We start from the raw sequence: 57671 nt of genomic DNA on the forward strand, positions 1-57671 counted from the left end.
GCAACCGACGAGGGCCTGCCGGAAGCCAAGGGCCAGACCTACCGCCTGCCGGGCGGATCGTTCTTTGAGCTGAAGGACGGCAAGATTTCCCGCGTCACCACCTATTACAACCTGGCGGACTGGATCGCCCAGGTGTCTGCCGGATGACGATCCGGGTCGAAGCGATGACCGGTGCGGCGCTGGAGGCCGCGCTGGACGATGTGGCCCGCCTCCGGATCAAAGTGTTCCGCGCCTGGCCATATCTGTACGACGGTGACCTGGCCTATGAGCGCGAGTACCTGCAAAGCTACCGCGACAGTGAACACGCCGTGGTGGTCGGGGCCTTTGACGGCGAGACCCTGGTCGGTGCCTCGACCGGCGCGCCGCTGGCAGATCATGCAGATGATTTCGCGGCGGCCTTTGCGGGCACCGGCATTGATCTGAATGACGTCTTCTATTGCGCCGAATCGGTGCTGCTGCCGGAATACCGCGGCCATGGCGTTGGCCACGGGTTCTTTGACGCGCGCGAGGCGCACGCCCGCAAATACGGTTTCAGCAAATGCGCTTTTTGCGGCGTGCAGCGTCCGGCGGACCATCCGCTGCGGCCTGCGGATTACGCGCCGCTCGATCCGTTCTGGCGTAAGCGCGGCTACCAGCCGCTGGCGGGCGCCATCGCGCATTTCTCCTGGAAGGATGTGGATCAGGCGGAAGAAACCAAGAAGCCGCTGCAGTTCTGGATCCGGGATTTGTAGCCCTGCCGGAGCGGCTCGGCCAAAGAGCGTTTTGCCAGGCCGCCGCAGAAGGGGTGTACAGAGGGTGCACAGGGGGTGTACGGAAGTCACCCCCTCTTCCGGAGGCCGCCAAAAGATAACCGGAATACCTAGGGTCTGCATTTGCACAAGGGGAAGACAGGATGAAAATCGCCACTGCCGCTTATCCGCTCGACTGGCTCGATAGCTGGGCGCAGTACGAAGACAAGCTCGCTGCCTGGGTCGCGGAGGCTGCCGGCAACGGGGCAGAGCTGCTGGTGTTCCCGGAATACGGTGCGATGGAGCTGTCCACCCTGGACGGGGCGGCGGTGGCCGGCGATCTGGCGCAGTCGATTCACTCGGTTTCGGAAAAGATGGAGGATGCGGCGGCGCTGCACCTGAGGCTGGCCGCCGAACATGGCGTTCACATCCTCGGGGCCTCCGCCCCGGTGCACAGCGGGCTGGACCAGCCGGTGAACCGGGCAGAATTCTATACGCCCGGCGGCAGCCGCGATCATCAGGACAAGCAGATCATGACCCGGTTCGAGCGCGCGCCCTGGGGCATCGCCGGGGGCGGGCCGCTCAAGATTTTCGAGACCAGCTTAGGCAGAATCGGTGTGCTGATCTGCTATGACAGCGAATTCCCGCTGCTGGGCCGTGCCCTGGCGGAGGCGGATGTGATTCTCGTCCCCTCCTGCACCGAGGCGCTGGCCGGATACTGGCGGGTGCGCATTGGCGCCATGTCGCGGGCACTGGAGAACCAGTGCGTGACCGCCATGGCCTCGATCGTCGGCGCAAACGCATGGTCCGAAGCGGTGGACACGAACACCGGCATGGGCGGCATTTTCGGCCCGCCGGACAAGGGCTTCCCCGCAACCGGAGTGCTGGCTGAAGGGGTGCTGAACCAGCCGGGCTGGACCTATGCCGAAGCCGATCTGGAGGCCATCGCACATGTCCGGGCTGATGGCGGGGTGCTGAACCGGCTGCATTGGGAAGAGCAAACACCGCGGGTAAATTTGGTCACAAAGGCCGCACTTTGCTGATTGAGCCCTTGAAATATTGGGAAAATGACCCCATTTAAGCGCACGTCCCGCAGTTTGCGGGTTAACCCAATGATGGAGACAACATGGCCAAGGAAGATACGCTCGAATTTCCCGGTGTCGTGAAGGAACTCCTGCCTAATGCGACGTTTCGGGTCGAGCTGGAAAACGGCCATGAAATCATCGCACATACGGCAGGCAAGATGCGCAAGAACCGCATCCGTGTTCTGGCTGGCGACCGGGTCCAGGTGGAAATGACACCTTATGACCTGACGAAGGGCCGGATCAACTACCGCTTTAAGTAAGCCGTTGATCTGCCAAGACAAACAAAGCCCGGCACCGCGCCGGGCTTTTGTTTTTTGACGCGGTCTGAAGGCCGTTGCCTCCCTTCCCGGCGGCGAAGCTGATTGCCAGGCGGCGGGACGGGGGTATTTCCGGCAGGATGATAGGGCGGCCCGCTCTTTAACGCTGCCGGTATTCACCGTATGACAGGCGTAAACCGGTAAGAGGGGCCAGGCATGGCATTTATTCTGGGATCTGGCAGCCCGCGGCGGCTGCAGCTGCTGGCGCAGCTTGGGGTGCATCCGGATACGGTGCGCCCGCCGGAAATCGACGAAACGCCGTTCAAGGGCGAGCTGCCGCGGGCTTACTGCGCGCGGGTGACGCGGGAAAAAACGCAGGCTGTTCCCGCGGGGGCAGACGATATCGTTCTTTGCGCCGACACCACCGTCGCACTGGGCCGCCGGATCCTCGGCAAGCCGCGGGACGCAGGCGAGGCAGCAGAGTTCCTGCTGGCCCTGTCCGGGCGCCGCCACCGTGTGATTACCGCGGTTGCCGTGCGCCGCGGCGACCGCATCTGGGAAAAGGACGTGGTGAGCCAGGTGAAAATGAAAAACCTGTCGGACGAGGAGCTGAATGCCTACCTCGCCACAGGCGATTGGGAAGGCAAGGCCGGCGCCTATGCCATCCAAGGGCCCGCCGGGGCTTTCATTCCATGGATCAGCGGCTCCTTTACCGGCATTGTCGGGCTGCCGCTGTCCGAAACTGCCAATCTTCTGCGCGCCGCCGGGCTGCCGCTGTATCAGGAGGCCGCCGCATGAAGGGCCGTACGATTATTCTCGACCACATCCAGGACCGTGAAGCCGCTGCGCTGATGGTGGATGGCAAGCTGGAAGACTTCCTGATCGAAAGCGATGCGCCCGCGCCCGGCACGATCTACCGCGCCCGCGCCGACCGGCCGGTGAAAGGGCAGGGCGGCATGTTCCTGACCACGCCTGACGGACCGGCCTTCCTGCGCCAGGTCAAAGGATTGGCGCCGGGGCAAATGATCCTGGTGCAGGTCTCCGGCTATGCGGAACCGGGCAAGGCGATCCCGGTCACTCAGAAGCTGCTGTTCAAAAGCCGCTATGCGATTGTGACGCCGGAGGCGCCGGGGCTGAACATTTCCCGCAGCATCCGCGACGAGGACGAGCGGGACCGGCTGCTGGAAATTGCGCATGAGGAAATGGGTGAGACGGGATACGGGCTGATCCTGCGTTCCGCCTGCGCCGGAGCGGACCGCGAAGAGATCGCCGAGGATGTTGCTGCCATGGCGGCTTTGGCATCTCAGGTGATGCAGGATGAGGGGGCTGAGGCGGAGGTCCTGTCTGAAGGCGACGGCCCGCACCTGCTGGCCTGGCGGGACTGGGTGGATCCCGCGGATGTGGAGCGCGATCCGGGCGGATTTGAGCGCCTCGGCGTTCTGGATGCGCTGGACATTGCCCAGGGCATCCGCGAACCGCTGCCGGGCGGCGCTTTCCTGTTCATCGAACCGACCCGCGCCCTGGTCGCAGTGGATGTGAACACTGGCTCCGACACTTCGCTGGCCGCAGGTATCAAAGCCAATATGGCTGCGGCCAAAGCCTTGCCGCGGGCCCTGCGCGTCAGAGGCCTGGGCGGGCAGATCGTGCTGGATTTGGCGCCGATGCCAAAGAAGGACAGGCGGGGCTTCGAGAGCGCGCTGCGGGCCGCATTGCGGGCTGATCCCGAGGAAACGGTTCTGGTCGGCTGGACCAATCTTGGGCATTACGAATTGCAGCGCAAACGCGGCCGTCCCCTGCTGCAGGAGGTGCTGAAATGAGCTGTCCGGTCTGCGGCGGGGAATCGTTACGGGCTTACCGGCCCTTTTGCTCCAAGCGCTGTGCCGATATCGACCTTGGGAAATGGCTGAATGGCTCCTATTCGGTGCCCAGCCAAGCCCCGGAAGACATTGAAAACGCTTTGGAAGAAACGGAGCGCGCGCATTCGTCGGAAGAAAATAAGCCCAAGACCTGCCATTAGCGATTTTCTTTGAAAAATCCTCTGGACACCGCCGCGCCCAAAGCATAGAAGGCCCCCACCCAAGGCGAACAGCCTTCCCGTGCCCGGGTAGCTCAGGGGTAGAGCAGTGGATTGAAAATCCTCGTGTCGGTGGTTCGATTCCGCCCCCGGGCACCACTTCCCAAGCCTGAATAATTGTACTGCTGCAGTATGCACGGCGAGGCCTGGTGGCATTCGGAGCGCTTATCGCCCCGGGTTGTCTTTTTGGAATAGGGCCCCTTCAGCGCAGCAGCGAACGATTTGGGCGTGAAGAGCTCATGTCTGATTGCGCGCGCCAACGGCTTGCCACCGCTTCCTTTCCCCTGTACATGCCGCCTCTATCGTCTTCGGGCGAGATTCTCTCGTGGGAGATTGAGGGATCGCGATCCTGAAATCCGACCACGCAACTTGAATTGGATGGGACGCGTCCCGTCCTAGTTGAAAGGAAAACCAAATGGCTAAGAAGCTTGTTGGTTCGATGAAGCTGCAGGTTCCTGCAGGTCAGGCAAACCCGTCCCCGCCGGTCGGCCCGGCCCTGGGTCAGCGCGGCATCAACATCATGGAATTCTGCAAGGCGTTCAACGCCAAGACCGCAGACATGGAGCCCGGTGCGCCGTGCCCGACCGTGATCACCTACTACCAGGACAAGTCCTTCACCATGGACATCAAGACGCCGCCCGCGTCTTACTACCTGAAGAAGGCTGCCAAGATTAAGTCCGGCGCGACCAACCCGTCGCGCGAAACCGTCGGCACCGTGACCGCGGCTCAGGTGAAAGAGATCGCCGAAGCCAAGATGAAAGATCTGAACGCCAACGACGTCGAAGCGGCAATGCAGATCATCCTGGGCTCTGCCCGCTCCATGGGCATCGAGGTGAAGTAAGATGGCAAAGCTCGGAAAACGCACCCGCGCTGCGCGCGAAGCTTTCGCTGGCAAGGACAACCTGTCGGTGGAAGAGGCTGTTGCCCTGATCAAGGCCAACGCCAACGCTAAGTTCGACGAAACCGTCGAAATCGCCATGAACCTGGGCGTTGACACCCGTCACGCAGACCAGATGGTCCGCGGCGTGGTTGGCCTGCCGAACGGCACCGGCAAAGACATGCGCGTCGCTGTCTTCGCTCGCGGCCCCAAGGCGGACGAAGCCAAGGAAGCCGGCGCAGACATCGTTGGCGCCGAAGACCTGATGGAATCCATCCAGGCCGGCAACATCGACTTTGACCGCTGCATCGCGACCCCGGACATGATGCCCGTCGTCGGCCGCCTGGGTAAGATCCTCGGCCCGCGCAACCTGATGCCGAACCCGAAAGTCGGCACCGTGACCATGGACGTGAAAGCGGCCGTGGAAGCAGCCAAGGGCGGCGAAGTCCAGTTCAAAGCGGAAAAAGGCGGCGTTGTGCACGCCGGCGTCGGCAAAGCGTCCTTTGACGAAGCCAAGCTGGTCGAGAACGTTCGTGCCTTCGTGTCGGCTGTGGCCAAAGCCAAGCCGTCGGGCGCCAAAGGCGCCTACATGAAAAAGATCAACCTGTCCTCGACCATGGGTCCGGGCATCACGGTTGACGTGGACAACGCTGTCACCGAGTGATCGGGACGCACAGCTGATGTCAGAAGGGCGGCACCGCAAGGGCCGCCCTTTTTCTGTCCTGGCGGAATACCGCGAGCAGGCGCATTTTCCAATTTGCCCCTTGGAAATCCCCTCAAATGGGACTAATTACGGCTGCGAGGTAAAGCGTGCGATTCGTCGTGCGCTTTATTTCATTTCGTCCAAGATGGTGGGTGGTCTCCGATCTGACCTTAATTCCCCTCCTGAGACGGGTACAGACCAAGAAGATCGGGGGTTTTCAATCCCTCGGGCGGATTTGGCTCATCCCGTAAAACGGACCTGAACGCCGGTTCATTTGAGCCGGCAAATATGAGCCGGGGTGTGTAAGCATCCCTAACTTGGAGAGAACTGTGGATAGAGCCCAGAAAGAGAAAGTGGTCGAGGAACTCGGCCAGATCTTCGAAAGCTCTGGCGTCGTGGTGGTTGCTCACTACGCCGGTCTGACAGTTGCCGAGATGCAGGATCTGCGCGCACGTGCCCGTGACGCGAACAGCTCCGTGCGTGTTGCCAAGAACAGGCTCGCCAAAATCGCCCTCGAGGGTAAGCCGTGTGCAAGCATGGCCGGCCTGCTGACAGGGATGACCGTTCTGACCTATTCCGAAGACCCCGTGTCCGCCGCCAAGGTGGCCGAGGGTTTCGCCAAGGATAACAAAAAGTTTGAGATCCTTGGCGGCGCAATGGGTGAGAATGCTCTGGACCGTGCCGGTGTCGAAGCCGTGTCGAAAATGCCGTCCCGCGACGAGCTCATCGCTCAGATCGCAAGCTGCATTGGCGCACCTGCTTCCAACATCGCCGGCGCGATTGGCGCACCTGCAAGCAACATCGCAAGCATCCTTTCGACCATCGAAGAGAAGGCGGAAGCTGCGTAAGCGGTTGGCACTGAATGGCTGGCGTGGGGCACAAGCCCGCACGTTGGAACACACATACTGTAAACGGAAAGAGCTGATACAATGGCTGATCTGAAAGCACTCGCAGAAAGCATCGTGGGTCTGACCCTGCTGGAAGCACAAGAACTGAAAACTATCCTGAAAGACGAATACGGCATCGAGCCCGCAGCAGGCGGCGCAGTTGTCATGGCAGCTGGCGGCGACGCCGGCGGTGCAGCTGAAGAAGAAAAGACCGAATTCGACGTCGTTCTGAAGAACGCCGGCGCTTCCAAGATCAACGTGATCAAAGAAGTTCGCGGCATCACCGGCCTGGGCCTGAAAGAAGCCAAAGAGCTGGTCGAAGCAGGCGGCAAAATCAAAGAAGGCATCGACAAAGCCGAAGCAGAAGACATCAAAGCCAAGCTGGAAGCAGCTGGCGCCGAAGTCGAGCTGGCCTAAGTCCTGCCTCTGGTGCATTCCAGATGCATCGGAAATTTGGCTGGGTCCGGAGTTTTCCGGGCCCAGCCTAACCTGTCTTAAAAAGGGCCTTGGGTAAGGGGCGCTTTTTCAGGCGAGGTTCAAGGGATCGGGAGGCCGCCATTCGGGACGGTGGCCATGAATTGATCCGAACACGCTGTCTCGTATGGGCAAGGTGCCGGGGCCCGGCGGCATCCTTGACCGGTGAGAACTCGAAAGGTGACATCTGACATGGCTCAATCGTTCCTTGGCCAGAAACGTCTACGTAAATACTACGGCAAAATCCGCGAAGTGCTGGAAATGCCGAACCTCATTGAGGTGCAGAAATCCTCCTACGATCTGTTCCTGCGCTCCGGCGATGACGTCGAGCCGCTTGACGGCGAAGGCATCAAAGGTGTGTTCCAGTCGGTCTTCCCGATCAAGGACTTCAACGAAACCTCCGTTCTGGAATTCGTGAAGTACTCGTTTGAAAAGCCGAAATACGACGTCGAAGAGTGCATGCAGCGCGATATGACCTACAGCGCGCCGCTGAAGGTCACCCTGCGCCTGATCGTGTTTGATGTCGACGAGGACACCGGCGCCAAGTCGGTGAAGGACATCAAGGAGCAGGACGTCTTCATGGGCGACATGCCCCTGATGACCCCGAACGGCACCTTTATTGTGAACGGCACCGAGCGCGTGATCGTGTCCCAGATGCACCGCTCGCCGGGCGTGTTCTTCGACCACGACAAGGGCAAGACTCACTCCTCGGGCAAGCTGCTGTTTGCCTGCCGCATCATCCCGTACCGCGGCTCCTGGCTGGACTTCGAATTCGACGCCAAAGACATCGTCTTTGCCCGTATCGACCGTCGCCGCAAGCTGCCGGTGACCACCCTGCTGTACGCCCTGGGCCTGGACCAGGAAGGCATCATGGATGCCTACTACAACACCGTCAACTTCAAGCTTGAGAAGTCCCGCGGCTGGGTCACCCCCTTCTTCCCCGAGCGTGTGCGCGGCACCCGCCCGACCTATGACCTGGTGGACGCTGCCACTGGCGAGATCATCTGCGAAGCGGGCAAGAAAGTCACCCCGCGCGCGGTTAAGAAGATGATCGAGGAAGGCACCATCACCGAGCTGCTGGTGCCGTTTGAGCACATCGTCGGCAAGTTCGTCGCCAAGGACATCATCAACGAAGACAACGGCGCGATCTACGTCGAGGCCGGCGATGAACTGACCCTCGAATACGACAAAGACGGCGAACTGATCGGCGGCTCCCTGAAAGAGCTGCTGGATGCCGGCATCACCGACATCCCGGTGCTGGACATCGACAACGTCAACGTCGGCCCCTACATGCGCAACACTATGGCGCAGGACAAGAACCGGACCCGCGAAAGCGCGCTCATGGACATCTACCGTGTGATGCGCCCGGGCGAGCCGCCCACCGTCGAGGCCGCGTCGGCACTGTTCGACACCCTGTTCTTCGACTCCGAGCGTTATGACCTGTCCGCCGTTGGCCGCGTGAAGATGAACATGCGCCTGGCGCTCGACGCCGAGGACACCCAGCGCACCCTGCGCAAGGAAGACATCGTCGCCTGTGTCAAGGCGCTGGTTGACCTGCGCGACGGCCGCGGCGATATCGACGACATCGACCACCTCGGCAACCGCCGCGTGCGGTCCGTCGGCGAGCTGATGGAAAACCAGTACCGCGTCGGCCTTCTGCGCATGGAGCGGGCGATCAAGGAGCGGATGTCCTCCGTCGAGATCGACACCGTCATGCCGCAGGATCTGATCAACGCGAAACCGGCAGCCGCCGCGGTGCGTGAATTCTTCGGCTCCTCGCAGCTGTCGCAGTTCATGGACCAGACCAACCCGCTGTCGGAAGTCACCCACAAACGCCGCCTGTCGGCGCTTGGCCCGGGCGGCCTGACCCGCGAGCGTGCAGGCTTTGAGGTCCGCGACGTGCACCCGACCCACTATGGTCGGATGTGCCCGATTGAGACCCCGGAAGGCCCGAACATCGGTCTGATCAACTCGCTGGCGACCTTTGCGCGCGTCAACAAGTACGGCTTCATCGAAACGCCCTATCGCGTGGTGAAAGAAGGACAGGTGACCGACGAGGTCCACTACATGTCCGCCACCGAAGAAATGCGTCACACCGTGGCGCAGGCGAACGCGTCCCTGGACGAGAACGGCAAGTTCATCAACGACCTGGTGTCCACCCGTCAGTCGGGTGACTACACCCTGGCGCCGAACGAAAGCGTCGACCTGATCGACGTCAGCCCCAAGCAGCTGGTCTCGGTTGCGGCCTCGCTGATCCCGTTCCTGGAAAACGACGACGCCAACCGCGCTCTGATGGGCTCGAACATGCAGCGTCAGGCGGTTCCGCTGCTGCGCGCAGAGGCGCCGCTGGTCGGCACCGGCATCGAAGAGAAGGTTGCGATCGACTCCGGCGCGGCCATCCAGGCGAAACGCGCGGGCATCATCGACCAGGTCGATGCGCAGCGTATCGTGATCCGGGCCACCGAGGACCTGGAACTGGGCGACGCGGGCGTGGACATCTACCGCATGCGCAAGTTCCAGCGCTCGAACCAGAACACCTGCATCAACCAGCGTCCGCTGGTGAAGGTGGGCGACACCGTAACCAAGGGCGAAGTCATCGCCGACGGTCCGTCGACCGACATGGGCGAACTGGCTCTGGGCAAGAACGTGGTCGTCGCGTTTATGCCGTGGAACGGCTACAACTATGAAGACTCCATCCTGATCTCCGAGCGCATCGCGCGTGACGACGTCTTCACCTCGGTCCATATCGAGGAATTCGAAGTTGCCGCCCGTGACACCAAGCTGGGGCCGGAAGAAATCACCCGCGACATTCCCAACGTCGGCGAGGAAGCCCTGCGCAACCTCGACGAGGCGGGCATCGTCTACATCGGCGCCGATGTGGAGCCGGGCGACATTCTGGTCGGCAAGATCACCCCGAAGGGCGAAAGCCCGATGACCCCGGAAGAGAAGCTGCTGCGCGCCATCTTCGGCGAGAAGGCTTCGGACGTGCGCGACACCTCGCTGCGCGTGAAGCCGGGCGACTACGGCACCGTGGTCGAGGTGCGCGTCTTCAACCGCCACGGTGTGGAAAAAGATGAGCGTGCGCTGCAGATCGAGCGTGAGGAAGTCGAGCGTCTGGCCCGTGACCGGGACGACGAACTGGCGATCCTGGACCGCAACATCTATGCCCGCCTGCGCGGCATGCTGCTGGGCAAAGTGGCCGTCAAAGGCCCGAAAGGCGTGCGTGCCGGCACCGAAATCACCGAGGACCTGCTGGACTCCCTGTCCCGCGGCCAGTGGTGGATGCTGGCGCTGGAAGACGAGCAGGACGCTCAGGTGGTCGAGGCCCTGAACGAGCAGTACGAGGCGCAGAAGCGCGCCCTGGATGCCCGTTTCGAGGACAAGGTCGAGAAGGTCCGCCGCGGCGACGACCTGCCGCCGGGTGTGATGAAGATGGTCAAAGTCTTCATCGCCGTGAAGCGCAAGCTGCAGCCGGGCGACAAGATGGCCGGCCGTCACGGCAACAAAGGTGTGATCTCGAAAGTTGTGCCGATGGAGGACATGCCGTTCCTCGCCGACGGCACCCCGGTCGACTTCTGCCTCAACCCGCTGGGCGTGCCGTCGCGTATGAACGTCGGTCAGATCCTCGAAACCCACATGGGCTGGGCCGCGCGCGGCCTCGGCATCAAGGTGGACGAGGCGCTGCAGGAATACCGCCGTTCCGGCGACCTGACCCCGGTCCGTGAAGCGATGCACCACGCCTATGGCGACGATGTCTATGACGAGGGCATTGCCAACATGTCCGAAGCTGCTCTGGTTGAAGCCGCAGGCAACGTGTCCCGTGGTGTGCCGATTGCGACCCCGGTATTTGACGGCGCCAAGGAAGACGATGTGAACGACGCCCTGGTGCGTGCGGGCTTTGACCAGTCCGGCCAGTCGATCCTGTTCGACGGCCGCACCGGCGAGCAGTTCGCGCGTCCGGTCACCGTCGGCATCAAGTACCTGCTGAAGCTGCACCACCTGGTGGACGACAAGATCCACGCGCGTTCCACCGGCCCGTACTCGCTGGTTACCCAGCAGCCGCTGGGCGGTAAGGCGCAGTTCGGCGGTCAGCGCTTTGGTGAGATGGAAGTCTGGGCTCTGGAAGCCTATGGCGCCGCCTACACCCTGCAGGAGATGCTCACCGTGAAATCGGATGACGTTGCAGGCCGGACTAAGGTCTATGAATCGATCGTCAAGGGCGAGGACAACTTTGAAGCGGGCGTACCGGAATCGTTTAACGTTCTGGTGAAAGAAGTCCGCGGCCTCGGCCTGAATATGGAACTCCTGGATGCGGAGGTTGAGGAGTAAGGGCCCCGCGCCCTTCTCCCGTTCCCCCCTTCCGCAAGATTTGAGGTATCAAAATGAACCAGGAAATCACCAACAACCCGTTCAACCCGCTGACTCCGCCGAAGGTCTTTGATGAAATCAAAGTCTCGCTGGCCAGCCCGGAACGGATCCTGTCTTGGTCCTACGGCGAAATCAAAAAGCCTGAGACCATCAACTACCGGACCTTCAAGCCCGAGCGCGACGGCCTGTTCTGCGCCCGGATCTTTGGCCCGATCAAAGACTACGAATGCCTGTGCGGCAAATATAAGCGGATGAAATACCGCGGCGTCGTCTGCGAGAAATGCGGCGTCGAAGTCACTCTGCAGAAAGTGCGCCGCGAGCGCATGGGCCACATTGAGCTGGCCGCACCTGTCGCGCACATCTGGTTCCTGAAGTCGCTCCCGTCCCGCATCGGCCTGATGCTGGACATGACCCTGCGCGACCTGGAACGGGTTCTGTACTTTGAAAACTACGTCGTCATCGAGCCGGGCCTGACCGACCTGAGCTATGGTCAGATGATGACCGAAGAAGAGTTCATGGACGCTCAGGATGCCTATGGCATGGACGCCTTCACCGCCAACATCGGCGCTGAGGCAATCCGTGACATGCTGGCCCAGATCGACCTGGAATCGGAAGCCGAAACGCTGCGCGCAGAACTGGCCGAAGCGACCGGCGAACTGAAGCCCAAAAAGATCATCAAGCGTCTGAAAGTCGTGGAATCCTTCCTGGAATCGGGCAACCGTCCGGAATGGATGATCATGACCGTGATCCCGGTCATTCCGCCGGAACTGCGCCCGCTGGTTCCGCTGGACGGCGGCCGCTTTGCGACCTCCGACCTGAATGATCTGTACCGCCGCGTGATCAACCGGAACAACCGTCTGAAGCGGCTGATCGAACTGCGCGCGCCGGACATCATCGTCCGCAACGAAAAGCGGATGCTGCAGGAATCCGTGGATGCGCTGTTCGACAACGGCCGCCGTGGCCGCGTCATCACCGGTGCCAACAAGCGCCCGCTGAAATCGCTCTCTGACATGCTGAAAGGCAAGCAGGGCCGCTTCCGCCAGAACCTTCTGGGTAAGCGCGTCGACTTCTCCGGCCGTTCGGTGATTGTGACTGGCCCCGAGCTGAAGCTGCACCAGTGCGGCCTGCCCAAAAAGATGGCGCTGGAGCTGTTCAAGCCCTTCATCTACTCGCGTCTGGAGGCCAAGGGCCTCTCCAGCACCGTGAAGCAGGCGAAGAAGCTGGTCGAAAAAGAGCGTCCCGAAGTGTGGGATATCCTGGATGAGGTGATCCGCGAGCACCCGGTGATGCTGAACCGCGCACCGACGCTGCACCGTCTGGGTATCCAGGCGTTTGAACCCACGCTGATCGAAGGCAAGGCGATCCAGCTGCACCCGCTGGTCTGCTCGGCGTTCAACGCGGACTTCGACGGCGACCAGATGGCTGTGCACGTCCCGCTGAGCCTTGAGGCCCAGCTGGAAGCGCGCGTCCTGATGATGTCCACGAACAACGTTCTGTCGCCCGCCAACGGCGCTCCGATCATCGTTCCCTCGCAGGATATGATCCTGGGTCTTTACTACCTGACCCTGGAACGCGAAGGCATGCCGGGTGAAGGCAAGATCTTTGGCACCATCGACGAAGTTCAACACGCGCTGGACGCCGGCGAAGTGCATCTGCACACCAAGATCACCGCGCGGATCACCCAGATCGACGAGGAAGGCAACGAGGTTCTCAAGCGTTTTGAGACCACCCCGGGCCGTGTCCGCCTGGGCGCGCTGCTGCCGAAGAACGCCAAGGCGCCCTTCGAGCTGGTCAACCGCCTGCTGCGGAAGAAAGAAGTGCAGCAGGTCATCGACACCGTCTACCGCTACTGCGGCCAGAAGGAGTCGGTCATCTTCTGTGACCAGATCATGACCATGGGCTTCCGCGAAGCGTTCAAGGCCGGCATCTCCTTCGGCAAGGACGACATGGTGATCCCGGACACCAAATGGACCATCGTGGATGATACCCGCGATCAGGTGAAAGACTTTGAACAGCAGTACATGGACGGCCTGATTACACAGGGCGAAAAGTACAACAAGGTTGTCGACGCCTGGTCGAAGTGTAACGACAAGGTCACCGAAGCGATGATGGGCACCATCTCCGCTGACAAGCGCGATGAGAATGGCGCCGTGATGGAACCGAACTCGGTTTACATGATGGCCCACTCCGGTGCGCGTGGCTCGGTTACTCAGATGAAGCAGCTGGGCGGTATGCGCGGCCTGATGGCCAAGCCGAACGGCGACATCATCGAGACTCCGATCATCTCGAACTTTAAAGAAGGCCTGACCGTTCTCGAGTACTTCAACTCGACCCACGGTGCCCGTAAGGGTCTGTCGGATACCGCGCTGAAGACGGCGAACTCGGGTTACCTGACCCGCCGTCTGGTGGACGTGGCGCAGGACTGCATCGTGCGCGAGCATGACTGCGGCACCGAGCGTGCGATCACCGCGGAAGCGGCGATCAACGACGGCGAAGTGGTTGCCTCGCTGGCCGAACGCATCCTGGGCCGTGTGGCTGCGGATGACATCAAACGCCCCGGCACCGAGGAGATCGTGGTTGCCGCCGGTCAGCTGATCGACGAACGGATGGCAGACGCAGTGGAAGAGGCCGGCGTGCAGTCGACCCGCATCCGCTCGCCGCTGACCTGTGAAAGCGAAGAGGGCGTCTGCGCCATGTGCTACGGCCGTGACCTGGCCCGCGGCACTCAGGTGAACACCGGCGAGGCTGTCGGCATCATCGCGGCGCAGTCGATCGGCGAACCCGGCACCCAGCTGACCATGCGGACCTTCCACATCGGCGGCGTTGCTCAGGGCGGCCAGCAGTCGTTCCTGGAAGCGTCCCAGGAAGGCAAGATCGTCTTCGAGATGCCGCAGACCCTGGAGAACGCCAATGGCGAGACCCTGGTTGTCGGCCGCAACATGAAGCTGATCATCCAGGACGAGCACGGCGAAGAGCGCGCCAGCCACAAGCTGGGCTACGGCTCCAAGCTGTTCGTCAAGGAAGGCCAGAATGTGGCCCGCGGCGACAAACTGTTCGAATGGGACCCCTATACCCTGCCGATCATCGCCGAGAAGCCGGGTACCGCGAAATACGTGGACCTGGTCTCGGGCCTGGCCGTCCGTGACGAGACCGACGAAGCCACCGGCATGACCCAGAAGATCGTGATCGACTGGCGTGCGGCTCCGAAAGGCTCTGACCTGAAGCCGGAAATCATTCTGGTCGACGGCAACGGCGAACCGGTGCGCAGCGATGCGGGCAACCCGCTGACATACCCGATGTCCGTGGACGCCATTCTGTCGGTCGAAGACGGCCAGCAGATCATGGCAGGCGACGTTGTTGCGCGTATCCCGCGTGAAGGTGCCAAGACCAAGGACATTACCGGTGGTCTGCCGCGCGTTGCGGAACTGTTCGAAGCCCGCCGTCCGAAGGATCACGCGATCATCGCCGAAATCGATGGTTACGTGCGCTTCGGCCGCGACTACAAGAACAAGCGCCGCATCTCGATCGAGCCCTCGGACGAGTCGATGGAGCCCGTCGAATACATGGTGCCCAAGGGCAAGCACATTCCGGTTCAGGAAGGTGATTTTGTCCAGAAGGGCGACTACATCATGGACGGCAACCCGGCGCCGCATGACATCCTGTCCATCATGGGTGTCGAGGCTCTGGCGAACTACATGATCGACGAGGTCCAGGACGTCTACCGCCTGCAGGGTGTGAAGATCAACGACAAGCACATCGAGGTGATCGTCCGCCAGATGCTGCAGAAGTGGGAGATCTCGGACTCCGGCGAAACCACGCTGCTGAAAGGCGAGCATGTGGACAAGCAGGAGTTCGACGCCGCCAACGAAAAGGCGCTGGCCCGCGGCAAGCGTCCGGCTCAGGGCGAACCGATCCTGCTTGGCATCACCAAGGCGTCGCTGCAGACCCGCTCCTTCATCTCGGCGGCCTCCTTCCAAGAGACCACCCGCGTTCTCACCGAGGCTTCGGTGCAGGGCAAGAAGGACAAGCTGGTCGGCCTCAAGGAGAACGTCATCGTGGGCCGCCTGATCCCGGCCGGCACCGGCGGTGCCACACAGGCTGTGCGCTCGATTGCACAGGGCCGCGACAACGTGGTTCTGGAAGCCCGCCGCGAGGAAGCCGAAGCCGCTGCGGCCCTGGCCGCACCGGTGATGGACGAGGACGTGATGGGCGGCGACGAAGCGGATATCCTGGTCGAAACCCCGGAAAGCCGCGACTAAGCCAAGGCACATGAGATCAGGAAAAGCCCCCGCACCACCGGTGCGGGGGCTTTTTCATTTCCGCTGCCGGGGCTATCTGTTGCCGGGCAGGGAGGGCGCAGGAATGGACAGCAGGCTGCGGGCAACGGCAAAGGTGCGGCGATGACCGCAAATCAGACCGGGGCGCTGCTGATGGCGGCAGCGATGGCGGCCTATACCTTCAACGACGCGCTGATTAAGCTGACCGGCAGCGCGCTGCCGCTGCCGCAGATCCTGACCATCCGCGGCCTTGCCGCTAGTTTCCTGATCTATCTTCTGGCCCGCCGGCTGGGCGGTCTCCGCCTGCGGCTGCCGGGCCGGGCCTGGGGGATGATCGGTTTGCGCGGCGCCGCGGAGGTGGCGGCCACCTATCTGTTCCTGACCGCGCTGATGCTGATGCCGATTGCCAATGTCACGGCCTTGCTGCAGGTGCTGCCGCTGGCGGTGACCCTGAGCGCGGCGCTGTTCTTGCGTGAACCCGTGGGCTGGCGGCGGCTGGCGGCGATTGCCGCAGGCTTTACCGGGATGCTGCTGATCGTGCGCCCCGGGCCGGATGGTTTCACCGACGGCAGCCTTTATGCGCTGGCGGCGGTGGCTTGCATTACAGCCCGCGACCTGGTCACCCGGCGGATGCCGCCCGAGGTGCCGTCGATGACAGTGACCCTGGCCTCTTCGCTCTCGGTGCTTGTCTTTGGGCTTGCGTCCTCGGCGGCCGTGGAGTGGCAGCCGATGGGCAGCTTCGAGTGGCTGGCATTGATGGGAGCTGCCCTGTTCATCTTTGCCGGTTACCTGTGCTCGGTGATGACCATGCGGGTGGGCGAGATCGCCGCGATTGCGCCATTCCGCTACAGCGGACTGGTCTGGGCGCTGATCCTGGGCTGGCTGGTATTCGGCGAGTGGCCGGATCTGCTGACGATTGCCGGGGCCGCGATTGTCGCCGGGGCAGGGATGTTCACGCTCTACCGGGAACGCCGCCAGGCGCGCAAGCTGCGGGCCTGAGCCGCTCACCCGCTGCCGAAGGCCACCTTCACATGGCTTGTCCGGATCGCAAAGCGGGCCTCAAACTCGCCCGCCTGTTCCGGCGTCAGCGGCTTTAGGCCGGGCTGCCATGCGTCTATGTCCCGTGAATCGTTGAACCGGTTATGGGTGCGCACGAACATCGGTGCATCGGTGAGCGTAACCGTCGGCATGAAACGGTTGATCTTGTGGTGCCCGAAATTCATGATCGTCAGCGGGCAGCCCCGGCGCACATGCATGCCCAGAGCGGCCGCGAAATAGGGGTGCACGCCCTCCGCTGCCGCGATACCCTCCGGGCCGGCCTGCGCGATGAAGCCCCTGTTGAAATCAATGGCCACGCTCCTGTTTTTGCGCATCAGCGGCCGGCAGTCTTCGGTAACAGCGCGCAGCCGCTCGACGAAATCGACCGACACCGCGTCGTCGTCATCATGGCGGAACTGCAGGCAGGGCTGGTCGTGATCCCGGCGCGCCTGGTTAATGAGCTCCTTCATCACATCGCGGTGGCGGCGCGGCGGTTCGGCGCGGATCTGCACCTGAGGCATGCCAGCGGTCAGGTCGTGCAGCCGGTCTCTGTGCGCCCGGGGCAGGCTGTCGCCAGTCACCAGAATCAGGTCGAAATCCTGGTCGGTTTGCTCTTTCAAACAGGGCAGGGCAATGGTTTCGAACAGCCGGAAGCGTTCTTCCAACCGTTCTTCGGCATAGAGGTAAGCAATGCGCTCTTCCACGGTTTCATGCCCGACCTGGAATCCGCCAAGCGCCGGATAGGAAAACCGGCACAATCCGATGACTTGCATTCTGAAATCCGTTTCATGAAAAAGGCGTGTGCGGCAACTATGCCGGGTGCGCCATTCCCTGGCAAGCGTGCGCCGGGCCAGCCATGGGGCACAGGCTGCCGGGGAAGGGGCCGTACGCCCGCCTGCTGTTGACAACCTGCGCGACTCCCCATATACGCGCGGCTATCCGGCACCCGGAGTGCGTCTCCGCAAGCCGAATTCAAAATTGCAGTGGCTCAAGGCCTGGGCACTTTTACCACCCGGGTCCTCTGTAAACTCACCGCGTCGTCTCACCTCGGAATGGGAGCGATTGCGGTTTTTGCGCTTGTGGACGCATAAGTGCAGCGATTTCACCCGCACGCGCCGGCGTGCATGACACATGTGTTGCGAAACGGGGAATATACCGGAATGCCCACGATCCAGCAGCTGATCCGCAAGCCGCGGCAGCCGAAAGTTAAACGCTCGAAGTCCATGCACCTGGAGCAGTGCCCGCAGAAGCGCGGCGTCTGCACCCGCGTGTACACCACCACCCCGAAGAAGCCGAACTCCGCTATGCGGAAAGTTGCGAAGGTGCGCCTGACCAACGGTTTCGAAGTGATCTCCTACATCCCCGGTGAAAGCCACAACCTTCAGGAGCACTCTGTGGTTCTGATCCGTGGCGGCCGTGTAAAAGACCTTCCGGGTGTCCGTTACCACATCCTGCGCGGTGTTCTGGATACCCAGGGCGTTAAAGACCGTAAGCAGCGCCGCTCGAAGTACGGCGCGAAGCGTCCTAAGTAAGAAGGAGAGAGCGAGATGTCCCGTCGTCACGCCGCAGAGAAGCGCGAAGTCCTGCCCGACGCCAAGTTCGGCGACCGCGTTCTGACCAAATTCATGAACAACCTGATGATCGACGGCAAGAAGTCGGTCGCAGAGCGTATCGTCTACAACGCCTTTGACCGCGTTGAGACCAAGATCAAGCGCGCTCCGGTTGAAGTGTTCCACGAAGCACTGGACAACATTAAGCCGTCGGTCGAGGTTCGCTCGCGCCGCGTTGGTGGTGCAACCTACCAGGTTCCGGTTGAAGTCCGCCCCGAGCGCCGCGAAGCGCTGGCCATCCGCTGGCTGATCGCTGCCGCACGCAACCGCAACGAAAACACCATGGAAGAGCGCCTTGCTGGCGAGCTGCTGGACGCCGTCCAGTCCCGTGGCACCGCGGTCAAGAAGCGCGAAGACACCCACAAGATGGCCGAGGCGAACAAAGCCTTCAGCCATTACCGCTGGTAAGCTAGAGGACCTAGACCTATGGCACGCGAATATCCCCTCGAACTATACCGTAACTTCGGTATCATGGCGCACATCGATGCAGGTAAAACCACCTGCTCCGAGCGCATCCTGTATTACACCGGCAAATCCCACAACATCGGTGAGGTGCACGACGGTGCAGCCACCATGGACTGGATGGAGCAGGAGCAGGAACGCGGCATCACCATCACCTCGGCTGCGACCACCACTTTCTGGGAACGCACCGAAGACGGCAAGACCGCTGACTCGCCGAAGCACCGCCTGAACATCATCGACACCCCCGGCCACGTTGACTTCACCATCGAAGTTGAACGCTCGCTGGCGGTTCTCGACGGTGCTGTGTGTGTTCTGGACGCCAACGCCGGTGTTGAGCCGCAGACCGAAACCGTGTGGCGTCAGGCTGACCGCTACAAAGTTCCGCGCATGGTGTTTGTCAACAAGATGGACAAGATCGGCGCCGACTTCTTCAACTGCGTCAACATGATCGAAGACCGTACCGGCGCCCGCGCGGTTCCGGTTGGTGTGCCGATCGGCGCAGAGAACGAGCTGGAAGGCCTGGTTGACCTGGTCAACATGGAAGAATGGCTGTGGCAGGGCGAAGACCTGGGCGCATCCTGGGTTAAAGCTCCGATTCGCGACAGCCTGAAAGACATGGCTGACGAATGGCGCGGCAAGATGATCGAAGCGGCCGTCGAAATGGACGACGACGCGATGGAAGCCTATCTGGAAGGTGAAGAGCCCGACGTTCCGACCCTGCGCAAATTGCTGCGCAAGGGCACCCTGGAACTGGCATTTGTTCCGGTCCTGGGCGGTTCCGCGTTCAAGAACAAAGGCGTTCAGCCGCTGCTCAACGCTGTGATCGACTACCTGCCCAGCCCGCTGGACGTTGTTGATTACATGGGCTTCAAACCCGGCGACGAGACTGAAACCCGTGACATCGCCCGCCGCGCGGACGACGACATGGCGTTCTCCGGCCTGGCGTTCAAGATCATGAACGACCCGTTTGTCGGCTCGCTGACCTTCACGCGCATCTACTCCGGCGTCCTGAACAAGGGCGACACGCTGCTGAACTCGACCAAAGGCCGTAAAGAGCGCGTTGGCCGGATGATGATGATGCACTCAAACAACCGTGAGGAAATCACGGAAGCGTTCGCAGGCGACATCATCGCGCTGGCAGGCCTGAAGGACACCACCACCGGTGACACCCTCTGCGCTGTCAACGACCCGGTCGTCCTGGAAACCATGACCTTCCCGGATCCGGTGATCGAGATCGCGGTTGAGCCGAAAACCAAGGCCGACCAGGAGAAGATGTCCCAGGGTCTGGCCCGTCTGGCCGCCGAAGACCCGTCCTTCCGTGTTGAGACCGACCTCGAGTCCGGTCAGACCATCATGAAGGGCATGGGCGAACTTCACCTGGACATCTTGGTGGACCGCCTCAAGCGCGAGTTCAAGGTTGAGGCGAACATCGGTGCGCCGCAGGTGGCCTACCGCGAGACCATCTCCAAAGAGGTCGAGCATTCCTACACCCACAAGAAGCAGTCGGGTGGTTCGGGCCAGTTCGCTGAGGTGAAGCTGATCATCTCGCCGACAGAAGCGGGCGAAGGCTACTCCTTCGAATCCCGTATCGTTGGCGGTGCGGTTCCGAAGGAATACATCCCGGGCGTCGAAAAAGGCATCCAGTCCGTCATGGACAGCGGCCCGCTGGCCGGCTTCCCCGTGATCGACTTCAAGGTTGCCCTGATCGACGGTAAGTTCCACGACGTGGACTCCTCGGTTCTGGCCTTTGAAATCGCCGCCCGCATGGGCATGCGTGAAGGCATGCGCAAGGCTGGTGCGAAACTGCTCGAGCCGGTGATGAAGGTTGAGGTGATCACCCCGGAAGAATACACCGGCGGTATCATCGGCGACCTGACATCCCGCCGGGGCCAGGTGTCCGGCCAGGAGAATCGCGGCAACGCAATCGCGATCGACGCGTTTGTGCCGCTGGCGAACATGTTCGGCTACATCAACACCCTGCGTTCGATGAGCTCGGGCCGCGCCCAGTTCACCATGCAGTTCGACCACTACGAACCGGTTCCGCAGAACATCTCGGAAGAGATCCAGGCGAAATTCGCGTAAGCGAAAGAAAATTGAGGGGTTCGCGGCCGCTGCGGGCCCCTCTCGAAACAAAAGGAGGCCATCATGGCTAAGGAAAAGTTTGAACGTAATAAACCGCACGTCAACATCGGCACCGTCGGCCACGTTGACCACGGCAAAACCACGCTGACCGCAGCGATCACCAAGTACTTCGGCGACTTCAAAGCCTACGACCAGATCGACGGCGCGCCGGAAGAAAAAGCCCGCGGCATCACCATCTCCACCGCGCACGTGGAATATGAAACCGACGCGCGCCACTACGCCCACGTCGACTGCCCCGGCCACGCCGACTACGTCAAGAACATGATCACCGGTGCGGCGCAGATGGACGGCGCGATCCTGGTTGTGAACGCCGCTGACGGTCCGATGCCGCAGACCCGCGAGCACATCCTGCTGGCGCGCCAGGTCGGCGTTCCGGCCCTGGTTGTCTTCATGAACAAAGTTGACCAGGTCGACGACGAAGAGCTGCTGGAGCTGGTGGAAATGGAAATCCGCGAGCTGCTGTCCTCCTACGAGTTCCCGGGCGACGATATTCCGATCATCGCAGGCTCCGCGCTGGCGGCGATGGAAGGCCGCGACCCGGAAATCGGCGAAGAGAAGATCAAAGAGCTGATGGCGGCCGTGGACGAATACATCCCGACCCCGGAGCGCGCGGTTGACCAGCCGTTCCTGATGCCGATCGAAGACGTGTTCTCGATCTCCGGCCGCGGCACCGTTGTGACCGGCCGTGTGGAGCGCGGTGTGATCAACGTTGGCGACGAAATCGAAATCGTCGGCATCAACGACACCAAGAAGACCACCTGCACCGGCGTGGAAATGTTCCGCAAGCTGCTGGACCGCGGTGAAGCAGGCGACAACATCGGCGCCCTGCTGCGCGGTGTGGACCGTGACGGTGTTGAGCGCGGCCAGGTGCTGTGCAAGCCGGGTTCCGTGACCCCGCACACCAAGTTCGAAGCCGAAGCCTACATCCTGACCAAGGAAGAAGGCGGCCGCCACACCCCGTTCTTCGCGAACTACCGTCCGCAGTTCTACTTCCGCACCACCGACGTGACCGGCACCGTGACCCTGCCGGAAGGCACCGAGATGGTGATGCCGGGCGACAACCTGAAGTTCGCGGTTGAGCTGATCGCCCCGATCGCGATGGAAGACGGCCTGCGCTTCGCCATCCGCGAAGGCGGCCGCACCGTCGGCGCCGGCGTCGTGTCCAAAATCATCGAGTGATTTTGGACCAGTGGGCGGCAGGCGGTTTTCGCTAGAAAATCGCCGAGAGCCACACGGTTCTGATCTCAGAGAGGGCCTCCTTCGGGAGGCCCTTTTCTTTTAGAACAACGCTTGAACAGGGCAGGGGCCGGCTTGGGGCCGGAGGCTGTCTTGCAAAAGCTCGGGTGGAGGTTTTGAGGCCGCAGAGAGCGTCAGCTCCGGGAGTGATGCAATCGCGCCCGCCCGCTTTGCCGCAGACAAACCTCCGGTTTGACGCAGGCCGAACGCGGGGCGTCCCGGCGGAGTGCCGGTACGCGGCCTACTTTCCCCTCAGTGCTTTGATGACTATCAGCCTTGCGGGGATGTTCGCTAAGGTGTGGTTTGTGTTTTCCGGGGTTGCCTCAATCCGGTATCTTCCCGGGGCAAGCTTGATTGCAGCAATTTCCAGCCCAGCTTCTTCGTTAAGAGTCATCAGGAGACTTGGCTGTAGGTTTGACTGCTCAAAGATCAGCTCATCTCGGCCACTCCCCCATTCGTAGATTCTTATGGTGAAGGTGAGAAGCTTGGGATCGTCCGTTGTCTGGTTGGGAGGGCTGACGCCGTATCCGTTTCTTCTAAGTTCACTGTGCAAATCCGGGCGCTTCTGCAGCATCAGGTACAGGCCGTACTCTTTGGGCCAAAGCACTTTTGTTTCCAGTGAAACCGTCCTTTGGGATCCAAGATCAATTTCGGCCTCGGCCCGGGCCTCGCCGCAGATCAGGTAAGCGGTAAATATGGCGAAGAAAGCTGCAGCGCGCAGTAAACGAAGGGTAATTGAATGCATTCTGGCCTGTGCAAAGTCAAACTGAATTGAGGGAAGCTCGTTTCAGCCAGCGTTCCGCATCCTGTGATTGAATGCAATCTGATACGGTCTAATCCCGGCCAGGAACCTGGCGAGTTGCCGGCAGATAACCTGCGTGCCCGCGACATTGTTTTGCGTCCGTAGGGCGGGCAATCTGCCCACCGCCGTTAAACTCCTGATCAATCTGTCAGTGCTTTCGGATCTTCACCGCGGCGCCCGGCTACCGCGTCCGCCGCATCCGTTATGGAATCCAGCGAGGATTCCAGGCTCAGCCTCAGCGCCTCCACCTGCTCATCGCTGGGCTTCTTCGGCACCTCGTCCGTCCATTCCCGGCACATCAGAACGCCGCGCGAAAACGGCAGCGGCAGCATCTGCTGGTCCCAGGTCGGCAGCTTGATCACTTTCCGCTCCGCAAAGGCCACGGTGAACACCCGGCAGCCGGTCATCCGCGCCCAGACCACGGGCACCGTCGAGGACACCCGCGCAGGCCCCCGCGGGCCGTCGGCGGCAATGCCGATGGAGCAGCCTTCCCGGGTGCGGCGCAGGACTTCACGCGACAGCGCCACATGGCGCTTGTGGCTCGACATCGGGATGGTCTCGAACCCCAGGCGCACCAGGATCTGCCCGGCCAGCCGCCCGGCGCGGGCGGCGGAGGTCAGCGCGCAGATGCGGCCGAGCGAAGTGTCGAACAGATAGGGCGCCATAATCAGCCGCTGGTGCCAGAGCACAAAGATCACCGGCTCGCCGCGGCGCACGCAGTTGTCCATGTCCTCAAACCCGCTGCGGGTCCAGCGTGAGGTGCGAAAGGCGAATCGCACATAGGCGGCGAACAGCGCCTCGATGGCGCGGTTCACCCGGGGGCTGTCGGCGAATTTCTTTCTCAGGCTCACGGTTTTCAGGCTCGTTTCCAAGGAATTGGCGGGCTGGGCTGCCCGTTTCCGGCCCGTCTTAGCGCATGGGCCGGCCCGGGCAAAGCCCGCGGCCCGCAATCCGCTGCGCGGCACGCAGAAAATCGGATTTCCCTCTTGCCACAGCGGCGCGGCTGCCGTAGGACATGCCGCACCACAGGGGTATAGCTCAGTTGGTAGAGCGACGGTCTCCAAAACCGTAGGTCGCGGGTTCGAACCCTGCTGCCCCTGCCAGTTTCCCGAAAGTCCGAAAACCAGGGCCGCCCGCAGCGGGCGGACGGCTGGTGTGTGTGTCAGCCTTGCGGCATGTCCGGGCCTGTGAGTGTCAGGTGACCCGGGGGCAAACCCTGCAGAAACCTGTCAAAGGCCGCGTCATATGCGCTCTCAATCTGCCGGGCGAACCGTGCGGTTGAGAACAGGGGGGCGTCCTGATGCTGCAAGCGCAGCTCGCGCTTCAGTGCCGTGCAGGCCTCCGGATCCGCTGCGAGGGCCGCGGCTTTTGCCTCATATGCTTCGGCGCTGTCCGCGATCAGTCCGGGCAATCCGGCGGCTTGCAGCAGGCTCGCCCCGGTCCGGGCAGCGAACTGCTGGCCGGGGAGGGTGAGCACCGGCACCCCGGCCGCCAGTGCTTCGCCTGCCGCGCTGCTGGCATTGACCGTGAAGGTGTCTAGGAACAGACCGGCCAGCGGCAGCCGCGCTAGCCGCTCATCGCGGCCGGCAGGCGGGGCAAAGATCAGCCGGTCCGGGTCGATGCCGCGGGCGGCCGCGGCGCGGCGCAGGTTCGAAACGGAGTGCGCGCCGTGATCCAGCAGCCAAAGCACGCTGCCGGGGGTGCTGTCCAGCAAGCGCATCCAGATCCCGAATTCCTGCGGGGTGATCTGGCTGGCTGCGGCAAAACTGCAGAACACAAAACCCTCGTCCGGCAAGCCGCAATCCGCCCGTTCCGGGCTGCTGGCGGCCTGTGCGGGGGGCACCGCCACGCAGCTGTCCGGCAGCCGCAAGAGATGTTCGTTGTGATACCGCTCGCTGCCTGGCGGGCAGGTGGTGCTGTCGCTGACCAGATAGTCATATGCCGCCGTTCCCAGGGTTCCGGGGTATCCGGGCCAGACAATATGCAGGGGCGCCAGCCGGGCACTGAACAGGCCGCTCCGGCTGCCACCGGAAAAGCCTGAGAGGTCAACGGCAATGTCCAGCCCGTCGGCCTTGACCGAAGCGGCGCAGCTGTCCAGCGAGGTTCCCTCCAGTACCCGCACGCAGGAGGCCGAGTCGCGCAGTGCTGCTGCGGCGTCTGCCGCAAGACCTGGTCCGGTGGCATAGGCAAAGACTTCGAACCGGCTGCGGTCATGAGCAGCCAGTATCGCGGCGTGCTGGCTCAGCACGGCCTCGGCGTCGCGGGCAGTAAAGAAATACCCGACCCGGAGCCGTGCCTTGCGCTGCGGCGCGGTTGCCGCCGTTTGAAGCTCTGCCTCCGGAAACAGCTCGCTGGCGTAGGCTTGCGCGCGAACCCGCATCAAGTCCGGATTGTCCTCCATCAGCATTAGCGCGCTGGGGTCGCAGCCGCTGCCGCGCAGGCCCAGCAGGCGGCGGTATTGTTCATATTCCTTTACCCAGCGCCAGTCGCTGAGTTCTGCCAGGACATGCAGGCGCTGCGTGCGGGCGCGGTCGTCAGAGGGTGAGACCCGGAGGACCTTATCAAAGCACGGCAGTGCTTCGGCATAACGGCCCTCGGCCTTGATCAGCAGCCCCAGCTGGAACTGCGCCTCGGTCATGCCAGGATGCAGGCTGGCAGCGCGGGTGTAATGGTCCTCGGCCTCCGCCACGGCGCCGAGCTTGTGCAGCAGGCCGGCCAGAGTGAAATGCAGCGCGGCATCGTCCGGCGCAAGCGCAACCGCCCGGCGCAGGGTTGCCGCGGCCTCTGTGCTGCTGCCCTGCAGCGGCAGCGCCTCGGCCAGGCTGCGCAGCGCCAGCAGGCAATCGGCGTCCAGCGCCAGGGCCTTCCGGTACAGCGCTAGGGCATTGTCCAGCTGTCCGCGCGCCATATGAATGCGGCCCATGGCGGCATAGGTGCCGGCCTCTTTGGCGTCGATACCGCACGCTTTGTTCAGGCAGGTGGCCGCATTGTCCAAATGGCCGGCGGCCAGATGGCAGCGGCCCAGAAAATCCCACAGGAAATGTGACTCCCGGAAGGTCTTCAGCAGGGCGCCGCAGCTTTCTGCGGCCTCAAAGGGGCGTCCGGCAGCCAGCGCGGCCTCCAGCTCTGCCTTGGTGTCGGCGGAGGGTTCGCGCTGCTCGCGCAGGCGGCCGCGCAGCGAATCCAGTGCCTTCAGGGCGCGGGCGTTCTTCGGGTTGCGGGCAAGAATTCCGGAGTAGGCAAGCACGGCATCTTCGAACCTGGCATCGCGTTCAAGCTGCTCGGCCTGGGAGAGGGTCTGTGCGGGTGTCATGGCATCCTGTCTCACTAAAACACACGGGGGTGCCCCGGCACGGCGCGGGTCGTGCGCCGGGGCTGCTAGACTCAGTTTTGCGGGAAGTGGATTAAAATTGGATTGACTGCGGGCATGCTCCCCGCTTGGTGCGGGGGCAGGGCTTGAATTCAGCTGCCGCACCGGTTACATCGCATTCACTGCTAGCAGAGAGACTCCCCCAGCATGGCGACTATCAACCCAGTTCAGTTCATCCAGCAGGTTCGTGCCGAAGTGTCCAAGGTCGTTTGGCCGACCCGGCGCGAGGTGCTGCTGACCACGGTCATGGTGTTCATCATGGCGGCCCTGACGGCGCTGTTCTTCGCGCTGGTCGATCTGCTGATCCGCTATGGCCTGCAGGGGCTCCTGGGGATGTTCGGATAAGCCTGCAGCAGTATGACGGTTCCGGGTTCGCGGTTGCTGCGCAGCACTTGATTCTGGCGGCGATGGGCGGTACGTGAGCAGGAACATTGAGGCGGGCGTGCAGCGATTCGGTTTGCACGCCGCTTTTTGTTGGAGAGCGCAGCTTGAGAGCTGCAACGGGATGATTAAGCAGCGGCGCGGCACCGGCCCGTCCTGCAGAACAAGGACAACGGTTCATGGCGAAACGGTGGTACTCGGTCAGCGTTCTTTCGAACTTCGAAAAGAAAATCGCAGAGCAGATCCGCACCGCGGTCGCCGAGCAAGGGCTCGAGGACGAAATTGACGAGGTGCTGGTCCCCACTGAAGAGGTGATTGAGATCCGCCGCGGAAAGAAGGTCTCGACTGAGCGCCGGTTTATGCCGGGCTATGTTCTGGTCCACATGGAAATGTCCGACCGCGGCTACCACCTGATTTCCTCGATCAACCGGGTCACCGGCTTCCTGGGTCCGCAGGGCCGCCCGATGCCGATGCGCGACGCCGAAGTGCAGGGCATCCTGGGCCGCGTCGAGGAAGGCGTCGAGGCACCGCGCACCCTGATCCATTACGAGGTCGGCGAGAAGGTCAAAGTCAACGACGGCCCGTTCGAGGATTTCGACGGTATGGTCGAAGAGGTCGACGAGGACAATCAGAAGCTCAAGGTTACCGTGTCGATCTTCGGCCGGGAAACTCCGGTGGAGCTGGATTTCACCCAAGTGACCAAACAGGGGTAATACCTCCCTCAGCGAATTTCATGGCGCCGCGTTGCATACTGCACCGCGGCGTTTTTTGTGGTCTTGCGGGATGAGCCTGCTGTTCATGGCAGGCACGCAATCGTCTGTTTTCTGCGGCAGTTCAGCGCGCGAAAAGACCGTGCTCCTTATCAAGGAAAGTCAGAACCGGTTTTGTTCTTGATGCCGGTAAACACAGGCGATGGCAGCTGGGGATGAATAGGTGTGGAACGCCCAACTTGATCTGACGTTCCTGCTCTTCAGGAGCGCAGACCTGGCGTGCAGCATGGGGGCAGTCGCCATCACCAGCATGGCATTGCCTTTCGCCGGTTCCAAAACTCGAACCTCAGTGAGGCCTGCACAGCCCTGCAAATTGTCCGCAGCTCCTGACGGCCTTGCAGGCTTGCTGCAGCACGGTCCTGCCTACCGGTTCGAGAGGGGCTTACAAGTGTGCCTGCAGACCGCGGCCGCACGGGACCGAAAGCCCCTTTTTGGTGCTTCACTTGCATGCGGCGGCGCATATACCGGGAACAGGACCGGTTTCGAACTGGCCGGACCACCTCTCCCGCTGAACGATTTTCTAAGGTCCAGGAAATGTGCCGCATCAGATCTTTCTGATCTCTGTGAGCGTATCAGAGCCTTTTTGCCTGCTCGTCATGCCGCCGGCTGGCAGGAAGGCCCGCTTGCGGTCCTGAACTGGTGTGACACCGTAGAATTTGCGGTAGTGCAGTGTCAGGGTGGAGGAACTGGCATAGCCGACCGCATTGGCGATGCCGGAGACTGGCTCCCAGGAATAAAGCACCATTTGCCGGGCAGCTTCCAGGCGCTGGCGCCGGTAGTATTCTCCGGGGCTCAGACCCGTGGCGGCGCGGAAGCTGCGCTCCAGCTGGCGCGGGGAAATGCCGGCCATCCGCGCCACATCACGGATGCAGACCGGAGTTCCGAAGTTTTTAGAGAAGATTGACATCGCCTCCTTTACGGCGGGCGGCATCTGGTCGACCGTGCGATCGCTTTGCAGCACGGGGACCTTTTGCCGGGCGCTGCCGTTGCGGATGACCGGGTGCTGGAACAGGCAGGCAACCTCGCTCATGGCGTCCGCGCCGAGGGCGCAGCCGATCAGTTCAAGCGACAGATCGAACATGGCGGTGGCGCCCGAAACCGTGTGAAGACAGCCATCGCGCACGATCAGCCGGTCCACGGCGGTGCAGTTGGGGAAAGCGGCTTCGAAGGCGCTTCGGTAGCACCAATGAACCGCGCAGCGCCGCCCGGCCAGGACACCGCTGCGGGCCAGCGGGAAGACGCCGCCGGAAACCGCACCGAGGGTCACGCCATGGCGTGCCAGGTAGCGCAGGCGTCCAGGGCTTGAGACCGGATTCGCGAATTCGGCCTCCGGCCCGGACAGCAGAAACAGGCAGTCGAGCCCTTCTGTCTCCGCAAGGCTTGCATCTGCTGGAAAAAGGACCCCGGCAGAAGCTGCTGCGTCCTCGCCGGTTTCGGTTGCCAGGGACCAGGAAAACACCTGGCACCCGGCAATTTCATTGGCGGCACGCAGCGGCTCTATTGCCGAGGTCAGGCAGGCCATGGGAAAGCCTGGAAACAGCAGAAAGCCTATGCGGGTGCGGGGCGCGGGTCCAAAGTTGTTGGAATGGATCGTCATGGTTTTACTCCAGCCCCAGCGCTTGTTTCTTGGACTGCGCCCATGTGGTCACAAGGTGGTCCACCATCAGCCCCATGAAGGCAACGGCAAGACCCAGTACCAGACCTTTGCCCACATCGGTGGAGGACAGAGCACGCTGCATTTCCTGCCCCAAGTCCTGAGTGCCTATGAAGGCGGCGATGATCACCATGAACAGCGAGAACATCACCGACTGGTTGACCCCGACCATGATGGTCGGCAGCGCCATCGGCAGGCGTACGTTCCACAAGGTCTGCATCCGGGTGGCGCCTGACATACCCGCAGCCTCGATCAGGGTTTCGGGCACCTGCCGCAGGCCCTCAATCGTGTAGCGCACCAGCGGCACAGCGGCGAACAGGACCACGGCGCCGATCACCGCCACATCATTGACGCCGAACAGCATGACCACCGGGATCAGGTAGATGAAGCTGGGGAAGGTCTGCAGCGTGTCGCAGATCAGCAGTGCCAGGGCGGCGCGTTTCCCGTGAAACGATCCCCAGATGCCCAGCGGAAAGCCGATCACGGCAGCAATCGAAACGGCGACCACGACGGTGTAGACGGTGATCATGGCGCGGTCCCACCAGCCGGACATGGCGATCAGGCCGAAGAAGGCAAGGCACACCAGGGCAGAGCGCAGTCCGCCGATGGCCCAGCCGGCGGCGGCCAGCAGCGCCAGCACTGCGGCGTAGGGCATCCACAGGAAGGCATCGCGGATCGGGATCAGCACCCAAGTGATCAGGAACCAGCGCAGCCACTGGGTGACTGGGTCGATCAGCACGATGAACCAATCTGCAACCGCATCAATCGGTTTGGAGATGGTGAAGGCGTCGCGGCGGCCAATCTGATCCATCAGCGGGATGAACTGTGCCAGCACGAGGCAGGCCAGCGACAGGCCGAGACCCAGCAGCAGGAACTTGTTGCGCTCGGCAAAGGAGGTGCCTTTCTCGAAATGCTCGGGCTGTTTGGTCGCCCAGGCCTTGGTGCAGCGGTCCAGCATCACTGCCAGCAGCACGATGGTGATGCCGATCTCGACAGAGCGGCCGATTTTGAGCGCCTGCAGCAGCTGAAGCAGCTTTTGCCCCAGGCCCGGCATGCCGATGAAGCTGGCCAGAACCACCATGGCGAGGCACTGCATGATCACCTGGTTCACGCCGACCAGGATCTCGCTCCGCGCTGTTGGAATGCGCACATGGCGCAGCAGCTGCCAGCGGGTAGAGCCGCACATATGGCCGCTTTCGATCACCTCATGCGGGACCTTGCGCAGGCCCAAGAGCGACATGCGGATCATCGGCGGCACCGAGAAGATGATGGTAACGATGGCGCCTGCCTTGGGGCCGACGCCGATGAAGACAACTACCGGAATCATATAGGCAAAATGGGGCAGGCTTTGCGCGATGTTGAGGATGGGGTTCAGGATCCGCTCGAAGGCCCTGGAACGCCAGGCGAGGATGCCCATGACCAGCCCGAACAGGATCGAGAAGGGCGCGGCGACAACGATCACCGAGAGCGTTTCCATCGCCCATTTCCACTGCCCCATGACGGCAATCCAGACAAAGGTGCCGCCGGTCAGCAGCGACAAGCGCCAGCCTTGCAGCGCATAGCCGATGACAAATCCGATACTGGCGATCACGGTCCACGGGATCGGGCCGATGCGCGGCCAGCGGTTCTTGCCATAAAGCAGGTTGGCAGTCACATCGAGCAGCCATTCCACCCCATCGGCAAAGGCGCGGGTCAGGTACAGAAGTCCCATGTCATCGCGAAGAAAGGCAAAAATCGCATTGATCCAGTCGGCGAAGGGCAGGATCAGCCACTCCGGCGGCCGCACCAGCCCGGCAGGTAAAAACGTGTTGGCGGCGGCTAGAACGCAAGCCGCAGCAAAGATTGCCCAGCCGGTTTTGGCGCGTGTCCAGGTGTGGGGCTTCCCGGATAGTACCATGGTCTGATCCGTCATGAGGCCTCTCCCAGCAGCACGTCCAGCGCCTCCTGCCGGCTTATGGCGCCGATCAGGCTGCCGGCACTGTTGGCAACGGGCAGGAAGTCGCGACTGTCATTGACCAGCAGGCGGGCCAGTTCAGAGATGGTCTGTTTCTCTCCGATTGGCGCTCCGGTCAGGTTGTGTCCGTTCACGTCGCGGGCCAGAACGCCTGCGTGGACAACGCGTGACTTCTCGATTTCCTCGGTAAACTTGGCGACGTACTCGGTGGCGGGGTTCAGCACGATCTGATCGGGTGTATCGCACTGCTCGACCACGCCGTCCTTCATGATGGCGATGCGGTCTGCAAGGCGCAGCGCCTCGTCAAAGTCGTGGGTGATAAAGACGATGGTCTTGCCCAGCATCTCCTGCAAGCGGAGAAATTCGTCCTGCATCTCTCGGCGGATCAGCGGGTCAAGTGCTGAGAATGGTTCGTCCAGAAACCAGATATCCGGTTCGATCGCCAGGCTGCGGGCAATGCCGACGCGTTGCTGTTGACCGCCCGACAGTTCACGCGGAAAGTAGTCCTCGCGCCCTGACAGGCCGACCAGTTCGATCACTTCCAGTGCGCGGGCGCGGCGTTCGTGGCGGTCCTGGCCGCGCATTTCCAGCGGGAAGGCGACGTTATCCAGAACGGTGCGGTGGGGCAGCAGGCCGAAGCTCTGGAATACCATGCCCATCTTGTTGCGGCGCAGGTCAATCAGCTCCTTCTCGGACATTTCGCCGATGTTCTGGCCCTCGACCCGGACCTCGCCGCCGGTGATGCCGATGAGCCGTGACAGGCAGCGCACGAAGGTCGACTTGCCAGAGCCAGACAGCCCCATAATCACCAGCATCTCCCCCTTGGCGATATCCAGCGACACATCCCGCACAGCGGCGATGTAGCCGGCCTGGCGGATTTCATCAAAGCCCGGGTTGCCGGTCAGCGACTTCAGGTACTGCTCCGGATTGGCGCCAAACAGCTTCCAGACGTTTTTGCAGGAAATGACGGGGGTGGCGGCGGTCATGGCTTAACTTTCTTTGGCAAAGACGCCGGGGCAGCGGACCGCCCCGGCTGGTTGGCGGGATGTGCGGAGCTCAGGAACCGGTCCAGGGTTTCCAGAGATCCTCATTGGCCTCCAGCCATTCAGCAGCCGCGTCCTCGGGTTCCATCTCGTCAATGTCGACCAGTTTGGCCATCTCGGCGATCTGCGGGTTTGTGAAGCTGATTTGGGTCAGCGTTTCATAAGCCGCCGGCCACTTGTCCTTCATGCCGTCCCAAGCGGCCTTTTTGAGGTAGCCGTTCGCAGGGTTGCCGCAGTCATAGGTGGCGTTGGGGTTCGGGCCGACAGAGGGGTCCTTGTCGCAACCCTCAACCCAGGTGGGGAACTCGACGAATTCACCCGGCCAGACGGCCTCGGCAAAGTTCGGGGTCCAGTTGAAAATCACCACCGGCCGCTTGGTTTTCTCCGCCGCGGCCACTTCGGCCCAGAGCGCCGAAGCCGACCCTGCATTCACCACGGTGAAATTCATGTCCAGCGCCTCAACCCGCTCTGCGTCATGCTTGAGCCAATCGACAGGCCCCCCCAGAAAGCGGCCCTTGTCGCCGGTCTCAGGCGTGGCAAAGACGGCGGCGCACTCGTTCAGGGCTTGCCAGTCCGGCAGGCCGGGGCAGGCCTCCTTGGTCCAGGCCGGATACCACCAGTCCTCGCGGGTGACGGCGTTGTGGTCGCCTGCGTCACGCAGGCCGCCCTTGGCCAGTGCTTCGTTGAAGGACTTGCCGAAGGCGCCCTCCCAAACCTCCAACTCCAGCGTGACGTCGCCCAGCCGCACCGATTCATAAACCGCCTGGCTGTCGGTCGAGACATATTCGACATTGTTGCCCATCGACTCGAAGATCTGGCCGACCACGTGGCTCATCACGATCTGGCTCGACCAGTTGTGGACCGGGATTATGATGGGGTCCGGGGAGTCTTCTGCCATTGCCATCGGGGCCGCCATGGTCAAGGCCGCTGCAGTGGCCAAAAGGTATTGCCGGTATTTCATGTGTGTCTCCCTGTTGTCGCAGCCCGGGTCCTGATGGCCTGAGCCTTTGTCGCGGTCTGAAAGCCTGGCTTTCGGGGAGGGAGGCTAGGGCGCGGATGTGAACAGGTCAGCCCGGCGGGATGAACAGGCTGGCAGTTCATGTTAAAATTTGTTAACCGGTGGGAAAGTTTCGCGAAGGGCACCGAAGGCATGGCGCATATACTGATCATCGAGGACGAGCCGGTCACGCGGGCCACCCTCGCCAGTTATCTGGATGCGCAAGGGTATTGTGTTTCGCAGGCCGAAACTGCGGAAAAAGCGGAAAAAATACTTGAAGGGCAGGAGGTTGACCTGCTGCTGGTCGACATTAACCTGCCGGGCAAGGATGGTTTGCAGATCACTCGCGAACAGCGGGCCAAGTCAGAGATGGGAATCATTCTGGTAACCGGCCGGGATGATGAAATTGACCGTATTGTCGGACTGGAACTTGGTGCGGATGATTATGTTTGCAAGCCTTTCAACCGGCGTGAACTGCTGGCGAGGCTCAAGAATCTGTTACGGAGAACACAGGATATCCGGCGCCTGTCCCGGCGGATCTACAAGTTTGGCAAATTCCAATTCGACGTGGCTGCGCGGCATCTGCAGACCGCCGAGGGCGACAGTATTCCGCTGACCCGGGCCGAGTTCGAAGTGCTGGACATGCTGGTCAGCCGGGCGGGGGAGGTGGCCTCGCGCGATGCGCTGATGAGCCGTGTCACGCACCGGCAGTACGGCGGCAACCCCCGCACCGTGGATGTGCTGATCCGGCGATTGCGCAGCAAGCTGGAGGAAGACCCGGCCAACCCGAGGCTGATCAGCACTGTGCATGGAGAAGGCTATGCCTTCACGGCGCCTTTGGCCTGACGGCTTCGCAGTCGCGCAGCACCGCTGCCAGCGCGTTCAAGACCTGCGGCACCAGGCGGTTCAGCGTGTCCAGCAGATCCCTGGCTTGGGACAGGTCGCCGTTTCCGGCCCGTTTCTCGAGGTCAGACAGCAGTGATACCAGATCCCGCTGGCCGAATGTGCCGGCCGCCCCTTTGGCCCGGTGCGCTTCTTTTGCCAAGGCCGCGCAATTCTGGGTTTCCAGCGCGGTGCCCATGCGGTCGAGGCTTTGCGGCAGTTCGCGCTCGAACAGCCGCGCGATGTCCAGCGTTTGGGCCGCACCGAGGTCTTGAATGTTGTCGTGCATCTGCTGCCGGAGGGTGTCGTAACGGTCCGTCTGGCCGGGGGCCGCGTGCCGGGCGGACAAATAGACCGCCCCCTCATGGCCGCGCATGACACTGTCCAAGGCCTTGGCCAGGCGTTCGGGCGAGACTGGCTTGGCGACAAATCCGTTCATGCCGGCCTGCAGGTGGGTTTCGATCTGTTCCTCCTGAACATGCGCTGAAATGCCGATAACCGGAAGCTCGGCGAGCCGCGGATCCGGCAAAGCCCGCAAGCGGCGAGTGGCGTCGGTTCCGCTGATCCCGGGAAGGTTCACATCCATCAGCACGAGGTCGAAACAGGAGACTTGCAGCAAGTCCAGCGCCTCCTCCGCACTGCCAACACAATGGCAGCTGTGGCCCATGCGCTCCAGATAGCCGCGGGCGACCATCTGATTGATCTCATTGTCCTCCACCACCAGAACGGACAAAGCGTTTTCAGCCCGTGCCACCGTGGCAGGAGGCTCCTCCGGTGCCAGATCAGCCGGATCGCCAGGTTCCAGATCCAGGGAGAGGGTGAAAACGGACCCCACGCCCACGGTGCTTTCCAGCGAGAGCCGGGCACCGATGGCGTCGGCGAAATGCCTGCTGATCGCAAGCCCCAGACCGGTGCCGCCGAACTTGCGCGCAGTGTCAGTGTCTTCCTGTTCGAAGGCCTCGAAAACCCTCAGCTTGGCTTCATCCGAGATACCCTTGCCGGTGTCGCTGACCTCAAATGCCACCCTGTGATGCCCGCGGGTTGCGCCATTGGACCGGACCCGCAGGATCACTTCGCCGTCATTGGTGAATTTCAACGCGTTGGACAGTAGGTTGAACAGAATCTGCCGCAGCTTGGCCGCGTCGCCCTGTACGACATCGGGCAGTCCTTCCGGGGCGTCTAGCCAGAGATGTACGCCCTTGGCATCAGCACCGGGGCGCAACAGAACGACGATGTCGGTCACCAGGTCGCGCAGCGAAAAAGTTGTGATCTCAGGCGACAGCGCACCGCTTTCGATCTTCGAGTAGTCCAAGATGTCGTTCAGGATTTTCAGCAAGTTCTGGCCGGAGGTCAGCGCCGCCCGCAGCCGCTCCATCTGCCGGGGCGGCAGGCCATCCTCCGAAAGGCTGCGAAGCATCCCCAGCACCCCGTTCATTGGTGTGCGGATTTCGTGGCTCATCATGGCAAGAAATTCGGATTTCGCTTGATCTGCAGCTTCCGCCTTCTGCCGGGCCTCGTCATGGGCTTCGACTTCCTCCTGCAGGCGCTCGGTTTGCTCATTCACAAGGGCCTGGAGGTTGTTACGGTGCTCCCTGAGTTCTTGTTCGTTGCGGTCCCGCACCTGTTCGAGTTCCAGCTTTTCGATTGCTTGCTGGCGGAAGACTTCGACGGCCTCCTCCATCCGCGCGATTTCATCCTGCCCGCGGGGCCGCACCGGATGGTCCAGCTGCCCCCGCATAAGCGCCGCCATGGTGCCGGAGAGTCGGTCGAGGCGGCGGGTGATACTGCCGCGCACAAAGAACCACAGCACCGCTAGCGACAGGACAAAACCGGCGGCTGCAGCAAAGCCGTTGCGCAGCTGCGCCTGCTGCACGTCCAAGGCGGCGGCATTGCCCGACTGGATGGCCCGCGCTTGCGCCTGATCCGCCACGACTGCGGCCTCGTCGCCAAGTCGCAGCGCGGTATCCTGCAGTTCCTGTTTCAACGCGGTTATGCGGTTTTCGGTAGCGAGGATACGGTCCCTCAGCACAAATAGCCCTGTTGCAGCATCTGGAACGCTCCGCAGCTGTGCAGCATGACCTTCAGCCTGCTGCCGCCGCCCGGGGTCGCGAATAGCCTTGATCCGGCGCGAAACAATCCTCAGCCGGCTGATAAGTGACGCCTCGATTTCGCCCAGCTCCGTTTCGCTGGCGGCGTCTTCGATCCGGTTGATCAGCAGCCCGATTTCCGCTGTTTGCGAGCGCAGCTCGAACATCAGGCCCAGCTGAAACAAGTCGACCTCAAGCAGCTTGTCCAGCGTGTCGGTGCGTGCTTGCTCCTCAGCGGTTGAGGAACCGGGGCCGTAAAGGCTGGAAATCACGGCTGTTGTGCCCATTTCGGCATTGGCCACCAAAGTATCTGCCATGCTGAGCAAATTATTCGCAGCCGTCAGGTTGCGGTCTGCAAGCTGTTTGAACTCCTCGCGCAGCGAAATGCGCGCCTCAACCAGATCGTTCAGGAGGGACAATACGCGGGCGGCATCGCTCACCGTCGCCCGCAACCGAGACGAGCCCGGTCCCCCGGCCTGCTCCAGCGCGTCGAGCCGCGCTGTCAGGGCATCCACCTGATCGGCCAGAAAGCGGGCACGCTTTGCACGTTCAGCCTGGGAGCCGACGGCGGCCAGTTCGGGGGCAATAGCAATTATGCGGGTGCTTTCTTCAGCCATGCCGCGCACCTCGGCAATGGCGGGGATGGTTTGGCTGATCACGTCTGCCTGACGGTGTGCCAGCGTTCTCAACTCGACCAGTCCCAGGATACCGGCAAGGGTTGGAAGACCCGCAATAACTATGAATGCGAGGCTCAATTTGCCGCCGAGACCGAGCTTTCCTAACATCCATGGACTTTCGCGCGCATTTAGCTGCGGTGCAATTTTGAATTTCCCTTTTGCACCCCGCTGCCTATCTTTGGCGGCAGGAAGGGGAACGCATGCGCGCAGTCTGGGTCTTGGTACTTGCAATGCTTTGCACGACGGCGGCCGCGGAATCATGGCGCCTGCAGGTGCCCCGGACGCCGTTCAGCTATGAAGGCGGGTACGCTGTGGCGGATTACCTTCCGTTGGAAAAAGCCGCCCGTGCGTGGCGGTTGTGCGTCGCCTATCCGCATCTGAAGGACGCCTACTGGCTGAGCGTTAACTACGGCATGGTCGCCGAGGCGGAACGGCTGGGCGTCTCCTTCCAGCTGGTCGAGGCCGGGGGGTATCCCAACTTGCAGCGGCAGATCCGCCAAGTAGAAGACTGCGTGGCAGCCGGGGCGGATGCACTGGTCCTTGGCACGGTGTCCTTTGACGGGCTTACCAGCACGGTTGAACAGATTTCGGAGACGGTTCCCGTGATAGCGGCGGTGAATGACATCGCGGATGCCGGGGTCTCCGCCAAGGTGGGAGTGTCTTGGACGGAAATGGGCGCCGTCGCAGGGCGGGTGATTGCAGAGCGGCACCCCAAAGGCACGGCACCGGTGAAGGTCGCTTGGTTTCCGGGTCCGCGGAATGCAGGCTGGGTTAAGTTTGTTGAGCAGGGCTTTCGCTCGGCGCTGGAGGAAAGCTCGGCAGTGGTTGCGGTGACGAAGTACGGAGACACTGGCCGGGAAATTCAGGTGCGGCTGGTGGAGGAAGCGCTCGATGAGACCGGTGACCTCGATTACATTGCCGGGTCCGCGCCAGCAGCCCAGGCCGCCGTCTCGGTCCTGCGCGCACGGGGGTTGCAGGGCAAGGTGCGAGTGGTTTCGGATTACATGACCCACGCCGTTTATCGCGGGGTATTGAGAGAGCGCATCATTGCGGCGCCGACAGATTTTCCGGTGCTGCAGGGGCGGCTGGCTATTGAGATGGCCGTGCGGGCTATCGAAGGAAAACTGCAAGTGAAACATGCCGGGCCGGAGATCTTCGTGCTCGATGGAAACAGCATTGGCGCCGACGTTTTGGAGCAGTCCCTGGCGCCGGCAAGTTTTGTGCCAGTGTTCGACTTCCGCCCCCAGCACTGACCGTGCCTTGGGCAGTGATACGGCTGGAAAGGCTGTTTTGTTGACCCGCAACGCGAGATCCAGCATCCTTGGGCAGAGTGTGCCGGCGGCCAAGCTGCTGTCGGCAGCCCATCCCCGGCGGTCGTGATAGTGAGGCCTGCCCCATGCCTAAAGCGCAGAACAAGGGATATACACTGGACACCCACCGGCTGTGCGATCCCGCACAGACGCTGGCAGCGGTCAGGCCGCATCTTGCTGAAATGGGTATCACACGCATTGCCAACCTGACCGGCCTGGACCGCGTCGGCCTGCCCACGGTGATGGTGACCCGGCCCAATTCCCGCTCTGTCGCGGTGGCGCTGGGCAAGGGGCTGACGCTGGAGGCGGCGCAGGCCTCCGGCGTGATGGAGGCGGTTGAAACCTGGCACGCAGAGCGGATCACCCGGCCATTGCGCGTGGCCAGCTATGCGGACCTGCAGCAGGAAGCGCGGGTCGCGGATGCGGAGCGCCTGCCAAGGGTGACAGGAGGCAGCTTTGATCCCCATCGCCCCGTGTTGTGGGTGGAGGGCGTGGACCTTGTCACAAATGAAGCTCACTGGCTGCCCTTTGAAATGGTGGACACCGATTACACCGCGCGGCCTTGCGGCGGGCAGGGGGCCTTTCCGCGCACAACCAACGGGCTGGCCTCAGGCAACAGCCTGGCAGAGGCCACTTGCCACGCCATCTGCGAACTGATCGAACGGGATGCGATCACCCTGTGGCACCAGGCTACGCCCGGCCCGCGGATCGACCCGTCGGCAATTGAGGTTCCGCGCTGCCGCGAAGCCTTGGAGCGGTTGGAGTGCGCCGGTCTGCGGGCGGGTATCTGGAACATAACCTCAGACATTGGCGTGGCCGCGTTTCATTGCATGATCTGCGAGGGCGGCACCCGGCCCGGCCACATCGGGATAGGCAGCGGCTGCCACCCGGACCGGAATATCGCCCTGTTGCGGGCACTGACGGAGGCGGCGCAGACCCGGCTGACCTATATTTCCGGCGCCCGCGATGATCTGGATCCGGAAGAGTTCACACCGCAGGCTTCGGCCGAACGCACGCAATATGTCCGCAGCCTGCTGGACCAGACGAAGGCAACCGCCCGGTTAGAGGACTGTCCGGATTGTTCCTCCACTACATTCGAAGAGGATCTGTCCAGGATTTTAAGTAAGCTGGCGCGGGCCGGAATGCGGCAGGTTCTGACTGTCGACCTGTCACGCCCGGGGTTGGGGGTTGCCGTGGTGCGCGCGGTGATCCCGGGGCTGGAAGCGCCGCATGACGATCCCGATTTTGTCCCGGGACCGCGGGCGCTGGCCGCCGGGGAGAGCCGGCCATGACAGCAGTGGTCTTTGCCGGCCCGACAATCGGGTCAGAAGAAGTGGCGGCTTACATCGAGGCTTCGGTGCTTCCCCCGGCCGCTCAGGGCGACATATACAGGGCTGCCAGGCAAGGCGCCAAGGCCATCGGCTTGATCGACGGGTATTTCGAAGGGGTGCCCTCCGTCTGGCACAAGGAAATCCTCTGGGCGCTGGAACGAGGGATCGCGGTGTTTGGCAGCGCCAGCATGGGGGCGCTGAGGGCGGCTGAGCTGTCCTCTTTCGGTATGATTGGTGCCGGCAGTATTTTTGAGGCCTACGCCAACGGCTCGATAATTGACGACGATGAGGTCGCGGTGCTGCACGGCCCGGCAGAGCTGGGGTTCGCGCCGCTAAGTGAACCGATGGTCTCGATCCGGGCCACGGTTGCGCGGGCAGAAGGCGACGCGGTGCTGGATGCGGATCAGGCGGCAGCCTTACTGGATGCTGCCAAGATGCGGTTCTACCAGCACAGGGTCTGGGACCAGATACTGGCAGAGTTTCAGGCCGCGCCGTGGTGCGACAGATTTAAGGCCTGGCTGAAGTCCGGGCGGGTGGATGCCAAGCGGGACGATGCGCGGGAAATGCTGGCGCAAATGGCGGCTTATCTGAATGAGGGTCGTGAAACCGGCCCGGCGCCGCGTCCAAAGGTCGAGCGCACGCTTGCCTGGCAGACCCTGGTCCGGCGCATCGAGGCGGAGGCACACCGTTTGCAGGCGGAAGACCGGCAAGTTCTGGATGAGTTGCGGCTGAATCCTGAGCGCTATGAGGACTTCCGCACCCGCGCATTGCTGCGCCATCTGGCCTTGCAGGAAGCACGCAACAGCGGCCGCACAGCGGAGCGGGAAACTCTGGCTGCTCAAATGTCGGCGCATCGCGAGTCGCTGGGACTGTTCAGCAGCAGCAGCCTGCGCCGGTGGCTGGACGACAACGGGCTGTCTGCAGCGGCCTATGAGGACTGGCTCGGTGATGCGGCTCTTGCCGGGAGCGTCGCGGGCCCGCTGAACGGACAGCTGGCCCCTCATCTGCTGGCGGAACTGCGGCAGGCAGGCGCCTATGCCGGGCTGAAATCGCGAGCGATGTCAAAGGAGCGTTACTTGGACGCGCAAGACCCCCCGTCCGGACCTGTGACCGAGCAGGAGCGCCTGCCGCTGGCGGTCTGGTATTTTGAAACGCTGCTGCAGCGGGACATCCCGGACAGGCTGGACGAATACCTGGAGTCAATTGGCTGCCGCAGCCGCGATGAATTCTTTGAGCTGATCCGGCAGGAATTCATGTATCATCAAGGGTGCAAAACACGGCCAGAACAAAAAAGCCGGGAATAGGCAGGGCCATCGGCAAGGCCTCCGCAGATCGGGAGGACCGCATGGACGACCCTTATGAAATGGCGGAGGAAGCGCCCGGCACGCGCTTTTTGCTGTTTCCGCAATCCCCGTTCCGGACGGCAGAGCCGGAGCTGGAGCTGGTTGAGATATCCGCGCCTCCCGGCACGCTCGGGCCGGGGCCGTCGGGTCCGCGGATGTATGTGGTCAACCCGTCGGGAAAGACCATTCCTTTTGGCGCCATCGTCCCGGGGCCATCCGGGCCGGGCATGTACCTGCCGCCCTGGCACGGGCAGGTTCATCCGCCGCCGGAACCGGATGAAGACGGTCACTTTGTTCATATTCTGCCTTCGGACCCCGGATTCGAGGCGGCGCATCTCTTTGCCTCGGCCCATTTCACCCTGGATGTGTGGGAAGAATACTTCGGGCATCCGATCCCTTGGCATTTTGCCCGCGACTATGACCGGCTGGAACTGTCCCTGCTGCCGAGCCTGGACAACGCCCACATCGGCTGGGGCTTTTTGGAAACCGGCGGCACCAGCGAGCACGGCGGCGAGTACCGCGCCTACAGCCTGAATTTCGATGTTGTCGCGCATGAAGTCGGCCATGCCATCATTTACAGTGTTGTCGGAATGCCGGTGTCCGAGGATGTGTCGGGAGAGTATTACGGCTTTCACGAATCCGCAGCGGATATGGTGGCGCTGATTGCCTCGCTGCATTTCGGCTCTGTGGTCGAGGAGCTGCTGGAAAGCACCAGCGGCAATCTTTACACCTTCAACCAGCTGAACCGCTTTGCCGAGCTTGCCGGAAATGCGCAAATCCGGATGGCGGCCAATACCAGAACATTGCAGGAATTTGCGCGGGGCTGGAGCAGCGAGCATGCGCTGTCCGAGCCCCTGACGGGTGCAATGTTCGATATTCTGGTCGACATCTTCCACGAGCGGCTGCTGGTGCATGACCTGATCACGCCGGAAATGGAGGATCTGTCCGACCACCTGGAGGAAAGCCCCTATTACGGCGATGTGATGCAAGAGCTGTTCAATGCACGCTATGCGCTTGATCCTGACGGGTTCCGCATCTCTTTTCTCGAAGCGCGGGACTTTTTGGGCGCCTATCTGGCGGCGGCCTGGAGCATGCTGGAGGCAGAAACCCTCACCTATGCGGCAGTGGGGGAGGCGCTGCTGGCGGTGGACCGCGAAACAACCGGGGGTGCCTTCGAATCGATTATCGCTGGCAACTTCAGAATGCGCGGGATTGGCCTGTTCGAGGCCGGGCCGCGTCTGGCCGAAGCGGATGAGGACAGCCACGCGCATTCGGTGCGGACACGGGTGCCGGGTGAAGGCATGCCCTGATGGCTGTAATTTCTATTCTTTTTGTGCTACTTTCACCCTCAGGGGGACTTTTCCGGAAAATGGAGTGGCGCCGATTGCGCCCGCGGAAATGCGAAAAGATCTTCTGGTGTTGTTTCCATAGCCACGGGAGTGTGCACGGTGGCCGAGTCTTTACTGAGTTTTTCTGAAGTGCTGTTATTTGGACGTCTGGTCGAAGACATAAAAATCGTCCCTAAATTCGCTGGCGCCATTGTTGGCACGGTCAATAATGTACAGAACCTGAGTGGTACGTCAGTGAACGGTGAATCGCTCGCGCCGGGTGACAAGGTTCTGGTGATGGCGCAGACCAATAAGGGGCAAAACGGCCTCTACAAAGTTGGCAGCGGCGAAAACAATCCTTGGGAAGATCAGCAGCAGTTCCCGAAAGGAACCATTGTTGAAATTGCCCACGGACCCCGCCAGGGCTTGTGGAAACAGGTCGGCGATTACAGCGCGGGACAGCAGGAGTTTACCCGGGCCGGAAAGCGGCAGCAAAGAAGCCGGGGCCGCAACAACCTCTTGGCTGATCAGCTGAGTGATGATGCGAAACTCGCACGTATCTACGGGTTTTCATATGAAGGCACGTATTTCGAGCTGCCGGAACCAGTGATTTTCCTGGTGCATGGCGACGGCGAAAGTGCGACAGCTGATAACGCGCCTCAGGATCAGGCTGCCCGTGCTCCTTTGGATCCTTCCGTGACCGGGGTTGCCTCAGCGGAATACCAGATCGCAAACGACATCCGGGTCTGGGACTATGACAAGGCCGATTATTCCATCCGCATGGACGTGATGACCGGTATGCTGGAACAGGTGCTGCTGGATGTCTATTTCGGCGGGGGCGGCCCTGATATCAGCGGCGCCAAGGTGAGCGGTGCCAAGGTCAGCGGGGCCAAGGTGAGCGGAGCCAAAGTCAGCGGGGCAAAAGTCAGTGGTGCCAAGGTCAGCGGCGCCAAGGCCCGCGGTTCAGGCGACTGACACCGTTTTCTGCAGCAGGATTGAACCTGAAGATCGCCGCGGAGCGCGCGCCGCGGGGCGGCCATGAAGTCCCGTCATTTGGACTTGGTCAAAACCCCGCCTTTTTGAGCCCTTCGACAAAATGCAGGGTGTCTTCCTCCAGCCGGTCGGGCTGCACCTTGGCCCAGCGGTCCAGTGAAAAATTTGGATGTGCTTCGCGGTGCCTGGCCGCCATGTTGCGGGCTTGGTCCATGTCCCCCAACTGCGCATAGCTGGCCGCAAGCATGCGCTGTCCTTCGGTCGGGTTATTCATCTTGGTTAGCGTGTCGATCACCGCATCATACTGTTTGAGGTTGTAGTAAGCGCCGCCCAGGTGCCACAGATACTGATCCGGGAAATACGGGTTGAGCCGCATCGCCTGCTGCAGGTTTCCGATCGCGGCTTGATTGTCGCCGGAATGGGCCAGCGCATCGGCGTAATCCGACAGCAGGTCTGCGTCATTGGGGTTCAGAGCCAGCGCACGCCGGTAGGCGCCGATCGCTGCATCATGCTCCTTGCGGTACAGATGCACAAAGCCAAGCTCGCCAAAGCCGCGGGCGTCTGTGGGATCCAGTTCTACCGCCCGCTGCGCATATGACAGGGCCGTATCCAGCGCGTGCTCGGCGTCCTTGGCCCAGGAATAGCGCCAATCGATATTCATGGTCCGGGAGATTGCAGCAGAGGCCCGGGCATAGTCCTGGTCGCGCGCCAGGGCGCGCTCATACAGCGTTTGTGCCTCGCGGTTGTCCTGTCTTGTGTAACGGAAGATATACTGCTGGCCGCGCAGCACATAGCCGTAAGCGGCCAGATCGGCGGGCGCCGTCTGTGCCATCCGCTTGCGCTCCTGGGCCTCGATCAGCACCGCAGTCGCGGCCACGATGGCGTCGGTCACCTCATCCTGAATGGCAAAGATATCGTCGATATTGCGGTCGTACCGTTCGCCCCAGATGGTGCGGCCGGTTTCCGCGTCGATCAGCTCCACGGCAATCCGGACACGGGCGGCGGCCCGCCTGACGCTGCCGCGGGCGACATAGCGTACCCCAAGTTCCCGGGCGGCCTCCTGCGGCGGCATGGTGGTGGCTTTGAAAAAGAAAGAGGAATTGCGGGCAATGACGAAGAGGTTCTTGAACTTGTACAAATTCAGAATGATGTCCTCCGTCAGCCCGTCGGCAAACCAGCTGTCGGACGGCTCACCGCCGAGGCTGGCAAACGGCAGCACGGCAACCGAAGGGATGCCGGGCGGCGGGCGGTGTGCCTGCTGGGTCTCCGGGCGCCGTGTTGCCGCCATGGCGGCACCAGCTACTTCGCTCCGGACGCAATAGGCGGCGACCGGCTCGGCAATATTCTTGAGCCGTTGCGGGCCGAGGAATTCAAAGCCGAAGCGCAGCCGATTGCGGATCTGCTCATAGACGGACGCGCTGACAAAGACTCGGCCGGGTTCCGCGATTTCCTGCAGCCGTGCGGCAATATTCACGTTATCCCCGTGGATGCCGCGGTCATCGACCAGGATTTCACCCATATGAACACCGGCCCGGAACCGCAGGTGCTGATCCTCCGGCCGTGTGTTGTTGCTCTGCTCGGCAATGCGGTGCAGCTCGACACCGAATTCCACGGCATTGGTAGCGGTTTCAAACAGGGCCAGGACCCCGTCGCCGCGGACAGCCACAACTTGCCCCTCATGCGCCTGGCAGGCCGTTTCCAGCTGTTCAAGGAGGGACTTCAGAGCGCTGTAGGTGTCGATCTCATCATTCCCCATCAGCCGGGCATAGCCGACAACATCGGCAAACAGCACCGCACCGAGCTGGCGCCGGACCGTTGTTGTCTTATTGTGGCCGCTCACAAGCTGTCCTCCTCCTGTGAGTGCGGGCTGAGGCCGCTGTTGCCGCCGCTCATCCTTCCGGCGCGTCTGCAGGGCCAGGCGGCCAAGCCCATCCGGCGGCTTCTGCGCCGCGGAAACTGACCCGCGGACCGGCGCCAAGCTCCTGCGCCAGCGTTTTGCGGCTGGCGTCCCATTCCTCCCGCAGGAGGCCTACGGTGACCATGTCAAAAAAACGGCCTTCTGCAAACCATGCGGCCCGCATCCGGCCCTCGGTGGCGAAACCGGCACGCGCTGTCAGCTGTTCGCTGCGGGTGTTGTCGGCCCGGTAGTACGATGTAACGCGATTTAGCCCGATCTGCCGGAAGGCAAAGTCCAAAAGCAGTGCCAGGGCCCGGATTCCAACACCCTGCCTGCGCCTGGATTCTTCGATGAACATGGCAATCACCGCATCACGGTTCACCGCCGAGATGCTCTCCAGGCCGGTGATGCCGCATAGCTCACCGGATTCTGTGGTGAGAGCAAACCAGCACTTGCTGGCGTTTGCCTTGGTATCGTTGAAAAGCTCCCACGCCTGCTCAAGTCCCGGCGCACTGAGCGGAACGCGGGTCGAGCGGTCGAAACAAGCCATGTCGGCAATGTTCTGAAGCCAGCAAGCGGCTGTGGTGAGGTCTTCTGTTTCCAGCGGTCTGAGCTGAAAACCTGCGGAGTTCCGGTCCGGCATCTGCCGCCCCTTTCGATTTTTGCAACGTGGGGCTCCCCCGGTATCCGGCCTGGCCGGGAAAGCGCAGTTAACAGACTTATACCACAACTCCGGGCAGCTTTGGGGGCGAAGGGGGCGGGGCATCGGAACAGCCCGGCAGCCTGCAGGCTCCAAGCCGAGAGTGGCGGCGAAGAAAAACAGTGACGGGCGTCTTTTAGGGTTGCGACTCTGCAGCGCTATGATTAAACCCCGCCGCAGTGGACCGATAGCTCAGCTGGATAGAGTACTTGACTACGAATCAAGGGGTCGGGGGTTCGAATCCTCCTCGGTCCGCCACTTCCTTTCTATAGAATGCCAAGCAAAACTGACCTTTCTGTCAGTTTGGTGACCCAGCTCCTGTTTTTTGCTCGCGGGTTCTGTTACGTTTGAATTGACTTCCTTCAGGAAAATCAGGGCTGATTTGCAGGTTCAATCGGCAAAGCCACCTGTTCCAGCCGAGCCATCATCGGCTATGAGCGCCAGGCTGGATTGCTGCGGGCGCAGTCGATCACGAACGGCCCGAAGCAGACACGATTCGAGCCGCGTTTGCTCTTCGCCTGTCATGCACGAAGGGCGGTTTGCGGACCTTCTCGGCAGGTGCGAGATCACGTGGTGCCATCTGAGGAAGCTGACATTCCGGCTTTCATTTAGTCCCATTTATTTCTGCGTCGCCGCAGGGCATCTCCGAGCCCAAACCGCCGGGTGCCGCGCAAGGAATGAACGTGTGAGAAGCGTGCAGAGCGGACATTGCCATGGCGAGGCCAGCCCCGTGAACAGGCATGCAGTTTTGACCCCGTAGCGGGGAAATCGGCGTCCAAAAATGGCTCTGACTCAGTTTTGGTGCAACTTCGGCCTCCCTCAGATCAGAGCGCTTGAACGAGCCGCGCTTTGAGCAGGTCGATGTTCGCCCTTCCATACATCTGGCGTTTGAGCGTTTTGAGGCGGTTAATCTGCCCTTCAGTCTGCCCGTTCGACCATGGTTCCCGAAGCGCCGCGGCGACCGCTGCCTGATCTCGCCGCAGCCCGCGGGCAAAGGCACCGAGCAGCCCGTCTTCCGCTTCATTCAGCCATCCTTCCAGCGCGCCTTCGCGAGCATTGCGTACCATGTCCGTAAACCGGTCGGTCAGCCTTCGGGCTGTGGCGAGAGCAGGCAGCGAAGCTTCGATCCTTGCGACCTGGATGGCATCCGCCTTGCACAGATGATCCCGGCCCAGGGTCAGGAGGCGGGCAATCTTGCGCGCGGGCGGCGATTTTTCTGCTCCCGATGGCGCGGCCCGCCCGGCACGGCGCTGGCGCGTGGCCCATTCCCCGACGACGCGGAGGCTGCCCTGGAAACCATCGGCCCGCAGCCGGCGCCAGATTTCGGCGCCGTTCCGGCAGCCGCCCGCCCATTCCCGCTCCAGCCGCGGCAGCCAAGGAGTCAGACTGCTCTCACGGATGCGGAAAACATCCTCGCGTTCCCCGCGCAAAATCTGGCGGACGAGCTGGCGGCTGAGCCCTGTCTGGCGAACGATCCGCCGGATCGGTACGCCATCATCAGCCATCTGGCGAACCATCCGGTTGGTTTGCTGGCGGCGCAGATAGCCTTCGTATTGCAGCTTTTCAGCGGCTGTCAGCAGCTTTGGGTCCAGTGTCTTTGCTCCGATCGCTTTGCGGATGGCAGGCATGTTACGCTGCACAGCGGCCAGGAAAGCTGTGCTCACGTTTTCTAACAGGTGCCAGCGGTCGGCAACCTGAACCGCTTTTGGCAAGGCCCGAGAGACGGCACCTCCATAGCCTCCGTTGCGGTCGCGGGCGACGACCTCAATCCCTGGACGGGCCCGCAGCCAGGCCTCGACCGTGGCCGGTTCCCGGTCCGGAAGGAGATCAATGACCCGGCGCCGCTCCAGATCGCAGATCAAAGTGCCGTATCGCTGCCCCTTTCGCCAAGCCCAATCGTCGATACCTATAACGCGGAGATCACTGTTTGAGGCCTCAGCCGTGTCCCGGATGCTGCGGAGGAAAGTATCCTTGCTGACCGGCAGCAGGAGCCGTGCGGCGAGCGCCTGTGCCGGACGCCCGCCGAGTGCCAGGCCGAGGTGCCGGACCAGTCCTTGCAGACGGGAGGTGCGCCGCGCATGTGGCCGGGTCACGTCCGCCGGAAACCGCTCGGCAAATATCTTGGCTGGGCAATGCAGAGCACGGCAGCGAAAGCGGCGAACCAGCAGGACCAGTTCCACCTTCCGGCCATGCGCAGGAAGATCGGCAGGCCGTCGGCGGTACCTGCTGTGAACATGGCGTGAAGCCGTGCCGCAGCGCGGGCACGCCGCCGTGGCTTTGGCGGAACGCGAGTGGATCCGGACCGTGTTCCCAACAAGCTCAACCTGGTCGGCCTTGAGACCTGCTGGCAGGAAATCCCGCCGTGAAAACTGTGACGCCATCGGCAACCTCCTCCAAAACCTGCCAATATATAGCGCTTAGCAGGTTGGGCTGCACCAAATCTGCTTCAGAGCCAAAGTTCCATGCCGATTGACACTTTAGCGACTTGAAACACTCAAGTAAGGGCGCAGGACACAACCACCTGCCTCACACAGCTTGAGCTGTGACCAGTTGGAAATGTAGAACCTGTTCGTTTCATCAGGTTCTACTTTCCATAAACTGGCTAACGGTTAGGCAAGCTCACGCGCAATGTGACGTGCCTGGGTCTGAGCTGAGGCGACCGAAGCTTTGTGACGCTCATCGGCGAATTCCTGATACTCGGCCGCAGCTTCGAACATGCGTTCTGCGCCCAGGTACTTGCGCAATGTGCTGATATGCGCAGAAAGGTGACCCGAGTCATTACGAATTCCACCCTCCTCAAAGCCGAATTCGCCAGCCGATGTCAGCAGCACCAGTGTTTTGCCGGACATGATCGGTTCCAGAGGGAAGTCGCCGCGCGCCAAATCAAACGTAAAGGTCTTGTTGATCCGGATGATCTGATCAAACCAAGCCTTCAGGGCTGCGGGCATGCCGTAGTTGTACATGGGCGTCGAAATCAGCAGGATGTCAGAGCGGTCGAGCTCGTCAATCAGCGTATCAGACAAGCTGACCAAAGCGTTCTGTTCAGGAGTGCGTTCCTCTTCTGCTGTGAAGACGGACGCAATCCAATCGTTGGAAATGAAATCCGGCGGGGTCATTCCGACGTCACGCAGAATAATCTCGACGTCCGGATCAACCGTTTTCCATTCTTCCACGAAACTGTCCGCCAAGGCGCGGGAAATGGAGTTATAGGCCGCAACAGGGTTGTCGGTGCGGCGCACGCTGGCGTCAATTCTCAGGATTGTGGTCATATTGTCACCTAGTCAGTTTGCAATGAACCAATCAAAGGTGAAGCCAATGACGCGCGGGTACAAATGAAGAGAATTCTGAATAGAGTGAACTGACCTCACCCATCTCTAATCGCTGAAAAAATCTTCTCCAGATGAGACGCCGTCGCGAGTACATCCGCATCCCTGTTTGCGCCGCCGCTCAAGGATAGGCTGATCCCCGGTCTTCGGTCTCCAAATGGAATGGAAATTGTTGGGGCATTGAGGAAAGCGGCTTTCATCGATACCGACAGGATAAGGGCGTTTTCCCGTGCAAAGACCCCTTTATCGCGGGTCACAGCCTGAACAGACGGCGGGTACGACGGCAATGTCGGGTAAAGCAGCATCTTCCCTGCCAGTTCCCTGCCAAAGTCCGGGATGAGGGCCCGCCGGATTTCCAGCAATGCCTGCAGATCTGTGCCAAGGATTGAAGCCGCCTGAGCAAGGCGATCCTGCACATTTGGGTCCAGTCTGGCCTGCTGGTCTCCGACCAAACCTGGCAGAAGACGAAAGGCTTCGGCACTCACCAGCGTTCCATAGGTTTGGAAAATCTCCGTGATACAAGTGAAACTTCGGATTTCAACCCTTTCCAATTCGATGCCATGATCGGACAAATGCTGCAGGACCTGTTCGTACATTGTCTTGATTTTCGGGGTAAATCCCGCTAGAGCATCTTCCCTCAGGCACAGAATTTCACGACAGGCGTGCCCGGTTTCTTTGCAATCCGACAAAACGCGATCCACAGCGCAAATCTGACTGACGTTTAAAGCGAGTGAGCCTGGCGTATCCAGAGAAGGCGCCAGAGGTAAAACCCCGGCGCGTTCATAGCGGTCCATAGTTGGGCGAAACCCCACCAGGCCCTGACAGGCGGCCGGAATGCGCACGGAGCCGGAGGTATCTGTGCCCAAGGCGATGTCGGCCAAGCCCAAGGCAACGGCTGACGCCGATCCGCTTGAGGACCCTCCAGGCACCATTGTGCTATCCAACGCATTCAGAGGGGTGCCGAAATGCGGATTAACTCCGAGCCCGGAGAAGGCGAATTCCGACATGTTCACATGGCCCAGAATGATCGCGCCCGCAGACCGGAGCCTGGCCACGACCGGGGCGTCTTTGTCTGCTGGCTGAGGGTCGATGGCCAAAGATCCCGCATTGCTTCGGAGCGCTTGCACGTCGATATTGGCCTTCACCGCAAGAAACTGGCCGTCCAACGGCCCAAGCATCTTCCCTGCGGCCTGCCGCGCGGCGGAGGATCGGGCATCCTGCAACAGTCTATCTGGCGCAACGCCAAGGAATACCTCGCGCTGCGCGTCGAGCGAAGCCAGGAAGTCGCGCGCCCGTTGAAGGATATTCATGCCGTCAGGACCGGAGCCTGATAATAGGGCAGCTCTTCAACCCGTACGCTTTGCCGGTCAGCCTCATATTGCGTGCGCACGTGTTGCGCGATCTCTCCGAGAGTGGCGAACCAGACGTCACCCCTCTTCAAGATAGTTTCCATCCAGTCTTCCACCTGCCGCCACCGCGCCAAACGCCCGGTCAGGAAGGGATGCCAGATGCCAATCCAGAAGCCGCCTTCTTCGTATTGGGCTTCGAATTCCTCCCAAAATGGGGTCAGACCGGCGCGTGGCCCGGCGACGGGCATCATGTAGCCAATCTCCTCAAAATGGGCGAATTGCGGCCAGTCGTCGGTCCCCCAATGCGACGGAAGTTCGACCAAAGTCCGCCCGCCGGATCGCATGAGATATGGCACATCATCCGCCATCAGCGAACTATCATAGTCGAATTCATGCTTGTTCAGCAAGTCGATGACGGCTTGCGTCACATTGTAAACCGGCGCGCGATAGCCTTTTGGCACATTGCCCAGAACCCGCTTATGCGACTCCAGCGCGCGTTCAAACCAATAGGCTTGTTCAGACGCGCTATGGTTTGTCGGGTCTTCGTGCAAATAGCCATGATGGCCGATTTCATGACCATCTTTCAGGATGGCTTGCATAGCATCTGGATATTGCTCCACGACCCATCCGGGGGCGAAGAAGGACTGTTTCAGCCCAAGACGTTTGTAGGTTTCCAGAATCCGAGGGATGGCAACCGTCGGCCCGTAGCGTCCCATGGAGATCGGATAGAGGCGATCATGCCCGTCGACCGGCTTTGCGATATGGATCAGGCTGTCCGCATCGATATCAAAGGTGATTGCACAGGCGCATCGCGCGCCGTTCGGCCAGATAATTTTCTTCTGCATGGTCTTGCTCCTCTGTCACTTTTGCGGGGCGTTTTTCGTCAACCAATCGTCATACCAGCGCTGCAATGCGGATTTTACGGCGGCATATTCACTGGCGCTCAGCCTTTGATCCGCGGCGCGCTGCATGCCGTCGGTGATGTTTTGAAGAATTTTCGTTTCGTCGCACTTTTTGGCTTCGCCGTGCGAAACGGCCAGTTGTCCGCCGGTGAAGACACTCTGGATATCCGTGGATTTTGCCGAGCTGACCAACAGCTCAACCGGATCAATGCCGGGGGCCAACCAGGGCCCTTCAAGACGGTCCAGGCGGAGGATTACAAAGTCGGCGCGTTTGCCGGCGGACAGGCTTCCGATGCTGTGATCCATACCCATCAAACGCGCGCCACCCATAGTGGCCATGTCGAAAACATCCTTCGCGGTCAGGCTTAGGTTTGCCCGATCACTTGACCAATAAAGGCTTTGCGCCAAACGCATTTCGGCGAACATATCGTCATCACCTGCCAGGCTGGTCCCATCCATCCCCAGTGCGAGGTTAATGCCCATCCGCTTCATCAATGGCGCGGGTGCAATGCCGGACCGCAGCCGCAAGTTGGAACTGGGATTGCACACGATATGCGCGCGCGCCTCGGCCACTTGCGCCAGATCTTTTTCGTCCGCCCAGACCATATGCGCCAAGGATAAGCCGTCAGAGAGCAGGCCAGCTTTACCCAATTCTGCGATGGCACCTTGAAAACTCCAGGCTGTAGCCGACAGGTGCTGCAGCCGAGACTCCTCGGCATGGGTGTGAATGCGCTGGCCGCTTTCGCGAACCTCCTTGGCGATGTCGCGCAGGGTCTCTTGGCCCGTCCAATGCGGTGCCGTGGGGCCAAACCAAACATCAGAGCATTCAGAAGCCGCGTATTCGCCATGCATCCGGGACAGAAGCCGCACAAAGCTTTGCGGTTCGATACGTGCGCGCGCAACGTGCTGGCGCTGCAGTTTGCATCGCAGAACCTCGGGCAAGGTGGTCAGAAACGACTGGCTTTGCCCGTATGGATGCACAAGCTGGTTGTGCCATCTCTCGCCCGGCGCGATGGCACAGGACAGGCCAAGCCCATTATATACGGCGATTTTGTCCCTTATCTTCGCTTCGGCAAAGGTCGCTGTGTGACCCGCGGTGCAGGCATCCACAACAGCCGTTACCCCATTCTTCAGCAAGCGCATTGCCGCGTATTCGGTGGCGAGGCGCGGCGCAACGTCAGCTGCGCCAGCGGAGGCGAAAATCCAAGGCTCTAACAGGTCATCCCGTATCCCTTGGTTGATCAGGTTCACCCCATAGCAATGGTGATGCGCATTCACAAACCCGGGCAGGATCGCAGTGTTTGTGTCCGAATGCACCCTTGCGCTGGGATAACGTGACTTTAATTCGGCCAGAGGCGCCAAGCCAGCTATTCTGCCGTCTAGAACATAAAGCGCGTAGTCGTTGTGACTGTTAAAGGCATCTTCGATGATCCAGCGGGCGGAAAATATGTCGCCGCCATCAGCCGTCATGAACAACAAATTCCAGCGCGCTCGGCTTGCCTTCGTCCCCGTTGACTGGGGTGACATCCTGCGGGCAGGCCGACATCACGGCGTAGACTGGCATCTCAGCTTTGAAGGTCATGCTGTCCCCCGGCTTTGACACTGGCGCAGCCCAGGCAAGGCTGCCATCAGGGTGAACTGGGACGTGCATCCACAGATTGAAGGGCGCTGGCACATGCGGTGCTTTTTTCCCGATAGCAAGCAAGGCCTGCCTCAAGTTGTCGGCGCAATTGTCGTGGTAATCAGTGACGCCCAATTGCTTGTACCGGTTGGCATCGCAAGCGGCGATCGTTGTGTCATGAACACCCGGCGAGGTGTCTTGGGTCAGCGTCAAAAGAGGATTGCGCAGATTGCTGACCAACCTGTCACCGACCTTTGGGAAAACAGACAGAAGATCCGTGTGCACATGCGGCATTGACATATATTCATGCAGCTCTGCCGCATTGAACGCCCAGAAATCGCAGACTTGCCAGCCGGTCGGATTGGTGATGGTCAAAGTCTGCCCGGCTGTCAAACGCACCGCGACACCGCAACGTGCTGGCACTGTATACCGTTCTGCAATGACCGGGATGCCGTCGGCAGAGACCGTGCTGTTCAGTGTTTGATTGAAACCATCGGGTTGGGAAGGGTCAAAACTTTGCATGCGCAAGAACTCCTGATTAGGGGTTCAGAAACGCATGCTTCCCGGCAATTTAGAAATGACAAAAATTCAAGCGACGGATTAGATCGTTGCGGACGCGCTAATCTTCAAAAAACCTTTGACCTACGGCGCTGTCGCGAAACTCATCTGCTTGGTCCAATAGCCATTCCCGGAACACACGAACGCGTGCACGATTGGCGTAAGTTTCCGGGCAGACGAGAAAATAGCTCTTGTTCTTCAATGCCGTGTCAAAGGGAGCGACCAGCATATTGCGTTCCAGAAAACGCGCGGCGGCCAAAAGGCTGACCAGGGCCACACCATGACCATCGCTTGCCGTCAGCAAGCAGATGTGTTCCTCGGAATAGGTGACATAGGGCTCGACATCACCAGTATGCAAGCCAGCCGCGTCCATCCAGCGCTCCCAACTCGGATCCGCATCGGAAAACCCGCTCCATTGGTATTCGATCAGACGAGACTTCAGAAGATCTTCGGGGGAACTCAGTGACTTCGCCTTTTCCACGCTGCAGACAGGGGCCACCCAGTCATTCAAGACCCAAGCCACATTGCTGTCAGGATAATCGCCGAAGCCATACCGAATGGCCACATCCACATCGCTGGATTTGAAATCCACCAGCTGATCGCTTGACAGAACCCTTACCGAAATCTCTGGGTATTTCTCGTAAAACCCTCGCAGCCGCGGACTAAGCCAATTAGCCGCAAAGGACCCGGTTGTTGAGATTGTCAATGTGCCCGCAAGGTCGTCTTCCTCCAGCGCGAGAGAGGCGGCTTCGATGTTCTTGAAGGCCTCAATGATGTGGGGCGCGTAATTGGCCCCATCCTCCGTCAGTTTCAAGGCGCGGGTCAGCCGGTGGAACAGGGGCACCCCAAGTTGATCCTCCAGCGATTTGATCTGATGGGAAATGGCAGTCGGAGTAACGCATAGTTCATCGGCGGCATCCTTGAAACTCAGATGCCGGCAGGCCGCTTCGAAGGCCTGAATGCTTTTCAACGACGGAATCTTCGCCATGACGCGCGGCTTTGCTCTCCTGATGCGATGCTATTTCGTCGCTCTACTCTAACCCGATTGCCAGTTCACATGTTGGCGAAATTCTCAGCTGTGAGGTGAAAACATCTAATTTGAGAAGATAGGGCATTCTCTCTTGAATTTGCGTGAAAGTTGGGAGGTTGCCTTGGATCCATTTTTGAAAGTCACCGGCATCGACAAGTCGTTTGGCGCCGTTCGTGCATTGCACAACGTCAATCTGCTGGCCTCGAAGGGCGAGTGCATTGCGATTTTGGGCGAGAACGGAGCGGGGAAAACCACGTTCGCAAGCGTTCTGATCGGTCTGTATCAGCCCGATAGCGGCGAAATCAAACTGGGCGGAACACCTGTTTCGGTGACCAGCCCAGCAAGAGCTATTGAGCATGGGATCGGCATGATCCACCAGCATTTCAGCCTGGTCGGCGCGATGACCGCCGAAGAGAACATTCTGATCGGCTTGCCCAGCACAAAGAGGGGTGCCGAAGCGCGGGCGCGCATTCGGCAGCTTTGCAGCGACTTTGACTTTAACGTCGATTTCGACATCCGCGTGACGGAAATGCCTGTGGGCATGAAGCAAAGGGTGGAAATCCTTAAGGCGCTGTTTCGCGATGTATCGATCCTGATCCTGGATGAACCCACCAGCGTTCTTGCCCCGACCGAAGTCGCGCCGTTTCTCAAAGGGGTGCGCAAGCTGGTCGCCAACGGCTGCCTTGTCTTTTTCATCAGCCACAAGCTCGATGAAATCCGCGAAATTGCCGATCGCGTCATGATAATGCGCCATGGGCGTGTCGAGGGAGTTCTTCCGGTTGCGACCACGCCCATGGCCCATATGTCAGCGCTTATGATGGGAGAAAAGTCGACCGGCGAAACGGTAGAGACGCCCAAGGCCAAACAGGCGCGCAACGACGCCAGCTCAGCACCGGACGCTCTGGTTGTCTCTGATGTCTGCCTGACCGACCCAGGCGGCGCGGAAATCCTGCAAGATGTGACCCTCTCCGTGAAGGCTGGCGAAATCCTTGGAATCGCCGGGATCGATGGCAATGGCCAGACGGAGTTGAGCGAGGTGATCACCGGCCTCAAAAGGCAAACCAGCGGCGCCATCCACCTTAATGGCACGGAGATATCAAGCGCCTCCATCGCTTCGCGCATTGCAGATGGCATAGGCTTCGTGCCCGAGGACCGCCATGCCGAGGGCTTGGTCCTGTCGCTCAGTGTCGAAGAAAATATGGCCTTTCGATCCATTGGCGAAGACAGGTTCATGTCTGGCGGTCTGATTTCCCGGCGCGCAATGCACGAGATCGCAAGCGACGTGGTCGCGGCCTTTGACATCAGGCCCCCTGACCCGAAATTGAACGCCTCGGCCTTATCCGGTGGCAATCAACAAAAAATCGTTCTGGCCCGTGAAGTGGCCCGGGCGCGCAATCTCTTGGTCGTCGTACAGCCGACTAAAGGGCTTGATGTCGGCGCAACGGAATTTGTTCAGAACCAGATCCGTGCCGTCGCCCAAACAGGCGTGGGGGTTCTCTATATCTCCACTGAACTTGAACATGTGCTCGACATCTCTGACCGCGTCGCAGTGATGGCCTTTGGCCGGATCACGGGTGTTGTCGATCCAGAAAACACAACCCTTCAAGATATCGGGCTCTTGATGACCGCAGCGCCGGAGGAGGTACAATGAACAGATTCACCATGCAACGCCGGATTGCGATTGCTTTGCTTTTAGCGCTGAGTGTTGGCGGGGTGCTGATCCTGCTGGACGGGTATAACCCGTTTGAGGCCTATAAGGTTCTGTTTCTGGAATCCTTCCTAAATTACTGGGGTTTCTCCAATACTTTGGTCAAAGCCTCGCCGATGCTTCTGGCGGGGCTGGCCGTGATCATTCCGATGCGCGCCGGTGTGTTCAACATCGGTGGCGAGGGACAGATCTATATTGGCGGGTTGTTCGGCGCCGTCTTTGCTTTGGCGATCCCCGATCTGCCCGGTCTATTGGGCGTGCCGCTGATATTTGTCGCCGCCGCCATCGGCGGGGCGTTCTGGGCGGCAATTCCTGCTTATCTCAAAGCCTATCGGGGCACGAATGAGGTCATTGTCACGCTGCTGATGAACTTCATTGCGATCCACATCGTCAGCTACGCCGTGGCCGGGCCGCTATTGGCCGAAGGCGCGCCATATCCTTACTCGGAGGAAGTCTCAGAAGCCTATCGCTTGCCTATTCTGATGCCGCGATCTGATACCCATGTGGGCTTTGTATTCGGGCTGGCCATGACGGTCATCTTGTATTTCTGGCTGCGCTTCACGCCATCGGGTTTCCAGCTGGACCTTGTGGGGCGCAATGCGCGCGCTGCGGCCTATGCCGGTGTGGACCAGAAAATGACCGTCATCCGCGCCATGTTGATTGGCGGCAGCCTTGCAGGCATGGCCGGCGCAATCGAGGTGATCGGGTTGAAGTACCGCCTGTTCCACCTGTTTAGCGATGGCTACGGCTATGACGGAATTGTCGTAGCCTTCCTTGCGGCTCTTAACCCAATTGTCGCGCCTTTGACCGCGCTGTTCCTTGCCGGGCTGTCTGCCGGCGCGGGAACGATGCAACGGGCCGTCGGGGTCGACAGTTCCGTCATCGACGTGGTCGAGGGGCTCGTCGTGGTTCTTGTCGCCGCCGCCCTCGTGACACCGCGAACCAGGTCAGCATCCATTCTGAAACCCTTGGCAAGAAACCTGCGGCTGCGCCGCCAAACACAACGCGAAAAGAAAGAGGCATAGACTATGATTGATCTTGTTTTGCTGGGCGACGTCCTTGCCGGAACCGCCCGATTGGGTACGCCAATTGCTTTTGCTGCCCTTGGCGGGGTGATCGCGGAACGTGGCGGGCTGTACAACATCGGCCTCGAAGGTCAGATCCTTGCCGGAGCGCTTGGCGCTGCAGCTGGATCTTTCGCAACCGGCTCCGCCATGATCGGGCTCGGATGCGGGATCATTTGCGGCCTGATCTCAGGCCTGCTGCTTGGGTATATGTCGATTCGGCTGCGCATCAACCAGCTGGTTGGCGGTATCGCGCTCAACCTGCTGCTGGCCGGTCTCACAGCTTTTCTGTCTCGGCAGATATTCGGGGCTCAGGCCGGAGGGGCGCGGGTAAACGGGTTCTCGCAGACCGATATTCCCTTCTTGTCAGATCTTC

At 61.2% G+C, this 57671-nt stretch carries 47 protein-coding genes and 3 tRNA genes (2 of these 50 running past the window's edge); 32 read left to right on the forward strand and 18 right to left on the reverse strand.

The features are described from left to right. The 15 genes from CAER_RS0115455 to CAER_RS0115525 form a co-directional block, all read left to right on the forward strand. A protein-coding gene (locus CAER_RS0115455) for a ketosteroid isomerase-related protein (protein ID WP_027236223.1) crosses the window boundary here: on the forward strand, window positions 1-147 show its final stretch. Its footprint begins 252 nt before the window's first position; the window shows 147 of its 399 coding nt (coding positions 253-399); the start codon falls outside the window, past its left edge; its stop codon occupies window positions 145-147. After that, entirely contained in the window at window positions 144-731 is a 588-nt protein-coding gene (locus tag CAER_RS0115460; protein ID WP_027236224.1) for a GNAT family N-acetyltransferase, read from the forward strand. Before CAER_RS0115455 ends, CAER_RS0115460 begins: the two co-directional genes overlap by 4 nt. 161 nt (window positions 732-892) lie before the next feature. Beyond that, a complete protein-coding gene (locus tag CAER_RS0115465; protein WP_027236225.1) occupies window positions 893-1771 on the forward strand; it encodes a carbon-nitrogen hydrolase family protein in 879 nt (292 codons plus the stop codon). Between the two features lie 83 nt (window positions 1772-1854). After that, window positions 1855-2073, forward strand: a complete 219-nt coding sequence (gene infA / locus CAER_RS0115470) for a translation initiation factor IF-1 (protein ID WP_005620785.1) — start codon at window positions 1855-1857, stop codon at window positions 2071-2073. Between the two features lie 213 nt (window positions 2074-2286). After that, a complete protein-coding gene (locus CAER_RS0115475) occupies window positions 2287-2868 on the forward strand; it encodes a Maf family protein (protein WP_027236226.1) in 582 nt (193 codons plus the stop codon). Then, entirely contained in the window at window positions 2865-3887 is a 1023-nt protein-coding gene (locus CAER_RS0115480; protein ID WP_027236227.1) for a ribonuclease E/G, read from the forward strand. Before CAER_RS0115475 ends, CAER_RS0115480 begins: the two co-directional genes overlap by 4 nt. Next, window positions 3884-4087, forward strand: coding sequence for a DNA gyrase inhibitor YacG (locus CAER_RS0115485; protein WP_027236228.1), 204 nt, complete (start codon window positions 3884-3886; stop codon window positions 4085-4087). Before CAER_RS0115480 ends, CAER_RS0115485 begins: the two co-directional genes overlap by 4 nt. A gap of 81 nt (window positions 4088-4168) precedes the next feature. After that, window positions 4169-4243, forward strand: a tRNA-Phe gene (locus CAER_RS0115490). 316 nt (window positions 4244-4559) lie between these two features. After that, window positions 4560-4985, forward strand: coding sequence for a 50S ribosomal protein L11 (rplK, locus tag CAER_RS0115495; protein ID WP_027236229.1), 426 nt, complete (start codon window positions 4560-4562; stop codon window positions 4983-4985). Between the two features lies 1 nt (window position 4986). Then, complete coding sequence (gene rplA, locus CAER_RS0115500; protein ID WP_027236230.1) at window positions 4987-5685, forward strand: 50S ribosomal protein L1; 699 nt, start codon at window positions 4987-4989, stop codon at window positions 5683-5685. A 368-nt stretch (window positions 5686-6053) separates the two neighbouring features. Continuing rightward, entirely contained in the window at window positions 6054-6572 is a 519-nt protein-coding gene (gene rplJ, locus CAER_RS0115505) for a 50S ribosomal protein L10 (protein WP_027236231.1), read from the forward strand. Between the two features lie 81 nt (window positions 6573-6653). Then, window positions 6654-7028 (forward strand): 50S ribosomal protein L7/L12, encoded by a 375-nt coding sequence (rplL, locus tag CAER_RS0115510; RefSeq protein WP_027236232.1) that lies wholly within the window; start codon window positions 6654-6656, stop codon window positions 7026-7028. 249 nt (window positions 7029-7277) lie between these two features. Continuing rightward, entirely contained in the window at window positions 7278-11414 is a 4137-nt protein-coding gene (gene rpoB / locus CAER_RS0115515) for a DNA-directed RNA polymerase subunit beta (RefSeq protein WP_027236233.1), read from the forward strand. A gap of 53 nt (window positions 11415-11467) precedes the next feature. Beyond that, window positions 11468-15712 (forward strand): DNA-directed RNA polymerase subunit beta', encoded by a 4245-nt coding sequence (rpoC, locus tag CAER_RS0115520; protein WP_027236234.1) that lies wholly within the window; start codon window positions 11468-11470, stop codon window positions 15710-15712. Window positions 15713-15853: 141 nt separating this feature from the next. After that, the gene (locus CAER_RS0115525) at window positions 15854-16729 is read left to right on the forward strand and encodes a DMT family transporter (RefSeq protein ID WP_027236235.1); all 876 of its coding nucleotides are present in this window, start codon (window positions 15854-15856) and stop codon (window positions 16727-16729) included. Between the two features lie 5 nt (window positions 16730-16734). Here the strand turns inward: CAER_RS0115525 and CAER_RS0115530 are convergent, their stop codons facing one another. Next, window positions 16735-17541, reverse strand: a complete 807-nt coding sequence (locus CAER_RS0115530; RefSeq protein ID WP_027236236.1) for a putative rhamnosyl transferase — start codon at window positions 17539-17541, stop codon at window positions 16735-16737. A 387-nt stretch (window positions 17542-17928) separates the two neighbouring features. On the opposite strand from CAER_RS0115530, the gene rpsL reads away from it, so the two are divergent. From rpsL to tuf, 4 genes are all read left to right on the forward strand, one after another. Further along, complete coding sequence (gene rpsL, locus CAER_RS0115535) at window positions 17929-18300, forward strand: 30S ribosomal protein S12 (protein ID WP_005621086.1); 372 nt, start codon at window positions 17929-17931, stop codon at window positions 18298-18300. Between the two features lie 15 nt (window positions 18301-18315). After that, window positions 18316-18786 carry a 30S ribosomal protein S7 gene (gene rpsG / locus CAER_RS0115540; protein ID WP_027236237.1) on the forward strand — a complete coding sequence of 157 codons (471 nt, stop codon included), beginning with the start codon at window positions 18316-18318 and terminating at the stop codon, window positions 18784-18786. A gap of 18 nt (window positions 18787-18804) precedes the next feature. Then, a complete protein-coding gene (gene fusA, locus CAER_RS0115545) occupies window positions 18805-20922 on the forward strand; it encodes an elongation factor G (RefSeq protein WP_027236238.1) in 2118 nt (705 codons plus the stop codon). A gap of 63 nt (window positions 20923-20985) precedes the next feature. Beyond that, on the forward strand, window positions 20986-22161 hold the full coding sequence (tuf, locus tag CAER_RS0115550) for an elongation factor Tu (protein ID WP_027235550.1): 1176 nt from the start codon (window positions 20986-20988) through the stop codon (window positions 22159-22161). Between the two features lie 298 nt (window positions 22162-22459). On the opposite strand, the gene CAER_RS0115555 is transcribed toward tuf, so the two are convergent. After that, complete coding sequence (locus tag CAER_RS0115555; protein ID WP_027236239.1) at window positions 22460-22963, reverse strand: hypothetical protein; 504 nt, start codon at window positions 22961-22963, stop codon at window positions 22460-22462. 197 nt (window positions 22964-23160) lie between these two features. Beyond that, on the reverse strand, window positions 23161-23871 hold the full coding sequence (locus CAER_RS0115560; protein ID WP_027236240.1) for a lysophospholipid acyltransferase family protein: 711 nt from the start codon (window positions 23869-23871) through the stop codon (window positions 23161-23163). Between the two features lie 176 nt (window positions 23872-24047). On the opposite strand from CAER_RS0115560, the gene CAER_RS0115565 reads away from it, so the two are divergent. After that, window positions 24048-24123: transfer RNA gene (locus tag CAER_RS0115565), tRNA-Trp, on the forward strand. Window positions 24124-24182: 59 nt separating this feature from the next. Here the strand turns inward: CAER_RS0115565 and CAER_RS0115570 are convergent. Then, the gene (locus tag CAER_RS0115570; protein ID WP_027236241.1) at window positions 24183-26333 is read right to left on the reverse strand and encodes a tetratricopeptide repeat protein; all 2151 of its coding nucleotides are present in this window, start codon (window positions 26331-26333) and stop codon (window positions 24183-24185) included. A gap of 204 nt (window positions 26334-26537) precedes the next feature. Here CAER_RS0115570 and secE point away from each other — a divergent pair, with 204 nt between their 5' ends. Both secE and nusG read left to right on the forward strand, forming a co-directional pair. Then, window positions 26538-26735, forward strand: a complete 198-nt coding sequence (secE, locus tag CAER_RS0115575; protein ID WP_008554326.1) for a preprotein translocase subunit SecE — start codon at window positions 26538-26540, stop codon at window positions 26733-26735. Between the two features lie 215 nt (window positions 26736-26950). Further along, window positions 26951-27484 (forward strand): transcription termination/antitermination protein NusG, encoded by a 534-nt coding sequence (gene nusG, locus CAER_RS0115580; protein ID WP_027236242.1) that lies wholly within the window; start codon window positions 26951-26953, stop codon window positions 27482-27484. 601 nt (window positions 27485-28085) lie between these two features. Here nusG and CAER_RS28030 read toward each other — a convergent pair. From CAER_RS28030 to CAER_RS0115600, 4 genes are all read right to left on the reverse strand, one after another. Then, a complete protein-coding gene (locus CAER_RS28030) occupies window positions 28086-29138 on the reverse strand; it encodes a GlxA family transcriptional regulator (RefSeq protein ID WP_051357784.1) in 1053 nt (350 codons plus the stop codon). Window positions 29139-29142: 4 nt separating this feature from the next. Next, window positions 29143-31107, reverse strand: coding sequence for an ABC transporter permease (locus tag CAER_RS0115590; RefSeq protein WP_027236243.1), 1965 nt, complete (start codon window positions 31105-31107; stop codon window positions 29143-29145). Then, entirely contained in the window at window positions 31104-32135 is a 1032-nt protein-coding gene (locus tag CAER_RS0115595) for a quaternary amine ABC transporter ATP-binding protein (protein ID WP_027236244.1), read from the reverse strand. Before CAER_RS0115595 ends, CAER_RS0115590 begins: the two co-directional genes overlap by 4 nt. Window positions 32136-32205: 70 nt before the next feature. Then, window positions 32206-33153, reverse strand: a complete 948-nt coding sequence (locus CAER_RS0115600) for an ABC transporter substrate-binding protein (RefSeq protein WP_027236245.1) — start codon at window positions 33151-33153, stop codon at window positions 32206-32208. A gap of 189 nt (window positions 33154-33342) precedes the next feature. Between CAER_RS0115600 and CAER_RS0115605 the strand changes: the two genes are divergently transcribed. Then, complete coding sequence (locus CAER_RS0115605) at window positions 33343-34035, forward strand: response regulator (RefSeq protein ID WP_027236246.1); 693 nt, start codon at window positions 33343-33345, stop codon at window positions 34033-34035. Here CAER_RS0115605 and torS read toward each other — a convergent pair. Beyond that, entirely contained in the window at window positions 34016-36943 is a 2928-nt protein-coding gene (gene torS / locus CAER_RS0115610; RefSeq protein ID WP_027236247.1) for a TMAO reductase system sensor histidine kinase/response regulator TorS, read from the reverse strand. The two genes, CAER_RS0115605 and torS, sit on opposite strands and share 20 nt — an antisense overlap. Window positions 36944-37065: 122 nt before the next feature. Here torS and torT point away from each other — a divergent pair, with 122 nt between their 5' ends. From torT to CAER_RS0115635, 5 genes are all read left to right on the forward strand, one after another. Next, window positions 37066-38088: a TMAO reductase system periplasmic protein TorT gene (gene torT / locus CAER_RS0115615; RefSeq protein ID WP_154667844.1), complete on the forward strand. Its 1023-nt coding sequence runs from the start codon at window positions 37066-37068 to the stop codon at window positions 38086-38088. Between the two features lie 143 nt (window positions 38089-38231). Continuing rightward, window positions 38232-39437, forward strand: a complete 1206-nt coding sequence (locus CAER_RS0115620) for a YcaO-like family protein (protein ID WP_027236249.1) — start codon at window positions 38232-38234, stop codon at window positions 39435-39437. Then, window positions 39434-40780 carry a TfuA-like protein gene (locus CAER_RS0115625; RefSeq protein WP_027236250.1) on the forward strand — a complete coding sequence of 449 codons (1347 nt, stop codon included), beginning with the start codon at window positions 39434-39436 and terminating at the stop codon, window positions 40778-40780. Before CAER_RS0115620 ends, CAER_RS0115625 begins: the two co-directional genes overlap by 4 nt. Window positions 40781-40821: 41 nt before the next feature. Next, window positions 40822-42129, forward strand: coding sequence for a gluzincin family metallopeptidase (locus CAER_RS0115630; RefSeq protein WP_027236251.1), 1308 nt, complete (start codon window positions 40822-40824; stop codon window positions 42127-42129). A gap of 138 nt (window positions 42130-42267) precedes the next feature. Then, complete coding sequence (locus CAER_RS0115635; protein WP_027236252.1) at window positions 42268-43122, forward strand: pentapeptide repeat-containing protein; 855 nt, start codon at window positions 42268-42270, stop codon at window positions 43120-43122. A gap of 88 nt (window positions 43123-43210) precedes the next feature. Here CAER_RS0115635 and CAER_RS0115640 read toward each other — a convergent pair whose 3' ends face one another. Both CAER_RS0115640 and CAER_RS0115645 read right to left on the reverse strand, forming a co-directional pair. Further along, entirely contained in the window at window positions 43211-44980 is a 1770-nt protein-coding gene (locus CAER_RS0115640; protein ID WP_027236253.1) for an adenylate/guanylate cyclase domain-containing protein, read from the reverse strand. Window positions 44981-45029: 49 nt separating this feature from the next. Further along, complete coding sequence (locus tag CAER_RS0115645; RefSeq protein ID WP_027236254.1) at window positions 45030-45680, reverse strand: GNAT family N-acetyltransferase; 651 nt, start codon at window positions 45678-45680, stop codon at window positions 45030-45032. A gap of 238 nt (window positions 45681-45918) precedes the next feature. Between CAER_RS0115645 and CAER_RS0115650 the strand changes: the two genes are divergently transcribed. Beyond that, window positions 45919-45995, forward strand: a tRNA-Arg gene (locus CAER_RS0115650). Between the two features lie 566 nt (window positions 45996-46561). On the opposite strand, the gene CAER_RS0115655 is transcribed toward CAER_RS0115650, so the two are convergent. From CAER_RS0115655 to gcvA, 7 genes are all read right to left on the reverse strand, one after another. Beyond that, window positions 46562-48118 carry an ISL3 family transposase gene (locus CAER_RS0115655; protein WP_027233537.1) on the reverse strand — a complete coding sequence of 519 codons (1557 nt, stop codon included), beginning with the start codon at window positions 48116-48118 and terminating at the stop codon, window positions 46562-46564. 228 nt (window positions 48119-48346) lie between these two features. Continuing rightward, complete coding sequence (locus tag CAER_RS28035) at window positions 48347-49006, reverse strand: FMN-dependent NADH-azoreductase (RefSeq protein WP_036797342.1); 660 nt, start codon at window positions 49004-49006, stop codon at window positions 48347-48349. A 95-nt stretch (window positions 49007-49101) separates the two neighbouring features. Continuing rightward, entirely contained in the window at window positions 49102-50373 is a 1272-nt protein-coding gene (locus CAER_RS0115665) for an amidase family protein (protein WP_027236255.1), read from the reverse strand. Next, entirely contained in the window at window positions 50370-51257 is an 888-nt protein-coding gene (locus CAER_RS0115670; RefSeq protein WP_027236256.1) for a polysaccharide deacetylase family protein, read from the reverse strand. The genes CAER_RS0115665 and CAER_RS0115670 overlap by 4 nt, the downstream gene beginning before the upstream one ends. Window positions 51258-51272: 15 nt before the next feature. After that, window positions 51273-52784, reverse strand: coding sequence for an amidohydrolase family protein (locus CAER_RS0115675; protein ID WP_027236257.1), 1512 nt, complete (start codon window positions 52782-52784; stop codon window positions 51273-51275). Next, entirely contained in the window at window positions 52774-53457 is a 684-nt protein-coding gene (locus tag CAER_RS0115680) for a DUF1989 domain-containing protein (protein ID WP_036797344.1), read from the reverse strand. The genes CAER_RS0115675 and CAER_RS0115680 overlap by 11 nt, the downstream gene beginning before the upstream one ends. 97 nt (window positions 53458-53554) lie before the next feature. After that, window positions 53555-54481 carry a transcriptional regulator GcvA gene (gcvA, locus tag CAER_RS0115685; RefSeq protein WP_027236259.1) on the reverse strand — a complete coding sequence of 309 codons (927 nt, stop codon included), beginning with the start codon at window positions 54479-54481 and terminating at the stop codon, window positions 53555-53557. 133 nt (window positions 54482-54614) lie between these two features. On the opposite strand from gcvA, the gene CAER_RS0115690 reads away from it, so the two are divergent. The 3 genes in view from CAER_RS0115690 to CAER_RS0115700 are tightly spaced (at most 3 nt apart) and all read left to right on the forward strand, a layout consistent with a single transcriptional unit that may run on beyond the window. Further along, a complete protein-coding gene (locus tag CAER_RS0115690) occupies window positions 54615-56174 on the forward strand; it encodes an ABC transporter ATP-binding protein (RefSeq protein ID WP_051357785.1) in 1560 nt (519 codons plus the stop codon). Next, complete coding sequence (locus CAER_RS0115695) at window positions 56171-57256, forward strand: ABC transporter permease (RefSeq protein ID WP_027236261.1); 1086 nt, start codon at window positions 56171-56173, stop codon at window positions 57254-57256. The genes CAER_RS0115690 and CAER_RS0115695 overlap by 4 nt, the downstream gene beginning before the upstream one ends. A 3-nt stretch (window positions 57257-57259) precedes the next feature. After that, window positions 57260-57671: the start of an ABC transporter permease gene (locus CAER_RS0115700; protein WP_027236262.1), read on the forward strand. The gene runs 521 nt beyond the window's last position; only the first 412 of its 933 coding nucleotides appear in the window; it begins with the start codon at window positions 57260-57262; its stop codon lies beyond the right edge, outside the window.

It is taken from the genome of Leisingera caerulea DSM 24564, from assembly GCF_000473325.1.
GTDB lineage: Bacteria > Pseudomonadota > Alphaproteobacteria > Rhodobacterales > Rhodobacteraceae > Leisingera > Leisingera caerulea.

What these genes read in the sequence shown, in the direction of transcription:
- CAER_RS0115460 (WP_027236224.1), top strand. Translation starts at nt 144, where the DNA reads ATGACGATCCGGGTCGAAGCGATGACCGGTGCGGCGCTGGAGGCCGCG.
- CAER_RS0115465 (WP_027236225.1), top strand. Translation starts at nt 893, where the DNA reads ATGAAAATCGCCACTGCCGCTTATCCGCTCGACTGGCTCGATAGCTGG.
- infA (WP_005620785.1), top strand. Translation starts at nt 1,855, where the DNA reads ATGGCCAAGGAAGATACGCTCGAATTTCCCGGTGTCGTGAAGGAACTC.
- CAER_RS0115475 (WP_027236226.1), top strand. Translation starts at nt 2,287, where the DNA reads ATGGCATTTATTCTGGGATCTGGCAGCCCGCGGCGGCTGCAGCTGCTG.
- CAER_RS0115480 (WP_027236227.1), top strand. Translation starts at nt 2,865, where the DNA reads ATGAAGGGCCGTACGATTATTCTCGACCACATCCAGGACCGTGAAGCC.
- CAER_RS0115485 (WP_027236228.1), top strand. Translation starts at nt 3,884, where the DNA reads ATGAGCTGTCCGGTCTGCGGCGGGGAATCGTTACGGGCTTACCGGCCC.
- rplK (WP_027236229.1), top strand. Translation starts at nt 4,560, where the DNA reads ATGGCTAAGAAGCTTGTTGGTTCGATGAAGCTGCAGGTTCCTGCAGGT.
- rplA (WP_027236230.1), top strand. Translation starts at nt 4,987, where the DNA reads ATGGCAAAGCTCGGAAAACGCACCCGCGCTGCGCGCGAAGCTTTCGCT.
- rplL (WP_027236232.1), top strand. Translation starts at nt 6,654, where the DNA reads ATGGCTGATCTGAAAGCACTCGCAGAAAGCATCGTGGGTCTGACCCTG.
- rpoB (WP_027236233.1), top strand. Translation starts at nt 7,278, where the DNA reads ATGGCTCAATCGTTCCTTGGCCAGAAACGTCTACGTAAATACTACGGC.
- rpoC (WP_027236234.1), top strand. Translation starts at nt 11,468, where the DNA reads ATGAACCAGGAAATCACCAACAACCCGTTCAACCCGCTGACTCCGCCG.
- CAER_RS0115525 (WP_027236235.1), top strand. Translation starts at nt 15,854, where the DNA reads ATGACCGCAAATCAGACCGGGGCGCTGCTGATGGCGGCAGCGATGGCG.
- CAER_RS0115530 (WP_027236236.1), bottom strand. Translation starts at nt 17,541, where the DNA reads ATGCAAGTCATCGGATTGTGCCGGTTTTCCTATCCGGCGCTTGGCGGA.
- rpsL (WP_005621086.1), top strand. Translation starts at nt 17,929, where the DNA reads ATGCCCACGATCCAGCAGCTGATCCGCAAGCCGCGGCAGCCGAAAGTT.
- rpsG (WP_027236237.1), top strand. Translation starts at nt 18,316, where the DNA reads ATGTCCCGTCGTCACGCCGCAGAGAAGCGCGAAGTCCTGCCCGACGCC.
- fusA (WP_027236238.1), top strand. Translation starts at nt 18,805, where the DNA reads ATGGCACGCGAATATCCCCTCGAACTATACCGTAACTTCGGTATCATG.
- tuf (WP_027235550.1), top strand. Translation starts at nt 20,986, where the DNA reads ATGGCTAAGGAAAAGTTTGAACGTAATAAACCGCACGTCAACATCGGC.
- CAER_RS0115555 (WP_027236239.1), bottom strand. Translation starts at nt 22,963, where the DNA reads ATGCATTCAATTACCCTTCGTTTACTGCGCGCTGCAGCTTTCTTCGCC.
- CAER_RS0115570 (WP_027236241.1), bottom strand. Translation starts at nt 26,333, where the DNA reads ATGACACCCGCACAGACCCTCTCCCAGGCCGAGCAGCTTGAACGCGAT.
- secE (WP_008554326.1), top strand. Translation starts at nt 26,538, where the DNA reads ATGGCGACTATCAACCCAGTTCAGTTCATCCAGCAGGTTCGTGCCGAA.
- nusG (WP_027236242.1), top strand. Translation starts at nt 26,951, where the DNA reads ATGGCGAAACGGTGGTACTCGGTCAGCGTTCTTTCGAACTTCGAAAAG.
- CAER_RS28030 (WP_051357784.1), bottom strand. Translation starts at nt 29,138, where the DNA reads ATGACGATCCATTCCAACAACTTTGGACCCGCGCCCCGCACCCGCATA.
- CAER_RS0115590 (WP_027236243.1), bottom strand. Translation starts at nt 31,107, where the DNA reads ATGACGGATCAGACCATGGTACTATCCGGGAAGCCCCACACCTGGACA.
- CAER_RS0115595 (WP_027236244.1), bottom strand. Translation starts at nt 32,135, where the DNA reads ATGACCGCCGCCACCCCCGTCATTTCCTGCAAAAACGTCTGGAAGCTG.
- CAER_RS0115600 (WP_027236245.1), bottom strand. Translation starts at nt 33,153, where the DNA reads ATGAAATACCGGCAATACCTTTTGGCCACTGCAGCGGCCTTGACCATG.
- CAER_RS0115605 (WP_027236246.1), top strand. Translation starts at nt 33,343, where the DNA reads ATGGCGCATATACTGATCATCGAGGACGAGCCGGTCACGCGGGCCACC.
- torS (WP_027236247.1), bottom strand. Translation starts at nt 36,943, where the DNA reads ATGTTAGGAAAGCTCGGTCTCGGCGGCAAATTGAGCCTCGCATTCATA.
- torT (WP_154667844.1), top strand. Translation starts at nt 37,066, where the DNA reads ATGCTTTGCACGACGGCGGCCGCGGAATCATGGCGCCTGCAGGTGCCC.
- CAER_RS0115620 (WP_027236249.1), top strand. Translation starts at nt 38,232, where the DNA reads ATGCCTAAAGCGCAGAACAAGGGATATACACTGGACACCCACCGGCTG.
- CAER_RS0115625 (WP_027236250.1), top strand. Translation starts at nt 39,434, where the DNA reads ATGACAGCAGTGGTCTTTGCCGGCCCGACAATCGGGTCAGAAGAAGTG.
- CAER_RS0115630 (WP_027236251.1), top strand. Translation starts at nt 40,822, where the DNA reads ATGGACGACCCTTATGAAATGGCGGAGGAAGCGCCCGGCACGCGCTTT.
- CAER_RS0115645 (WP_027236254.1), bottom strand. Translation starts at nt 45,680, where the DNA reads ATGCCGGACCGGAACTCCGCAGGTTTTCAGCTCAGACCGCTGGAAACA.
- CAER_RS0115655 (WP_027233537.1), bottom strand. Translation starts at nt 48,118, where the DNA reads ATGGCGTCACAGTTTTCACGGCGGGATTTCCTGCCAGCAGGTCTCAAG.
- CAER_RS28035 (WP_036797342.1), bottom strand. Translation starts at nt 49,006, where the DNA reads ATGACCACAATCCTGAGAATTGACGCCAGCGTGCGCCGCACCGACAAC.
- CAER_RS0115665 (WP_027236255.1), bottom strand. Translation starts at nt 50,373, where the DNA reads ATGAATATCCTTCAACGGGCGCGCGACTTCCTGGCTTCGCTCGACGCG.
- CAER_RS0115670 (WP_027236256.1), bottom strand. Translation starts at nt 51,257, where the DNA reads ATGCAGAAGAAAATTATCTGGCCGAACGGCGCGCGATGCGCCTGTGCA.
- CAER_RS0115675 (WP_027236257.1), bottom strand. Translation starts at nt 52,784, where the DNA reads ATGACGGCTGATGGCGGCGACATATTTTCCGCCCGCTGGATCATCGAA.
- CAER_RS0115680 (WP_036797344.1), bottom strand. Translation starts at nt 53,457, where the DNA reads ATGCAAAGTTTTGACCCTTCCCAACCCGATGGTTTCAATCAAACACTG.
- gcvA (WP_027236259.1), bottom strand. Translation starts at nt 54,481, where the DNA reads ATGGCGAAGATTCCGTCGTTGAAAAGCATTCAGGCCTTCGAAGCGGCC.
- CAER_RS0115695 (WP_027236261.1), top strand. Translation starts at nt 56,171, where the DNA reads ATGAACAGATTCACCATGCAACGCCGGATTGCGATTGCTTTGCTTTTA.